At 69.1% G+C, this 55,020-nt stretch carries 59 protein-coding genes and 4 tRNA genes (1 of these 63 only partly in view); 8 read left to right on the plus strand and 55 right to left on the minus strand.

Annotation, left to right across the window (positions count from 1 at the left end; all coding sequences use genetic code 11):
* Positions 1-94: 94 nt before the first annotated feature.
* The 23 genes from ABZ951_RS19555 to rpsJ form a co-directional block, all read right to left on the minus strand.
* Positions 95-751 (minus strand): adenylate kinase, encoded by a 657-nt coding sequence (locus ABZ951_RS19555; RefSeq protein WP_344090732.1) that lies wholly within the window; start codon positions 749-751, stop codon positions 95-97.
* Complete coding sequence (gene secY, locus ABZ951_RS19560) at positions 751-2,064, minus strand: preprotein translocase subunit SecY (RefSeq protein WP_344090730.1); 1,314 nt, start codon at positions 2,062-2,064, stop codon at positions 751-753. The genes ABZ951_RS19555 and secY overlap by 1 nt, the downstream gene beginning before the upstream one ends.
* Before the next feature lie 202 nt (positions 2,065-2,266).
* Positions 2,267-2,722, minus strand: coding sequence for a 50S ribosomal protein L15 (rplO, locus tag ABZ951_RS19565; RefSeq protein WP_344090728.1), 456 nt, complete (start codon positions 2,720-2,722; stop codon positions 2,267-2,269).
* A gap of 1 nt (position 2,723) precedes the next feature.
* Complete coding sequence (gene rpmD / locus ABZ951_RS19570) at positions 2,724-2,906, minus strand: 50S ribosomal protein L30 (RefSeq protein WP_087927574.1); 183 nt, start codon at positions 2,904-2,906, stop codon at positions 2,724-2,726.
* Positions 2,906-3,508, minus strand: a complete 603-nt coding sequence (rpsE, locus tag ABZ951_RS19575; RefSeq protein ID WP_116212431.1) for a 30S ribosomal protein S5 — start codon at positions 3,506-3,508, stop codon at positions 2,906-2,908. The genes rpmD and rpsE overlap by 1 nt, the downstream gene beginning before the upstream one ends.
* Positions 3,509-3,554: 46 nt before the next feature.
* Entirely contained in the window at positions 3,555-3,938 is a 384-nt protein-coding gene (gene rplR, locus ABZ951_RS19580) for a 50S ribosomal protein L18 (protein ID WP_344090724.1), read from the minus strand.
* A gap of 3 nt (positions 3,939-3,941) precedes the next feature.
* A complete protein-coding gene (rplF, locus tag ABZ951_RS19585; RefSeq protein WP_344090722.1) occupies positions 3,942-4,481 on the minus strand; it encodes a 50S ribosomal protein L6 in 540 nt (179 codons plus the stop codon).
* Between the two features lie 21 nt (positions 4,482-4,502).
* Positions 4,503-4,901, minus strand: a complete 399-nt coding sequence (gene rpsH, locus ABZ951_RS19590; protein ID WP_087927570.1) for a 30S ribosomal protein S8 — start codon at positions 4,899-4,901, stop codon at positions 4,503-4,505.
* Positions 4,902-5,166: 265 nt separating this feature from the next.
* Entirely contained in the window at positions 5,167-5,352 is a 186-nt protein-coding gene (locus ABZ951_RS19595) for a type Z 30S ribosomal protein S14 (protein ID WP_030368403.1), read from the minus strand.
* A 5-nt stretch (positions 5,353-5,357) separates the two neighbouring features.
* Positions 5,358-5,918, minus strand: coding sequence for a 50S ribosomal protein L5 (gene rplE / locus ABZ951_RS19600; protein ID WP_344090718.1), 561 nt, complete (start codon positions 5,916-5,918; stop codon positions 5,358-5,360).
* Entirely contained in the window at positions 5,918-6,241 is a 324-nt protein-coding gene (gene rplX / locus ABZ951_RS19605; RefSeq protein ID WP_130878989.1) for a 50S ribosomal protein L24, read from the minus strand. The genes rplE and rplX overlap by 1 nt, the downstream gene beginning before the upstream one ends.
* Before the next feature lie 3 nt (positions 6,242-6,244).
* Positions 6,245-6,613 (minus strand): 50S ribosomal protein L14, encoded by a 369-nt coding sequence (gene rplN / locus ABZ951_RS19610; RefSeq protein ID WP_176163508.1) that lies wholly within the window; start codon positions 6,611-6,613, stop codon positions 6,245-6,247.
* A 133-nt stretch (positions 6,614-6,746) separates the two neighbouring features.
* Positions 6,747-7,028: a 30S ribosomal protein S17 gene (gene rpsQ / locus ABZ951_RS19615; protein WP_030026328.1), complete on the minus strand. Its 282-nt coding sequence runs from the start codon at positions 7,026-7,028 to the stop codon at positions 6,747-6,749.
* Positions 7,028-7,252, minus strand: coding sequence for a 50S ribosomal protein L29 (rpmC, locus tag ABZ951_RS19620; protein WP_030368408.1), 225 nt, complete (start codon positions 7,250-7,252; stop codon positions 7,028-7,030). Before rpmC ends, rpsQ begins: the two co-directional genes overlap by 1 nt.
* The gene (rplP, locus tag ABZ951_RS19625; protein WP_215079442.1) at positions 7,252-7,671 is read right to left on the minus strand and encodes a 50S ribosomal protein L16; all 420 of its coding nucleotides are present in this window, start codon (positions 7,669-7,671) and stop codon (positions 7,252-7,254) included. The genes rpmC and rplP overlap by 1 nt, the downstream gene beginning before the upstream one ends.
* A 5-nt stretch (positions 7,672-7,676) precedes the next feature.
* Positions 7,677-8,501 (minus strand): 30S ribosomal protein S3, encoded by an 825-nt coding sequence (rpsC, locus tag ABZ951_RS19630; protein WP_344090708.1) that lies wholly within the window; start codon positions 8,499-8,501, stop codon positions 7,677-7,679.
* Complete coding sequence (gene rplV / locus ABZ951_RS19635) at positions 8,501-8,848, minus strand: 50S ribosomal protein L22 (protein WP_344090783.1); 348 nt, start codon at positions 8,846-8,848, stop codon at positions 8,501-8,503. The genes rpsC and rplV overlap by 1 nt, the downstream gene beginning before the upstream one ends.
* Positions 8,849-8,889: 41 nt before the next feature.
* Positions 8,890-9,171 (minus strand): 30S ribosomal protein S19, encoded by a 282-nt coding sequence (gene rpsS, locus ABZ951_RS19640; RefSeq protein ID WP_215079446.1) that lies wholly within the window; start codon positions 9,169-9,171, stop codon positions 8,890-8,892.
* 12 nt (positions 9,172-9,183) lie between these two features.
* Positions 9,184-10,020 carry a 50S ribosomal protein L2 gene (gene rplB / locus ABZ951_RS19645; protein ID WP_344090706.1) on the minus strand — a complete coding sequence of 279 codons (837 nt, stop codon included), beginning with the start codon at positions 10,018-10,020 and terminating at the stop codon, positions 9,184-9,186.
* Positions 10,021-10,059: 39 nt separating this feature from the next.
* Positions 10,060-10,392 (minus strand): 50S ribosomal protein L23, encoded by a 333-nt coding sequence (rplW, locus tag ABZ951_RS19650; protein WP_116212450.1) that lies wholly within the window; start codon positions 10,390-10,392, stop codon positions 10,060-10,062.
* Positions 10,392-11,042 (minus strand): 50S ribosomal protein L4, encoded by a 651-nt coding sequence (gene rplD / locus ABZ951_RS19655; RefSeq protein WP_344090703.1) that lies wholly within the window; start codon positions 11,040-11,042, stop codon positions 10,392-10,394. Before rplD ends, rplW begins: the two co-directional genes overlap by 1 nt.
* Before the next feature lie 7 nt (positions 11,043-11,049).
* Positions 11,050-11,694, minus strand: coding sequence for a 50S ribosomal protein L3 (rplC, locus tag ABZ951_RS19660; RefSeq protein WP_086567349.1), 645 nt, complete (start codon positions 11,692-11,694; stop codon positions 11,050-11,052).
* Between the two features lie 13 nt (positions 11,695-11,707).
* Entirely contained in the window at positions 11,708-12,016 is a 309-nt protein-coding gene (gene rpsJ, locus ABZ951_RS19665; protein ID WP_003948644.1) for a 30S ribosomal protein S10, read from the minus strand.
* 707 nt (positions 12,017-12,723) lie between these two features.
* Between rpsJ and ABZ951_RS19670 the strand changes: the two genes are divergently transcribed.
* Positions 12,724-14,835, plus strand: coding sequence for a PIG-L family deacetylase (locus ABZ951_RS19670; protein WP_361280344.1), 2,112 nt, complete (start codon positions 12,724-12,726; stop codon positions 14,833-14,835).
* Positions 14,836-15,075: 240 nt separating this feature from the next.
* Positions 15,076-15,930, plus strand: a complete 855-nt coding sequence (locus tag ABZ951_RS19675; protein ID WP_344090694.1) for a metallophosphoesterase — start codon at positions 15,076-15,078, stop codon at positions 15,928-15,930.
* Positions 15,931-16,071: 141 nt separating this feature from the next.
* Here ABZ951_RS19675 and tuf read toward each other — a convergent pair whose 3' ends face one another.
* The 13 genes from tuf to ABZ951_RS19740 all read right to left on the minus strand — a co-directional run bounded on the left by tuf (position 16,072) and on the right by ABZ951_RS19740 (position 33,239).
* Complete coding sequence (gene tuf / locus ABZ951_RS19680; protein WP_215079456.1) at positions 16,072-17,265, minus strand: elongation factor Tu; 1,194 nt, start codon at positions 17,263-17,265, stop codon at positions 16,072-16,074.
* A gap of 167 nt (positions 17,266-17,432) precedes the next feature.
* Positions 17,433-19,556 carry an elongation factor G gene (fusA, locus tag ABZ951_RS19685; RefSeq protein ID WP_344090691.1) on the minus strand — a complete coding sequence of 708 codons (2,124 nt, stop codon included), beginning with the start codon at positions 19,554-19,556 and terminating at the stop codon, positions 17,433-17,435.
* Between the two features lie 38 nt (positions 19,557-19,594).
* Positions 19,595-20,065: a 30S ribosomal protein S7 gene (gene rpsG / locus ABZ951_RS19690; protein ID WP_030368420.1), complete on the minus strand. Its 471-nt coding sequence runs from the start codon at positions 20,063-20,065 to the stop codon at positions 19,595-19,597.
* A 2-nt stretch (positions 20,066-20,067) separates the two neighbouring features.
* Positions 20,068-20,439, minus strand: coding sequence for a 30S ribosomal protein S12 (rpsL, locus tag ABZ951_RS19695; RefSeq protein WP_003948652.1), 372 nt, complete (start codon positions 20,437-20,439; stop codon positions 20,068-20,070).
* A 434-nt stretch (positions 20,440-20,873) separates the two neighbouring features.
* A complete protein-coding gene (locus tag ABZ951_RS19700) occupies positions 20,874-24,773 on the minus strand; it encodes a DNA-directed RNA polymerase subunit beta' (RefSeq protein WP_344090689.1) in 3,900 nt (1,299 codons plus the stop codon).
* A gap of 94 nt (positions 24,774-24,867) precedes the next feature.
* The gene (gene rpoB / locus ABZ951_RS19705; protein WP_344090687.1) at positions 24,868-28,350 is read right to left on the minus strand and encodes a DNA-directed RNA polymerase subunit beta; all 3,483 of its coding nucleotides are present in this window, start codon (positions 28,348-28,350) and stop codon (positions 24,868-24,870) included.
* Positions 28,351-28,899: 549 nt separating this feature from the next.
* Positions 28,900-29,286, minus strand: coding sequence for a 50S ribosomal protein L7/L12 (rplL, locus tag ABZ951_RS19710; RefSeq protein ID WP_344090685.1), 387 nt, complete (start codon positions 29,284-29,286; stop codon positions 28,900-28,902).
* Positions 29,287-29,394: 108 nt separating this feature from the next.
* Positions 29,395-29,955, minus strand: coding sequence for a 50S ribosomal protein L10 (rplJ, locus tag ABZ951_RS19715; protein ID WP_344090683.1), 561 nt, complete (start codon positions 29,953-29,955; stop codon positions 29,395-29,397).
* A gap of 452 nt (positions 29,956-30,407) precedes the next feature.
* On the minus strand, positions 30,408-31,124 hold the full coding sequence (rplA, locus tag ABZ951_RS19720; protein ID WP_344090681.1) for a 50S ribosomal protein L1: 717 nt from the start codon (positions 31,122-31,124) through the stop codon (positions 30,408-30,410).
* A 72-nt stretch (positions 31,125-31,196) separates the two neighbouring features.
* Positions 31,197-31,631 (minus strand): 50S ribosomal protein L11, encoded by a 435-nt coding sequence (rplK, locus tag ABZ951_RS19725; RefSeq protein WP_344090679.1) that lies wholly within the window; start codon positions 31,629-31,631, stop codon positions 31,197-31,199.
* Between the two features lie 161 nt (positions 31,632-31,792).
* Positions 31,793-32,686, minus strand: a complete 894-nt coding sequence (nusG, locus tag ABZ951_RS19730; RefSeq protein WP_344090677.1) for a transcription termination/antitermination protein NusG — start codon at positions 32,684-32,686, stop codon at positions 31,793-31,795.
* 80 nt (positions 32,687-32,766) lie between these two features.
* Positions 32,767-33,057, minus strand: coding sequence for a preprotein translocase subunit SecE (gene secE, locus ABZ951_RS19735; RefSeq protein ID WP_087927551.1), 291 nt, complete (start codon positions 33,055-33,057; stop codon positions 32,767-32,769).
* Between the two features lie 109 nt (positions 33,058-33,166).
* Positions 33,167-33,239: transfer RNA gene (locus tag ABZ951_RS19740), tRNA-Trp, on the minus strand.
* A gap of 197 nt (positions 33,240-33,436) precedes the next feature.
* Here ABZ951_RS19740 and ABZ951_RS19745 point away from each other — a divergent pair.
* Positions 33,437-34,684, plus strand: a complete 1,248-nt coding sequence (locus tag ABZ951_RS19745) for a pyridoxal phosphate-dependent aminotransferase (protein ID WP_344090674.1) — start codon at positions 33,437-33,439, stop codon at positions 34,682-34,684.
* A 158-nt stretch (positions 34,685-34,842) separates the two neighbouring features.
* Positions 34,843-35,886: an adenosine deaminase gene (locus tag ABZ951_RS19750; RefSeq protein ID WP_344090672.1), complete on the plus strand. Its 1,044-nt coding sequence runs from the start codon at positions 34,843-34,845 to the stop codon at positions 35,884-35,886.
* A gap of 36 nt (positions 35,887-35,922) precedes the next feature.
* Here ABZ951_RS19750 and ABZ951_RS19755 read toward each other — a convergent pair whose 3' ends face one another.
* From ABZ951_RS19755 to ABZ951_RS19780, 6 genes are all read right to left on the minus strand, one after another.
* Entirely contained in the window at positions 35,923-36,978 is a 1,056-nt protein-coding gene (locus tag ABZ951_RS19755) for a UDP-N-acetylmuramate dehydrogenase (RefSeq protein ID WP_344090669.1), read from the minus strand.
* Positions 36,979-37,123: 145 nt separating this feature from the next.
* Positions 37,124-37,555: a MaoC family dehydratase gene (locus ABZ951_RS19760; protein WP_344090667.1), complete on the minus strand. Its 432-nt coding sequence runs from the start codon at positions 37,553-37,555 to the stop codon at positions 37,124-37,126.
* Entirely contained in the window at positions 37,555-38,007 is a 453-nt protein-coding gene (locus ABZ951_RS19765) for a MaoC family dehydratase N-terminal domain-containing protein (RefSeq protein ID WP_344090665.1), read from the minus strand. Before ABZ951_RS19765 ends, ABZ951_RS19760 begins: the two co-directional genes overlap by 1 nt.
* Before the next feature lie 136 nt (positions 38,008-38,143).
* A complete protein-coding gene (gene rpmG, locus ABZ951_RS19770; RefSeq protein WP_030986111.1) occupies positions 38,144-38,308 on the minus strand; it encodes a 50S ribosomal protein L33 in 165 nt (54 codons plus the stop codon).
* A gap of 85 nt (positions 38,309-38,393) precedes the next feature.
* A tRNA-Met gene (locus tag ABZ951_RS19775) sits at positions 38,394-38,466 on the minus strand.
* Between the two features lie 49 nt (positions 38,467-38,515).
* Positions 38,516-38,588 (minus strand) — tRNA-Thr (locus ABZ951_RS19780).
* A 192-nt stretch (positions 38,589-38,780) separates the two neighbouring features.
* On the opposite strand from ABZ951_RS19780, the gene ABZ951_RS19785 reads away from it, so the two are divergent.
* Both ABZ951_RS19785 and ABZ951_RS19790 read left to right on the plus strand, forming a co-directional pair.
* Positions 38,781-40,064, plus strand: a complete 1,284-nt coding sequence (locus ABZ951_RS19785) for an amidohydrolase family protein (RefSeq protein WP_361280351.1) — start codon at positions 38,781-38,783, stop codon at positions 40,062-40,064.
* Between the two features lie 35 nt (positions 40,065-40,099).
* Positions 40,100-40,762 carry an NAD(P)H-binding protein gene (locus ABZ951_RS19790; protein WP_344090660.1) on the plus strand — a complete coding sequence of 221 codons (663 nt, stop codon included), beginning with the start codon at positions 40,100-40,102 and terminating at the stop codon, positions 40,760-40,762.
* 131 nt (positions 40,763-40,893) lie between these two features.
* On the opposite strand, the gene ABZ951_RS19795 is transcribed toward ABZ951_RS19790, so the two are convergent.
* A tRNA-Tyr gene (locus ABZ951_RS19795) sits at positions 40,894-40,975 on the minus strand.
* A 188-nt stretch (positions 40,976-41,163) separates the two neighbouring features.
* Between ABZ951_RS19795 and ABZ951_RS19800 the strand changes: the two genes are divergently transcribed.
* Positions 41,164-41,652, plus strand: a complete 489-nt coding sequence (locus tag ABZ951_RS19800) for a YajQ family cyclic di-GMP-binding protein (protein ID WP_344090658.1) — start codon at positions 41,164-41,166, stop codon at positions 41,650-41,652.
* A gap of 109 nt (positions 41,653-41,761) precedes the next feature.
* Here ABZ951_RS19800 and ABZ951_RS19805 read toward each other — a convergent pair whose 3' ends face one another.
* The 12 genes from ABZ951_RS19805 to ABZ951_RS19860 form a co-directional block, all read right to left on the minus strand.
* Entirely contained in the window at positions 41,762-42,160 is a 399-nt protein-coding gene (locus ABZ951_RS19805) for a YccF domain-containing protein (protein ID WP_344090656.1), read from the minus strand.
* Between the two features lie 97 nt (positions 42,161-42,257).
* Positions 42,258-43,121, minus strand: coding sequence for a zinc metalloprotease HtpX (htpX, locus tag ABZ951_RS19810; protein WP_344090653.1), 864 nt, complete (start codon positions 43,119-43,121; stop codon positions 42,258-42,260).
* 184 nt (positions 43,122-43,305) lie between these two features.
* On the minus strand, positions 43,306-44,826 hold the full coding sequence (locus tag ABZ951_RS19815) for an NADH-quinone oxidoreductase subunit N (protein ID WP_344090650.1): 1,521 nt from the start codon (positions 44,824-44,826) through the stop codon (positions 43,306-43,308).
* Positions 44,826-46,391 carry an NADH-quinone oxidoreductase subunit M gene (locus ABZ951_RS19820; RefSeq protein WP_344090781.1) on the minus strand — a complete coding sequence of 522 codons (1,566 nt, stop codon included), beginning with the start codon at positions 46,389-46,391 and terminating at the stop codon, positions 44,826-44,828. Before ABZ951_RS19820 ends, ABZ951_RS19815 begins: the two co-directional genes overlap by 1 nt.
* A gap of 17 nt (positions 46,392-46,408) precedes the next feature.
* Positions 46,409-48,412 (minus strand): NADH-quinone oxidoreductase subunit L, encoded by a 2,004-nt coding sequence (locus ABZ951_RS19825; protein WP_344090647.1) that lies wholly within the window; start codon positions 48,410-48,412, stop codon positions 46,409-46,411.
* Positions 48,409-48,780, minus strand: a complete 372-nt coding sequence (gene nuoK, locus ABZ951_RS19830; RefSeq protein WP_344090645.1) for an NADH-quinone oxidoreductase subunit NuoK — start codon at positions 48,778-48,780, stop codon at positions 48,409-48,411. Before nuoK ends, ABZ951_RS19825 begins: the two co-directional genes overlap by 4 nt.
* Complete coding sequence (locus ABZ951_RS19835; protein WP_344090643.1) at positions 48,780-49,343, minus strand: NADH-quinone oxidoreductase subunit J; 564 nt, start codon at positions 49,341-49,343, stop codon at positions 48,780-48,782. The genes nuoK and ABZ951_RS19835 overlap by 1 nt, the downstream gene beginning before the upstream one ends.
* Positions 49,340-49,900: an NADH-quinone oxidoreductase subunit I gene (locus ABZ951_RS19840; protein ID WP_344090779.1), complete on the minus strand. Its 561-nt coding sequence runs from the start codon at positions 49,898-49,900 to the stop codon at positions 49,340-49,342. Before ABZ951_RS19840 ends, ABZ951_RS19835 begins: the two co-directional genes overlap by 4 nt.
* Positions 49,897-50,862, minus strand: coding sequence for a complex I subunit 1 family protein (locus ABZ951_RS19845; protein ID WP_344090641.1), 966 nt, complete (start codon positions 50,860-50,862; stop codon positions 49,897-49,899). The genes ABZ951_RS19840 and ABZ951_RS19845 overlap by 4 nt, the downstream gene beginning before the upstream one ends.
* Entirely contained in the window at positions 50,859-52,784 is a 1,926-nt protein-coding gene (locus ABZ951_RS19850) for an NADH-quinone oxidoreductase subunit C (RefSeq protein WP_361280356.1), read from the minus strand. The genes ABZ951_RS19845 and ABZ951_RS19850 overlap by 4 nt, the downstream gene beginning before the upstream one ends.
* On the minus strand, positions 52,781-53,416 hold the full coding sequence (locus ABZ951_RS19855; protein WP_344098067.1) for an NADH-quinone oxidoreductase subunit B family protein: 636 nt from the start codon (positions 53,414-53,416) through the stop codon (positions 52,781-52,783). Before ABZ951_RS19855 ends, ABZ951_RS19850 begins: the two co-directional genes overlap by 4 nt.
* A complete protein-coding gene (locus tag ABZ951_RS19860) occupies positions 53,407-53,823 on the minus strand; it encodes an NADH-quinone oxidoreductase subunit A (RefSeq protein ID WP_344098069.1) in 417 nt (138 codons plus the stop codon). The genes ABZ951_RS19855 and ABZ951_RS19860 overlap by 10 nt, the downstream gene beginning before the upstream one ends.
* Positions 53,824-53,994: 171 nt before the next feature.
* On the opposite strand from ABZ951_RS19860, the gene ABZ951_RS19865 reads away from it, so the two are divergent.
* Positions 53,995-55,020: the 5' portion of a sensor domain-containing protein gene (locus ABZ951_RS19865; RefSeq protein ID WP_344098070.1), read on the plus strand. It continues 222 nt past the right edge of the window; only the first 1,026 of its 1,248 coding nucleotides appear in the window; it begins with the start codon at positions 53,995-53,997; the stop codon falls past the right edge of the window.

Raw genomic sequence — 55,020 nt, forward strand, 5'->3', positions numbered from 1 at the left:
CCGTGCCGCCCGGGCCGTTGGCCTACCCCGTCCGGGGCGGCGGCCCCACCCGCCCCCGGCGGCCGTAGTCGCCTCAAGAATCAGGCGGTGAAAATCAGGCGGTCCGCGTGGGCAGTGCTTCCATCGCCCGCTGCGTGACCTCGGAGACCTTCCCGAGCGCCGAGATCGTCACCACCAGGCCCTGGGCCTTGTAGTAGTCGATGATCGGCTCGGTCTCGCTGTGGTAGACCTCCAGGCGCTTGCGGACGGTCTCCTCGCTGTCGTCCTCGCGCTGGTAGAGCTCGCCACCGCACGCGTCGCACACACCCTCGGACTGCGGGGGGTTGTAGATCACGTGGAAGATGTGCGAGCTGTCCTTGCGGCACATCCGGCGGCCGGCGATCCGCTTGACGACCTCGTCCTCCGGGACCTCCAGGTCCAGGACGCCGTCGAGGCGGAGGTCGTCGGCCTTGAGGATCTCGTCCAGGGCTTCGGCCTGGGCGAGATTGCGCGGGAAGCCGTCCAGCAGGAAGCCGTCTGCGGCGTCCGGCTGGTGCATGCGGTCCCTGGCCATCCCGATGGTGACCTCGTCCGGCACCAGCTGGCCGGCGCGCATGTATTCCTGTGCCTTCTGCCCGAGCGGCGTGCCCTGGCTGATGTTCGCCCGGAAGAGGTCGCCCGTCGAGATGTGCGGGATCCCAAGATTCTTGGCGAGGTACGCGGCCTGCGTACCCTTGCCGGCGCCGGGCGGCCCGACGAGGACGATTCGCATCAGCGGAGGAACCCTTCGTAGTTGCGCTGCTGAAGCTGGCTCTCGATCTGCTTCACAGTCTCCAGACCGACACCCACGATGATCAGGATGCTGGTTCCCCCGAACGGGAAGTTCTGGTTCGCGTTGAGTGTGACCAGTGCCACGGTGGGCACCAGGGCGATGAGCCCCAGGTAGAGAGAGCCGGGCCACGTGATGCGGTTCAGCACGTAGCTCAGGTACTCCGCGGTGGGACGGCCTGCCCGGATGCCCGGAATGAACCCACCATACTTCTTCATGTTGTCGGCAACTTCTTCGGGGTTGAAGGAGATCGCGACGTAGAAGAAGGCGAAGAAAACGATCAGCAGGAAGTAAGTGACCATGTAGATCGGGTGGTCACCCTTGACCAGGTTGGCGTTGACCCAGTTCGCCCAGCCCCCCTTGGAGCCGGTGAACTGCACGAGCAGCGCCGGGATGTAGAGCAGCGACGAGGCGAAGATGACCGGGATGACGCCGGCCTGGTTCACCTTGAGCGGGATGTAGGTAGAGGTACCGCCGTAGGAACGGCGGCCGATCATGCGCTTGGCGTACTGCACGGGGATCCTGCGCTGGGCCTGCTCGACGAAGACCACCAGGGCGACCATGGCCAGGCCGCAGATGATGACGAGCGCGAACTCCAGCCAGCCGCCCATCAGCTTGCCCTGGAGCTTGATGCCCCAGAGGCCGCTCGGGAAGCCCGCGGCGATGGAGGTGAACATCAGGATGGACATGCCGTTGCCGATGCCGCGGTCGGTGATGAGCTCACCGAGCCACATGATCAGCGCGGTACCGGCGGTCATGGTGATGACCATGGTGGCCGTGGCGAAGATCGACTTGTCCGGCACGATCTGACCGCCGACGGGGCAGCCGCTGAAGAGCGCGCCGTTGCTCGCGGTGGCCACGAGGCCGGTGCCCTGGAGGATGGCGAGCGCCACGGTCAGATAACGCGTGTACTGCGTGATCTTGGCCTGGCCGGACTGCCCCTCCTTCTTGAGGGCTTCCAGACGTGGAATCACGACGGTCAGCAGCTGCAGGATGATGCTCGCCGTGATGTACGGCATGATCCCGAGCGCAAAGATCGTGATCTGCAGCAGCGCGCCACCGCTGAACATGTTGACGAGGCCGAAGAGGCCCTGACCGCTCTTGGCCTGGTCCATACACGTCTGGACATGGCCGTAGTCGACGCCGGGCACGGGTACGTGCGCCCCGAGCCGGAAGAGCACCATGATGCCCAGCGTGAACAGCAGCTTCTTGCGCAGGTCGGGCGTCTTGAACGCCCGGGCGAACGCGGTGAGCACGGTGCCTCCTGCGCCCCTCACGCAGCCGCGCGAGAGGTGACGGTCTTGAGGATCGACGAATACATATCAGTCAAAAACCGCACGGACACATGCCGCGCGGAGGTTAACAGTGCACGCCACCTTACCGGCGACCGTGCCCCCCTTGGAACGACCAACCGGGGATGCCCCTTTTGGGACATCCCCGGTTGTCAGATCAACGAGCTCAGACGAGCTCGGTGACGGTGCCACCAGCGGCGGCGATCTTCTCCTTGGCGGAGCCGGAGACGGCGTCAACCGTCACCTGCAGCGCCACGGTGATCTCGCCGGTGCCGAGCACCTTGACGAGCTGGTTCTTACGAACCGCGCCCTTGGCGACCAGATCGGCCACCGTGACCTCGCCACCCTGCGGGTAGAGCGCGGCCAGCTTGTCCAGGTTCACGACCTGGAACTCGACGCGGAACGGGTTCTTGAAGCCCTTGAGCTTCGGGAGACGCATGTGGAGGGGCATCTGCCCACCCTCGAAGCGCTCCGGAACCGAGTAACGGGCCTTGGTGCCCTTGGTACCACGACCGGCGGTCTTACCCTTGGACGCCTCGCCTCGACCCACACGGGTCTTGGCGGTCTTGGCGCCCGGGGCGGGCCGGAGGTTGTGGACCTTCAGCGGGTTCTGCTCCGCCATGTCAGTCGACCTCCTCAACCGTCACGAGGTGGCGGACGGTCTGCACCATGCCGCGGATCTCGGGACGGTCCTCCTTGACAACCACGTCGTTCAGGCGCTTGAGCCCGAGCGAACGCAGGGTGTCGCGGTGGTTCTGCTTGCTGCCGATGTAGGACTTGACCTGCGTGACCTTGAGGCGAGCCATTACGCACCCGCCCCGGCACGCGCCCGCAGCAGTGCGGCGGGGGCGACGTCTTCCAGCGGCAGGCCACGACGGGCGGCGATCTCCTCGGGACGCTGAAGTCCCTGGAGGGCCGTCACCGTGGCGTGCACGATGTTGATCGGGTTCGAAGAACCGAGCGACTTCGACAGAATGTCGTGGACGCCGGCGCACTCGAGCACCGCACGCACCGGGCCACCGGCGATAACGCCGGTACCGGGGGAAGCAGGCTTGAGCAGGACAACGCCCGCGGCCTTCTCGCCCTGGATCGGGTGCGGGATGGTGCCCTGGATACGCGGGACCTTGAAGAAGTTCTTCTTGGCCTCTTCCACGCCCTTGGCGATGGCCGCGGGAACTTCCTTGGCCTTGCCGTATCCGACACCTACGGTGCCGTCACCGTCGCCCACCACGACCAGCGCGGTGAAGCTGAAGCGGCGACCACCCTTGACAACCTTGGCGACGCGGTTGATCGCGACAACGCGCTCAACGTATGCGGTCTTCTCGGCGGCAGCGCCACCGTCGCGACCCTTCCGGTCCCGCCGCTCGCCGCCACCGGCACCGCTTCCGCGGCGCTGGGGTCCAGCCATTGGATTTACCTCTCTCTGTTACGTCCGCTAGCTCCGGAACCGGGGCTTAGAACTTCAGCCCGGCTTCGCGGGCGGCGTCCGCCAGAGCGGCAATGCGCCCGGCGTACTGGTTGCCACCACGGTCGAACACGACGGCCTCGACGCCGGCGGCCTTCGCACGCTCGGCGACAAGCGCGCCGACCTGCTGAGCCTGGGCGCTCTTGTCACCCTCGCCGCCACGGATGGACGCGTCCAGGGTCGACGCCGACGCGAGCGTGTGGCCCGCGATGTCGTCGATGACCTGCGCGGTCAGGTTGCGGTTCGAGCGCGTCACCACGAGGCGGGGACGCTCAGGCGTGCCGGAAATCCGCTTACGAACGCGGATGTGGCGACGCTTGATGGCGGCGCGCTTGTACGCGTCACCCTTAGCGATCTTCACACCGAATGCCATGGCTTACTTACCAGCCTTTCCGACCTTGCGGCGGATGACCTCACCCGCATACTTCACGCCCTTGGCCTTGTAAGGGTCAGGCTTGCGAAGCTTGCGGATGTTGGCGGCGACCTCGCCGACCTTCTGCTTGTCGATGCCCTCGACGCTGAGCTTGGTCGGGGACTCCACCTTGAAGGTGATGCCCTCGGGGGCCTCGATCAGGATCGGGTGGCTGTAGCCCAGGGAGAACTCCAGGTTGGAGCCCTTGGCCTGGACGCGGTAACCGACACCGCTGATCTCAAGAGCCTTGCTGTAGCCCGTGGTCACGCCGGTGATCATGTTCGCCACCAGCGTGCGGGACAGGCCGTGCAGGGCCTTGTTCTGACGCTCGTCGTTCGGACGCGAGACGACAAGAGTGCCGTCCTCGGCCTTAGCGATCTCGATGGGCGCGGCAACGGCGTGCGCGAGGGAGCCCTTGGGGCCCTTCACGTGCACCGTGCGGCCATCGATGGTGACGTCCACACCAGCGGGAACCTGGATGGGCAGCCGTCCAATTCGCGACATTGGCTATTCCTCCTGTCCCGATTACCAGACGTAGGCGAGGACTTCCCCACCCACGCCCTTCTTGCTGGCCTGCTGGCCGGTCAGGAGACCGTGGGACGTGGAGATGATCGCCACGCCCAGGCCGCCGAGGACCTTCGGCAGGTTGGTGGACTTTGCGTAGACACGCAGGCCCGGCTTCGAAATACGCTTGATGCCGGCGATCGAGCGCTCGCGGTTCGGGCCGAACTTCAGCTCGAGGGTCAGGGACTTGCCGACCTCGGCGTCCTCGACCTTCCAGCCGGTGATGTAGCCCTCCTGCTGGAGGATCTCCGCGATGTGCGACTTGATCTTGCTGTGCGGCATCGACACGGAGTCGTGGTATGCCGAGTTAGCGTTTCGCAGACGCGTCAGCATGTCTGCGATCGGATCGGTCATGGTCATGTTTGGCCTTCGGCCTCTCTCGCCGTGGTTTCCTATCTGCGCCATCCCTCTCCCCGATCAGAGTCGGGACGGGTGCGGTGCGGGGACCTACGGCGTAGTAAGCGACTTTAAGCGGTCTGCAACGCAAGCAGACCACGGGCGGTCATGGGCGGCAGGCGCCCAACCCTTCCACTCTACGCGAGCGCAAACGCCACGCGAAAAGCTCAGGTCGGGCGACTGCCGTCCAGGATGCTTACCGAGAGCCCTGGTCAACCCAAGTGGGTTGTTACCAGGAGCTCTTGGTCACGCCCGGCAGCTCGCCACGGTGAGCCATCTCACGAAGGCACACGCGGCACAGGCCGAACTTGCGGTAAACGGAGTGCGGACGACCGCAGCGCTGGCAGCGGGTGTACGCGCGCACACCGAACTTCGGCTTGCGGGCAGCCTTGGCAATAAGAGACTTCTTCGCCATCTCGCTTACGCCTCCTTGAAGGGGAAGCCGAGGTGACGAAGGAGGGCACGGCCCTCGTCGTCGTTGGTCGCCGTGGTGACCACGGTGATGTCCATACCCCGGACGCGGTCGATCTTGTCCTGGTCGATCTCGTGGAACATGACCTGCTCCGTGAGACCGAAGGTGTAGTTGCCACGGCCGTCGAACTGCTTCGGCGACAGACCGCGGAAGTCGCGGATGCGCGGCAGCGCGAGCGACAGCGTACGGTCCAGGAACTCCCACATGCGGTCACCGCGGAGGGTGACGTGGCAGCCGATCGGCTGCCCCTCGCGCAGCTTGAACTGCGCGATCGACTTGCGGGCCTTGGTGACGGCCGGCTTCTGACCGGTGATCGTGGTGAGGTCGCGAATCGCGCCGTCGATCAGCTTGGAGTCGCGGGCGGCGTCGCCCACACCCATGTTGACCACGATCTTGGTCAGGCCGGGGACCTGCATGACGTTCTCGTACGAGAACTCCTCACGGAGCTTCGCAGCGATCTCGTCGCGGTAGCGCTGCTTGAGACGCGGCGCGTTGGTGGTGGCAGTCATCAGATGTCCTCACCGGTGCGCTTGGCAACGCGGATCTTGTTGCCCTCGTCGTCGAAGCGGTAACCGACACGAGTGACGACCTTCTTGCCGTCCTTCTCCACGACGAGCTGAACGTTGCTCACGTGGATCGGGGCCTCGGTCGTCACAATGCCGCCGGTCTGCGAACCACGAGCGGTCTGGCCGGCCTTGGTGTGCTTCTTGACCCGGTTGACACCCTCGACCAGGACGCGGTTCTCGCGGGGCATGGCCACGATGACCTTGCCCTGCTTGCCCTTGTCCTTGCCGGTGATGACCTGGACCAGGTCACCCTTCTTGATCTTCATCGGTTACAGCACCTCCGGCGCGAGGGAGACGATCTTCATGAACTTCTTCTCGCGCAGCTCTCGGCCCACCGGGCCGAAGATACGGGTGCCGCGGGGGTCACCGTCGTTCTTGAGGATGACGGCCGCGTTTTCGTCGAAACGAATGTACGAGCCGTCGGGACGGCGGCGCTCCTTGACGGTCCGAACGATGACCGCCTTGATGACGTCACCCTTCTTTACGTTGCCACCGGGGATTGCATCCTTGACGGTGGCGACGATGACGTCACCGATGCCCGCGTAGCGGCGACCCGAGCCACCGAGAACACGGATGCAAAGGATCTCCTTGGCACCAGTGTTGTCGGCGACGCGAAGTCGCGACTCCTGCTGGATCACGTCTATCTCCTGATCGTCTGCCGGTTCCCGGCGGGGGTCTCACCGAGGTGGGACCCCACGCCGAGCCTGGCGGAACTTATCCGAGGGGAAACCCCCTCAGACAGATTTCAAGGAATTCCCTTGCGGGAATTACCTACTTGGCCTTCTCGAGGATCTCGACGATGCGCCAGCGCTTGCTCGCCGACAGCGGACGCGTCTCCATGATGAGGACGCGGTCGCCGACACCGGCAGCGTTCTGCTCGTCGTGCGCCTTGAGCTTGTTCGTACGGCGGATGACCTTGCCGTACAGGGCGTGCTTGACGCGGTCCTCGACAGCGACGACGACGGTCTTGTCCATCTTGTCGCTGACGACGAGGCCCTCACGGGTCTTGCGGAAGCCGCGCTCGTTCGTCTCAGTCACATTCTTCTCGCTCATCAGGCGCTCTCCACCGTCTCGATGCCGAGCTCGCGCTCACGCATCAGGGTGTAGATCCGGGCGATGTCCTTACGGACGGACTTGAGCCGACCGTGGTTCTCAAGCTGTCCGGTCGCCGCCTGGAAACGGAGGTTGAACAGCTCTTCCTTGGCCTCACGGAGCTTCGCGACGAGGTCCTCGTCGTTCAGCTCACGCAGCTCGGTCGCCTTGATACCAGCGGCCATCACGACTCACCTGCCTCGCGCCGAACAATGCGGCACTTCATCGGAAGCTTGTGGGCGGCGCGGGTGAGCGCCTCCTTAGCGACCTTTTCGTTCGGGAAGGACAGCTCGAACATCACCCGACCGGGCTTGACGTTCGCGATCCACCACTCCGGGGAACCCTTACCGGAACCCATGCGGGTCTCGGCGGGCTTCTTCGTCAGCGGGCGGTCGGGGTAGATGTTGATCCACACCTTGCCGCCACGCTTGATGTGACGCGTCATGGCGATACGAGCGGACTCGATCTGACGGTTCGTCACGTAGGCCGGGGTCAGGGCCTGGATGCCGTACTCACCGAACGCAAGCTCGGTGCCACCCTTGGCCATGCCCGAGCGCTTCGGGTGGTGCTGCTTGCGGTGCTTGACCCTGCGAGGGATCAGCATGACGGTCAGGCCTCCGTTCCGGTGGACTCAGCCGGAGCAGCGGCAGCCTCGGCCTTGGGGGCCTCGTTCTGCGCCGCAGCCGGCTTGCGGCCGCGGCCGCCACGCTCGCCACCACGGCCGCCACGGGCCGGGCGGTCCTGGGCGCCACCACGCGACGGGCGGTTGCCCGCGCGGGCGGCGGCGTTCTCGGCACGGACCTCGGCGATGTTCTTGACGTCGCCCTTGTAGATCCACACCTTGACGCCGATGCGACCGAAGGTCGTCTTGGCCTCGAAGAAGCCGTAGTCCACGTTCGCGCGGAGCGTGTGCAGGGGCACACGGCCCTCGCGGTAGAACTCCGAGCGGGACATCTCGGCGCCGCCGAGACGGCCACCGCACTGGATCTTGATGCCCTTGGCGCCGGCCTTCATCGTCGACTGCATGCTCTTACGCATGGCGCGACGGAAGGAGACGCGGGAGGAGAGCTGCTCGGCGACGGCCTGGGCCACCAGCTGAGCGTCGACCTCGGGGTTCTTGACCTCGAGGATGTTCAGCTGGACCTGCTTGCCGGTCAGCTTCTCCAGCTCGCCGCGGATGCGGTCGGCCTCGGCGCCACGGCGACCGATGACGATGCCCGGACGAGCGGTGTGGATGTCAACGCGGACGCGGTCGCGGGTGCGCTCGATCTCAACCTTCGAGATACCGGCGCGCTCCATGCCCTTCGTCATCATGCGACGAATGGCAACGTCTTCCTTGACGTAGTCCTTGTACAGCTTGTCGGCGTACCAACGCGACTTGAAGTCGGTGGTAATGCCGAGCCGGAACCCGTGCGGGTTAACCTTCTGGCCCATTACCGGGTTCCTTCCTTGCTGCTGACGACCACGGTGATGTGGCTGGTCCGCTTGCGGATCCGGTAGGCGCGGCCCTGGGCACGCGGACGGAACCGCTTCAGGGTCGGGCCCTCGTCGACGAACGCCTCGGAAACGAAGAGGCTGTCGGCGTCGGTGTGGTCGTAGTTGTGCGCGGCATTGGCGATGGCGCTGTCAAGCACCTTGCCAACCGGCACGCTGGCGGCCTGCGGGGCAAAACGCAGGACCGCCTGGGCCTCCGTGGCATCCATGCCACGGATGAGGTCCACCACGCGGCGGGCCTTCATGGGCGTGACGCGGATGTACCGCGCCTGGGCCCTGGCTTCCATGGTTGTCCCTTCGGTGTCAGTCATAGTCTTCGCACCCCGCCTTAACGGCGCTTCGACTTGCGGTCGTCCTTGACGTGGCCGCGGAAGGTGCGGGTCGGCGCAAACTCGCCGAGCTTGTGGCCGACCATGGACTCGGTGACGAACACCGGAACATGGGTCTTGCCGTTGTGCACCGCGAGCGTGTGGCCGAGCATGGCCGGCACGATCATGGAGCGACGGGACCAGGTCTTGATGACGTTCTTGGTGCCGGCTTCGTTCTGGACATCCACCTTCTTGATGAGGTGGTCGTCGACGAAGGGCCCCTTCTTGAGACTACGCGGCATCTAAACCCGCTCCTAGCGCTTCTTGTTCGTCTTGCGGCGGCGGACGATGTACTTGTTGCTCGCCTTCTTGGGAGAACGAGTACGACCCTCCTTCTGACCCCACGGCGAGACCGGGTGGCGACCACCGGAAGTCTTGCCTTCACCACCACCGTGCGGGTGGTCAACCGGGTTCATCGCGACACCGCGGACGGTCGGGCGAACGCCCTTCCAGCGCATACGGCCGGCCTTGCCCCAGTTGATGTTCGACTGCTCGGCGTTGCCGACCTCGCCAACGGTGGCGCGGCAGCGGACGTCGACCAGGCGGACCTCGCCGGACGGCATGCGCAGGTGGGCGTAAGAGCCCTCCTTCGCCAGCAGCTGCACGGACGAACCGGCGGAGCGGGCGAACTTGGCGCCACCACCGGGACGGAGCTCGATCGCGTGGATCGTCGTACCGACCGGGATGTTGCGCAGCGGGAGGTTGTTGCCCGGCTTGATGTCGGCGCCGGGGCCGTTCTCAATCCGGTCACCCTGGCTGAGCTTCGCCGGGGCGATGATGTAGCGCTTCTCGCCGTCTGCGTAGTGCAGGAGCGCGATGCGCGCGGTGCGGTTGGGGTCGTACTCGATGTGCGCGACCTTGGCCGGCACGCCGTCCTTGTCGTGACGACGGAAGTCGATCACGCGGTAGGCGCGCTTGTGGCCACCACCCTGGTGGCGAACGGTCACACGACCGGCGTTGTTACGGCCGCCCTTGCTGTGCAGGGGGCGGACCAGCGACTTCTCCGGCGTGGACCGCGTGATCTCGACAAAGTCGGCGACGCTGGAGCCACGACGGCCCGGGGTCGTCGGCTTGTACTTGCGGATACCCATTTCTCAGTCCTCGTCCGATATCGGACGACTCGGACTCCGTTAGGAGACCGGGCCGCCGAAGATGTCGATTCGGTCGCCCTCAGCGAGGGTCACGATGGCGCGCTTGGTGTTGGCGCGCTTGCCGAAACCGGTCTTGGTGCGCTTGCGCTTACCCTGACGGTTGATCGTGTTGACCCCGGTGACCTTGACCGAGAAGACCGCCTCGACGGCCTGCTTGATCTGGGTCTTGTTGGCGCGCGGGTCGACGATGAACGTGTACTTGTTCTCGTCGAGAAGCGCGTAGCTCTTCTCCGAAACCACCGGCTTGACCAGGATGTCACGGGGGTCCGTGTAGGTCTTGCTGGTGACGACGGCGACAGTCGCCTCGCTCATCAGGCGTCGCTCCCTTCGAGCTCGCCGCCGGTCTTGGCGGCAACGAACGACTCGAAGGCGGCCTTGGTGAAGACCACGTCGTCCGAAACGAGCACGTCGTACGTGTTCAGCTGGCCCGGCTCCAGGATGTGGATCTGGGGCAGGTTGCGGGCGGACAGCCACGCGGCCTCGTCGGACCGGTCGACGACCAGGAGCAGGTTCTTGCGCTCGCTGATCTTGCCGAACAGGGTCTTCGCGGCCTTCGTGGAGACCTCGCCCTCGACCACGCCGGTGACGACGTGGATGCGGGAGTGACGCGCCCGGTCGGTGAGGGCACCGCGCAGGGCGGCGGCCTTCATCTTCTTCGGGGTGCGCTGCGAGTAGTCACGCGGCTGCGGGCCGTGGACGACGCCACCGCCGGCGAACTGCGGCGCACGGGTCGAACCCTGGCGCGCGCGGCCGGTGCCCTTCTGGCGGTAAGGCTTGCGGCCACCGCCGCGGACCTCTCCGCGAGTCTTGGTCTTGTGCGTGCCCTGGCGGGCAGCGGCCAGCTGTGCGACGACGACCTGGTGGATCAGCGGAATGCTGACCTTCGCGTCGAAGATCTCCGTGGGGAGCTCGACGGTCCCGGCCTTGTCGCCAGCCGGCGAAAGGATGTCAATGGTGCTCATCGTTACCTCAGGCCCCCTTGGCCGCGGTACGGACCAGGACGAGGCCGCCGTTCGGACCAGGAACCGCGCCCTTGATCAGGAGCAGGCCCTTCTCCGCGTCAACGGCGTGGACGGTCAGGTTCTGGGTGGTGACCCGCTCGTTGCCCATGCGGCCCGCCATGCGGAGGCCCTTGAACACGCGGCCCGGGGTGGCGCAGCCACCGATGGAACCGGGCGAGCGGTGCTTGCGCTGGGTGCCGTGACCGGCGCCGAGGCCCTTGAAGTTGTGACGCTTCATGACACCGGCGAAGCCCTTGCCCTTGCTCTTGCCGGTGACGTCAACCTTGACGCCCGACTCGAACACGGCAGCGGTGATCTCCTGGCCGAGCGTGTACTCGCTGGCGTCAGCGGTACGCAGCTCCACCAGGTGGCGGCGCGGGGTGACGTCGGCCTTGGCGAAGTGACCCTTGAGGGGCTTGTTCACCTTGCGCGGGTCGATCTCGCCGAAGGCGATCTGGACCGACTCGTAGCCGTCGCTGTCGTTGGTGCGGACCTGGGTCACGACACAGGGCCCGGCCTTGACGACGGTCACCGGGACAACCCGGTTGTTCTCGTCCCAGACCTGGGTCATGCCGAGCTTCTCGCCCAGGACGCCCTTAATGTTCTTAGCCATCTCGCGCGTCACCTCAGAGCTTGATCTCGATGTCGACGCCCGCCGGCAGGTCGAGGCGCATGAGCGAGTCAACCGTCTTCGGGGTGGGGTCGAGGATGTCGATGAGGCGCTTGTGCGTGCGCATCTCGAAGTGCTCGCGCGAGTCCTTGTACTTGTGCGGCGACTTGATGACGCAGTACACGTTCTTCTCAGTGGGCAGCGGCACCGGGCCCGCGACCGACGCACCAGTGCGAGTCACCGTCTCGACGATCTTCTTCGCCGAAGAGTCGATGACCTCGTGGTCGTAGGCCTTGAGCCGGATGCGGATCTTCTGTCCCGCCATGGCTACTTCGTAGTCCTGTCTCTCGTAACGCTCTGGGACTCGGTGTGTTTGCCCCTCTGACGAGGCGCTGCCCTCCTCCGACCCACGCGGTCGGGCGTGTCGCGCCCCTTCCAGTAAAATTTCCCGAAGGAAATCCCTGCTGAAGGGGGCTGTGGGGGAAGGGCACCCACCGAGTGCCTGGCCGGGGCCACGCTGACACTTCCCGGAAGATTCCCGTACTTCCACCCCTACACCTTTCGGCGTAACGCATGGGGTGACGAGTACTGCGGGACTCGCTTCCAGTCCTCCCGGCGGGAGGCGCGCAGCATTGGCACTCAACCGAGCAACCTGAACAGTGTGCCACAAAGGTCCGAAGACGCGCCAATCGCAGCCGAAGAAGGTACCCCGGGCGGCTCAGTTGTCAAACCAACCCGCCGACATACGGGACACTATGGTCGTGAAGGTCCTGGCTGCTCACCAGCACTACCGGCACTCACCAGTTCACCAGAGCCACGACCGCCGCTTTGCCCCCGTAGGCCGCCTCCGAAGCGCCCTACCGACCCCAGCCGGCCCCGCCGGCACGGCCCGCCCCGCAGACCTTTGCCGGGGTTTGCCGTGGTCTTGAGCAACCGACGCCTTCCCCCCACCGTCCCCTATCACGCTGGGGCAGCCGGGGACTGCGTGCTGCACAACGGGACGGAGTCATGTAGTTGAACACCACACAGCGCATGGTGATATCCCGCCGGACCGCCCTCACCGGTCTCGCCGCCACCACGGTGGCCGTGGCCGCGGGGTGCAGCGGCGGCGGCGGCCCGGACAAGCCCAAGGCCTCCCCCAGCTCCATAAGAGCCGTCGACCCACGCGCCACGCAGTCGTTCAACAACGCCAAGGGATCGCTGCTCCTCCAGGTCATGGCGCACCCCGACGACGACCTGTACTTCATGAACCCCGACGCCGAGCACATCGTGCGGGCCGGGGTGCCCGTCGTCTCGGTCTACGTCACCGCGGGCGAGGCCGTCGGCCAGAACTGGGTCGAGGGCATGCCCCCCAAGGGCAAGCCCGACAAGGCCGCCTACTCCTCGGCCCGGCACCAGGGGCTGCGCCAGGCCTACGCGGAGATGCTGGGCCTGGACCGCTTCGCGCCCTGGAAGAAGTCCGTCCTGGACCTCGGGAACGGGGTGAAGGCCGAGACGAACGAGCTGGTCAACGGCGCGCGCAAGGCCCAGCTGATCTTCCTGAACATCGCCATGATGTCCGCGGGCGAGATGCGGCTGCCGCTGCTGTGGGAGCGGCCCCGCACCGCCATGCAGAGCCTGGTCGCCACCGGCTCCCCCTGCACCACCAGCTCCGTCTACCACCACGACACGCTGGTGGACACGCTGGCCACGATCATGGACCGGTTCAAGCCGACCGTGGTCCACACCATGGACCCGGACCCCGACTACCAGGTCCACGACGCCACCCACCCCAAGGACAACGACTACGGGGCCTGCTCCGACCACCGCGACCACACCCCGACGGCGCTCTTCACCTGGAAGGCGCTCTCCCAGTGGGTGGCCGACACCACTCAGCGCGACGGCCACCCCCCGCGCTTCGTCACCACGGCCTTCCGCGGCTACTACAACCAGCGCTGGCCGCACAATCTGCCCCCCGAGGTCGTGGAGCAGAAGCACCGCCTGGTCGCGGCGTACGGCGGCGACCCGCAGTGGGAGTGCGGCAACCCCGGCGGCTGCGGCGACTACGGCCAGGGCGGCGACCGCCCGCTGAAGAACCGCAAGGGCTGGATCCGCTCCACCCACTACCGCTACAAGGGCGCCACCACGGCCCCCGGCACCGACAAGGCCGGCCGCCTGGAGGCGTACGGCGTCCTGGGCCTGCAGGCGGTGCGCTGGCAGGAGACCTCCGCCGGCAGCGGCCGCTGGGGCGAGCCGCAGAACCTCGGCGGCGGCCCCCTGGCCCCCGCCGTCGCCACCGTCAGGGACGCCGCCGGGCGCCGGCTGGTGTTCGCCCTGCGGTTCTCCGCCCTGGCCGGCCAGGGCCGCCCCGACACCCGCGAGATCGTGGTGCTGGAGCAGCGCGCCCCGGACGGGCCGTTCAAAGCCTGGCAGGGCCTCGGCAACCCCGAGCGCCGCCCCGACCGCGGCCGCCGGGTGGGCATGCCGGCCGCCGTGGCCACCCCCGACGGGCGCGTCCACCTCTTCGTCCGCAACGCCGGCAAGGGCGTCTCCGGCCGGGTGCGCGAGGCGGACGGCAAGTGGGGCCGCTGGCAGAGCCTGCACGGCGAGGAGATCCAGGACGGCCTGACGGTGGTGCTGGACGCCCGGCAGCGCGTCCACGTCTTCGGCGAGGGCCGGGACACGGTGCACCACTGGACGCAGGACGAGCCGGGCAAGCCGGTCCGCCACCAGCCCGTCAAGGGCCTGCCGCAGCCCGGCGGGCTCCCGGGGGCCGCTCTGGGCCCCGACGGCGAGCTGGCCCTCGTCTACCGCACCCCCGCGACCCTTCAGCCGGCCGTGTACCGCTTCGCGCCGGGCCCCGACGACTCCGCCGGGGACTTCGGGGACATCGCCACGACGGAGCTCCAGGACTTCGCCGGCTACGGGCCGCTGGCCGCCCACACCCTGGCGGCCCGCGGCGGCAAGGACACCGTGATGGTGCTGGGCCGGGCCCTGAACGGCGAGATACAGCTCACGGACGGCGGGCAGAGCGACGCCGAGCTGGTGCGCTCCCCCGGCAAGCTGGTGCCCGTGGGCACCTCCGGGATCCTCACCGACGCCGGTCACCGCCTGTGCGTGGTGGGCATGAGCCCGGACGCGGCGCCCTGGATCTGGCGGCCGTAGGAATCACGCGACTGCCCTGTCCGGCGCCGTTGCCGCCCGCGGCGGCGAGCACCCTGCGGGCGTGTCCTCGATCTCCCCCGGCTACCGCCGGGGGAGATCGAGGACACGCCGTGCAGCGGTGGTGCAGGCAGAGTTTCGACATTCACCCCCCGGAGGGACTCCGCTTTCCCCGGGACGAGGGGTCCCACGCCATGACGTAGGTCGCGGCGCCCACCGGATCGATCTTGCTATGTTGCGGGGATGCCGACCCTGCCGCCCACCCCGGGCCGACGGCTCCTCGCCGTCAGCGACCTGCACGTCGGCGTGGCCGACAACGTCCCCATCATGGAGTCCCTGCGGCCGGAGACGGACGAGGACTGGCTCATCGTGGCCGGTGATGTCGCCGAGCGCGCCGAGGACGTCGAGAACGCCCTGAAGCTGCTCGCGAGCCGCTTCTCCAAGGTGGTGTGGGCCCCCGGCAACCACGAGCTGTGGACCCCGAAGTCCGACCCCGTCGAGCTGCGCGGCGAGGCCCGTTACGCCTATCTGGTGGAACTCTGCCGCGGCCTGGGCATCTCCACGCCCGAGGACCCCTACCCCGTGTGGGAGGGCGAGGGCGGACCCGTGGCGGTCGCCCCGCTGTTCACGCTGTACGACTACTCCTGGCGCACCCCGAAGGCCGCCGACAAGGCGCAGTCCCTGGCCCAGGCCCACGAAGCGGGCATCGTCTGCACGGACGAGTACCTGCTGCACCCGGATCCCTACCCGGCGGCCGACGACTGGTGCCGTGCCCGCGTCGCCGCGACGGAGGCCCGGCTGGCCGCGCACGATCCGTCCCTGCCGCTGGTGCTCGTCAACCACTGGCCGCTGGTGCGCGAGCCCACGGACGTCATGACGTACCCGGAGTTCGTCCAGTGGTGCGGCACCGACCTGACCCGCGACTGGCACCGCCGCTTCACCACCGCGGCCGTCGTCTACGGGCACCTGCACATCCCCCGCACGACCTGGTACGACGGGGTGCGCTTCGAGGAGGTCTCGATCGGCTACCCCCGCGAGTGGCGGCGCCGGGGCCACCCCAAGGGCCTGCTGCGGCAGATCCTGCCGTACCCGGCCTGAGCCGGGACACCGGGGCGGAGACGGCCGCGGCGGAAACGAAAGAAGGCGGGCCCGCACATCTCGCGATGTGCGGGCCCGCCTTTGATCCTTCGGTAACCCCCGCAGCTCCCCGGGAGGAGCTACGGGACGGTAAGACCGTTGTTACGCGTTGATCTTGGTGACCTGGCCGGCGCCGACGGTGCGGCCGCCCTCACGGATGGTGAAGCGCAGGCCCTCCTCCATCGCGACGGGCTGGATCAGGTTGACGGTCATCTCGGCGTTGTCGCCGGGCATGACCATCTCCGTGCCCTCCTTGAGGGTCACGACACCGGTCACGTCAGTCGTACGGAAGTAGAACTGCGGACGGTAGTTGTTGAAGAACGGGGTGTGACGGCCACCCTCGTCCTTCGACAGGATGTACGCCGTGGCCTCGAACTCGGTGTGCGGCGTGACCGTGCCCGGCTTGATGATGCACTGGCCGCGCTCGACGTCCTCGCGCTTGATGCCACGGAGGAGCAGACCGACGTTCTCACCGGCCTGGCCCTCGTCGAGCAGCTTGCGGAACATCTCGATACCGGTGACCGTGGTGGTGGTCTTCTCGGTCTTGATGCCGATGATGTCGACGGTCTCGTTGACCTTGAGGACACCGCGCTCGATACGACCGGTGACGACGGTGCCACGACCGGTGATCGTGAAGACGTCCTCGATCGGCATCAGGAACGGCTTGTCGACGTCACGCTCGGGCTGCGGGATGTTCTCGTCCACGGCCTTCATGAGGCCGAGGAGCTTCTCGCCCCACTCCTTGTCGCCCTCGAGCGCCTTGAGAGCCGAGACCTGGACGACGGGGCAGTTGTCGCCGTCGAACTCGTACTCGGAGAGGAGCTCACGGACCTCGAGCTCGACGAGCTCCAGGATCTCCTCGTCGTCCACCATGTCGGCCTTGTTCAGGGCGACGACGATGTACGGAACGCCGGACTGGCGGGCCAGGAGCACGTGCTCCTTGGTCTGCGGCATCGGACCGTCGGTCGCGGCGACCACGAGGATCGCGCCGTCCATCTGGGCGGCACCGGTGATCATGTTCTTGATGTAGTCCGCGTGACCCGGGCAGTCGACGTGGGCGTAGTGACGCGACTCGGTCTGGTACTCAACGTGAGCGATCGAGATCGTGATACCGCGCTGACGCTCTTCCGGCGCCTTGTCGATCTCGTCGAACGGCGTGAAGGGGTTCAGGTCCGGGTACGCGTCGTGCAGCACCTTGGTGATCGCCGCGGTAAGAGTGGTCTTACCGTGGTCGACGTGACCGATGGTGCCGATGTTGACGTGCGGCTTAGTCCGCTCGAACTTCGCCTTCGCCACTGTTCCTCCTACGGAGTGGTTCTGTACGCCTTACTTCAACGGCGCCAGGTGATCTTTGCTGGGGTGCCGTCCACCGGGGCACCCGCCGCATTCCTGGGAGTGCGGCGGTATGCCCCGACAGTCGGTGTAAAGCCTAAAGCGTGAGCTTCGCGTGCGAAGACGCGGAGTTACTCGCCCTTGGCCTTCGCGATGATCTCCTCGGCGACGTTCCGGGGAACCTCGGCGTAGGAGTCGAACTGCATCGAGTAGCTTGCGCGACCCGAGGTCTTGCTGCGGAGGTCTCCGACGTAGCCGAACATCTCCGACAGCGGAACCAGGCCCTTGACGAGCTTGGCGCCGTGACGGTCCTCCATGGCCTGAATCTGGCCACGGCGGGAGTTGATGTCACCGATGACGTCACCCATGTAGTCCTCGGGGGTGGTGACCTCGACGGACATCATCGGCTCGAGAAGAGCCGGCGACGCCTTGCGAGCACCCTCCTTGAACGCCATGGAACCGGCGATCTTGAAGGCGAGTTCGGACGAGTCGACGTCGTGGTAGGCGCCGTCGAGCAGCGTCACCTTGACACCGGTCAGCGGGTAGCCGGCCAGCACGCCGAACTCCATGGCCTCCTGGCAACCCGCGTCCACGGACGGGATGTACTCCCGCGGGATACGGCCACCGGTGACCTTGTTCTCGAACTCGTAGCCATCGCCCTCGAGGGGCTCGATGGCCATCTGCACCTTCGCGAACTGGCCGGAACCACCAGTCTGCTTCTTGTGCGTGTAGTCGATACGCTCGACGGCCTTGCGGATCGTCTCGCGGTACGCGACCTGCGGCTTGCCGACGTTCGCCTCGACGCGGAACTCACGGCGCATACGGTCGACCAGCACGTCGAGGTGCAGCTCGCCCATACCCGCGATGATGGTCTGGCCCGTCTCCTCGTCCGTGTGGACCTGGAAGGACGGGTCCTCCTCGGCGAGACGCTGGATGGCGACACCCAGCTTCTCCTGGTCGCCCTTGGACTTCGGCTCGATGGCGACCTGGATCACCGGGGCCGGGAAGTCCATGGACTCCAGGATGACCGGCTTCGCGGCGTCGCAGAGGGTCTCACCGGTGGTGGTCTGCTTCAGACCCATGACGGCGACGATGTCACCGGCACCCACCGACTCGATCTCCTCACGCTTGTTCGCGTGCATCCGGTAGATCTTGCCGATGCGCTCCTTCTTGCCCTTCACGGAGTTCTGCACCGCGGTGCCGGTCTCCATGCGGCCCGAGTAAACCCGGACGAAGGTGAGCTTGCCGAGGTGCGGGTCGCTCATGATCTTGAAGGCAAGACCGGCGAACGGCTCGTCGTCGGAAGGCTTGCGCTTCACGACCTCGTCGGGGTTGTTGACGGCGTGACCCTCAACAGCCTCGATGTCGAGCGGCGACGGCAGGTAGCGGACCACGGCGTCGAGCAGGGGCTGGACGCCCTTGTTCTTGAACGCGGTACCACAGAACACCGGGGTGACGGTGACGGAGTCGGCGCTGCCACGGGAGGCGAGCGTGATGCGGCGGATGGCCGCCATCAGCTGCTCCTCGGTGGGCTCCTGGCCCTCGAGGTACAGCTCCATCATCTCGTCGTCGTGCTCGGAGACACCCTCGAGCAGCTTGCCGCGCCATTCCTCGGCGGCCTCGATGTGCGTGGCCGGGATGTCGACGACGTCGTACATCTCGCCCTTGGCGGCCTCGGCGGACCAGACCAGAGCCTTCATCTGGACGAGGTCGACCACGCCCTTGAAGTCGGCTTCGGCACCGATCGGCAGCTGCATGACCAGCGGCACCGCACCGAGACGGTCGACGATCATGTCGACACAGCGGTGGAACTCGGCGCCGGTGCGGTCCAGCTTGTTGACGAAGCAGATGCGCGGCACGCCGTAGCGGTCCGCCTGACGCCAAACGGTCTCGGACTGCGGCTCAACACCGGCGACGCCGTCGAACACCGTCACGGCACCGTCGAGGACGCGCAGCGAACGCTCCACCTCGACGGTGAAGTCGACGTGGCCCGGCGTGTCGATGATGTTGATCGTGTGGTCGACGTCGTTCAGCGGCCAGTGGCAGGTCGTCGCGGCAGACGTGATCGTGATGCCGCGCTCCTGCTCCTGCTCCATCCAGTCCATCGTGGCAGCGCCGTCGTGGACTTCACCGATCTTGTACGAGACACCGGTGTAGAACAGGATCCGCTCGGTGGTGGTCGTCTTGCCCGCGTCGATGTGGGCCATGATCCCGATGTTGCGGACCTTGGCCAGGTCAAGCGAAGTGGTGGCCATATGGCTCAGTCTTCTCTCGGTCTCGATGTGGGTAGCGACTACCAGCGGTAGTGCGCGAAGGCCTTGTTGGACTCGGCCATCTTGTGCGTGTCCTCACGCTTCTTGACCGCAGCGCCCAGACCGTTGGAGGCGTCCAGGAGCTCGTTCATGAGGCGCTCGGTCATCGTCTTCTCGCGACGGGCGCGGGAGTAGCCGACGACCCAGCGGAGCGCGAGGGTGGAGGCGCGGCCCGGACGGACCTCGACCGGCACCTGGTAGGTGGCGCCACCGACACGGCGGGACTTGACCTCGAGCGCCGGCTTGACGTTCTCGAGGGCGCGCTTGAGCGTGATGACCGGGTCGTTGCCGGTCTTCTCGCGCAGGCCTTCCATGGCGCCGTAGACGATGCGCTCAGCGGTGGAGCGCTTGCCGTGCAGCAGGATCTTGTTGATCAGCGACGTGACAAGAGGAGAACCGTAGACCGGGTCGATGATGACCGGGCGCTTCGGGGCGGGGCCCTTACGAGGCATTCTTACTTCTCCTTCTTGGCGCCGTAGCGGCTGCGAGCCTGCTTACGGTTCTTGACGCCCTGCGTGTCGAGGGAGCCGCGGATGATCTTGTAGCGAACACCCGGCAGGTCCTTCACACGACCGCCGCGCACGAGCACGATGGAGTGCTCCTGCAGGTTGTGGCCCTCACCCGGAATGTAAGCGGTGACCTCGATGCCGGAGGTCAGACGCACACGCGCGACCTTACGGAGCGCCGAGTTCGGCTTCTTCGGGGTGGTCGTGAAAACACGCGTGCAGACGCCGCGACGCTGGGGCGAACCCTCGAGCGCGGGCGTCTTGTTCTTCTCGACCTTGTCCTGCCGGCCCTTTCGGACCAGCTGCTGGATCGTAGGCACCGTTTCTCCGGTTTCTGTGTGCCGATCACGATAAAACTAACCTGGGGCTACGCACCGACCCACGCGGTCGGGTGTGTCGAAAGCTGCAGACCCCCGCCGGAGGCGGAATGATGCAGAATTCGGTGTCTTGACCGTTACGGTCCGAGCATCTCGCACGGTCTAACGGCACGCACGAGAGCCCAGGGACACCCCAGGCACAAGGTCAGAGCGTACCTAGCGCATGGGCTGCGGTCAAAACAAATGCACACGCGGGGGACGCCCCGATGCGCAGCATATGTCGCACGGCGGCCCCCACTCCCCTGCCCTGACAAGGGTCGACGCCCCCGCGGCGGAACCGGCCGGCCGCCGGGCGCCCGAACGAGTGAGAGCGACGACACGCCGCAGGGCGGCCACCCCGGTGTGGGGTGACCGCCCTGCGGCGCTCGACTTGCGACCTACTGGTTGTACGGACCGTAGTCGTAGTCCTCCAGCGGGACCGCCTGGCCGGAGCCGGTGCCGAAGGGCGAGTAGTCGATGTCGTCGTAGCCGACGGCCGAGTACATCGCGGCCTTGGCCTCCTCGGTGGGCTCCACCCGGATGTTGCGGTAACGGGCCAGGCCCGTACCCGCCGGGATGAGCTTACCGATGATGACGTTCTCCTTGAGGCCGATCAGGGAGTCCGACTTGGCGTTGATCGCCGCGTCGGTCAGGACCCTGGTCGTCTCCTGGAAGGACGCCGCCGACAGCCACGACTCGGTGGCGAGCGAGGCCTTGGTGATACCCATCAGCTGCGGACGGCCGGAGGCGGGGTGACCGCCCTCGGTGACCACACGGCGGTTCTCACCCTCGAAGCGCGAGCGCTCCACGAGCTCGCCCGGCAGCAGCTCCGCGTCGCCGGACTCGATGATCGTCACGCGGCGCAGCATCTGCCGGATGATGATCTCGATGTGCTTGTCGTGGATCGACACACCCTGCGAGTTGTAGACCTTCTGGACCTCGCCGACCAGGTGGACCTGGACGGCGCGCTGGCCGAGGATGCGCAGGACGTCGTGCGGGTTAGTGGCACCCACGGTGAGCTTCTGGCCCACCTCGACGTGCTCGCCCTCGCTGACCAGCAGACGGGCACGCTTGGAGATCGGGAACGCCGTCTCCTCGCTGCCGTCGTCCGGAGTGACGACGATCTTCTTGGTCTTCTCGGTCTCCTCGATGCGGATGCGGCCGGCCGCCTCCGAGATCGGGGCGACACCCTTGGGCGTACGAGCCTCGAAGAGCTCGACGACACGGGGCAGACCCTGGGTGATGTCGTCACCGGCCACACCACCGGTGTGGAAGGTACGCATCGTCAGCTGGGTACCGGGCTCACCGATCGACTGGGCCGCGATGATGCCGACGGCCTCACCGATGTCGACCAGCTTGCCGGTGGCCAGCGAGCGGCCGTAGCAGAAGGCACAGGTGCCGACCGCGGACTCGCAGGTCAGGACCGAGCGGGTCTTGACCGTCTCCACGCCGTGCGCGACGAGCTGCTCGATGAGCACGTCACCGAGGTCGACGTTGGCCGGCGCGATGACCTTGCCGTCGATGACGACGTCCTCGGCCAGCATGCGGGCGTAGACGCTCGTCTCGACGTCGTTGGTCTTGCGCAGGACACCGTCGGCGCCCTTGGTCGCGATCGCCAGCTTGAGGCCGCGCTCGGTGCCGCAGTCCTCCTCGCGGATGATCACGTCCTGCGAGACGTCCACCAGACGACGGGTCAGGTAACCCGAGTCGGCGGTACGCAGGGCGGTGTCCGCGAGACCCTTACGGGCACCGTGGGTGGAGATGAAGTACTCCAGCACGGTGAGACCCTCACGGAACGACGCCTTAATGGGTCGCGGGATGGTCTCGTTCTTCGCGTTCGACACCAGACCACGCATACCGGCGATCTGTCGCATCTGCATCATGTTTCCTCGGGCACCCGAGTCAACCATCATGAAGATGGGGTTCGTCTTGGGGAAGTTCGCGTTCATCGCCTCGGCAACCTCGTTGGTCGCCTTGGTCCAGATCGCGATGAGCTCCTGCGTGCGCTCGTCCTTGGTGATCAGACCGCGCTCGTACTGCTTCTGGACCTTCTCGTCCTGCGCCTCGTAGCCCTTGACGATCTCCTTCTTCGCCTCGGGAACGACGACGTCGGAGATGGCCACGGTGACGCCGGAACGGGTCGCCCAGTGGAAGCCCGCCGCCTTCAGGTTGTCGAGCGTCGCCGCCACGATGACCTTGGGGTAGCGCTCGGCCAGGTCGTTGACGATCTCGGAGAGCTGCTTCTTGCCCACCGAGTAGTCGACGAACGGGTAGTCCTCGGGCAGCAGCTCGTTGAAGAGCGCGCGGCCCAGGGTGGTGCGCAGCCGGAAGCTGTCACCCTGCTGCCACTCCGGCTCGCCCTCTTCGCGCACCGGCGGGGTCCAGCCACGCGGCGGGACGGTGCCGATCGGGAAGCGGATGTCGACCTTCGCCTGGAGCGAGAGCTCCTTGGCGTCGAACGCCATGATCGCCTCGGCGGTGGAGCCGAAGGACCGGCCCTCGCCGATGACCTTGCGCTCTTCCTCGTCGGTGGTGAGGAAGAACAGGCCCAGCACCATGTCCTGGGTCGGCATGGTGACGGGACGACCGTCGGCCGGCTTCAGGATGTTGTTCGAGGACAGCATCAGGATGCGGGCCTCGGCCTGCGCCTCCGCGGAGAGCGGCAGGTGGACGGCCATCTGGTCACCGTCGAAGTCCGCGTTGAACGCGGTGCAGACGAGCGGGTGGATCTGGATGGCCTTGCCCTCGACCAGCTGCGGCTCGAAGGCCTGGATGCCGAGGCGGTGCAGCGTGGGCGCACGGTTCAGGAGAACCGGGTGCTCGGCGATGACCTCTTCGAGCACGTCGTAGACGACCGTGCGGCCGCGCTCGACCATGCGCTTCGCCGACTTGATGTTCTGCGCGTGGTTCAGGTCGACCAGGCGCTTCATCACGAACGGCTTGAAGAGCTCCAGCGCCATGGCCTTGGGCAGACCGCACTGGTGCAGCTTCAGCTGCGGGCCGACGACGATGACGGAACGCGCGGAGTAGTCCACACGCTTACCGAGCAGGTTCTGACGGAAACGACCCTGCTTGCCCTTGAGCATGTCGCTCAGGGACTTCAGCGGGCGGTTGCCCGGACCGGTGACCGGACGGCCACGGCGGCCGTTGTCGAACAGCGCGTCGACGGCCTCCTGCAGCATCCGCTTCTCGTTGTTCACGATGATCTCGGGGGCACCGAGGTCAAGGAGACGCTTGAGGCGGTTGTTGCGGTTGATCACGCGGCGGTACAGGTCGTTCAGGTCGGAGGTCGCGAAGCGGCCACCGTCCAGCTGCACCATCGGACGCAGGTCCGGCGGGATCACGGGGATGCAGTCGAGCACCATGCCGCTGGGGCTGTTGCGCGTCTGCAGGAAGGCGGAGACGACCTTGAGGCGCTTGAGCGCACGGGTCTTCTTCTGGCCCTTGCCGGTCCGGATGATCTCGCGGAGGCGCTCGGCCTCCTCGTCGAGGTCGAAGGACTCCAGGCGCTTCTGCAGCGCGGCGGCGCCCATCGCACCCATGAAGTAGGTGCCGAAGCGGTCGCGCAGCTCGCGGTAGAGCAGCTCGTCGCCCTCGAGGTCCTGGACCTTGAGGTTCTTGAAGCGGCTCCACACCTCGTCGAGGCGGTCGATCTCGCGCTGCGCACGGTCGCGCAGCTGCTTCATCTCACGCTCGGCGCCCTCGCGCACCTTGCGGCGCACGTCGGCCTTGGCACCCTCGGCCTCCAGCTCGGCCAGGTCGGCCTCGAGCTTCTTGGCGCGGGCCTCCAGGTCGGCGTCGCGGCGCTGCTCGATCTGCTGGCGCTCGACGGAGACGTGCGCCTCCAGCGAGGGCAGGTCGCGCGTGCGGCGCTCCTCGTCCACCCACGTGATCATGTAGGCGGCGAAGTAGATGACCTTCTCGAGGTCCTTCGGGGCGAGGTCGAGCAGGTAGCCCAGCCGCGACGGAACGCCCTTGAAGTACCAGATGTGGGTGACGGGAGCGGCAAGCTCGATGTGGCCCATCCGCTCACGGCGCACCTTGGCACGCGTGACCTCGACGCCACAGCGCTCACAGATGATGCCCTTGAAGCGGACACGCTTGTACTTACCGCAGTAGCACTCCCAGTCCCGGGTCGGACCGAAGATCTTCTCGCAGAAGAGTCCGTCCTTTTCGGGCTTGAGGGTGCGGTAGTTGATGGTCTCCGGCTTCTTGACCTCGCCGTGGGACCAGGTTCGGATGTCGTCCGCGGTCGCCAGGCCGATCCGCAGCTCGTCGAAGAAGTTGACGTCGAGCACTGTTCGTCAATCCCTCTTTCAGGGTCGTGTCTTCATCATGGTCTGGGGGTCCCGGGGAGGCCGGGGCGCTACGAGAGCGCCCCGGCCAGACCCGTCAGACCTCTTCGACGCTGCTCGGCTCGCGCCGGGACAGGTCGATACCGAGCTCCTCCGCTGCGCGGAAGACGTCCTCGTCCGTGTCACGCATCTCGATGGACATGCCGTCCGAGGAGAGCACCTCCACATTGAGGCAGAGCGACTGCATTTCCTTGATGAGCACCTTGAAGGACTCGGGAATGCCGGGCTCAGGGATGTTCTCGCCCTTGACGATCGCCTCGTAGACCTTCACGCGGCCGGTCACGTCGTCGGACTTGATCGTCAGCAGCTCCTGGAGGGCGTAGGCGGCGCCGTATGCCTCCAGCGCCCACACCTCCATCTCACCGAAGCGCTGACCACCGAACTGAGCCTTACCACCCAGCGGCTGCTGGGTGATCATGGAGTACGGGCCGGTCGAACGGGCGTGGAGCTTGTCGTCGACCAGGTGGTGGAGCTTGAGGATGTACATGTACCCGACGGAGATCGGGTCCGGGAACGGCTCGCCGGAGCGGCCGTCGAACATCCGGGCCTTGCCGGAGGGCAGGACCAGGCGGTCACCGTCGCGGTTGGGGATCGTGGACTCGAAGAGACCGGCGATCTCGTCCTCGCGGGCGCCGTCGAAGACCGGGGTCGCGACGTTGGTGCCGGCGGCGACCTCGTCGGCGCCGATCGCCTGCAGACGCTTCATCCAGTCCTCGTCGCCCTCGACCTTCCAGCCGCGGCTGGCGAGCCAGCCGAGGTGGATCTCGAGGACCTGTCCCGGGTTCATTCGGGACGGGACACCGAGCGGGTTGAGGATGATGTCGACCGGGGTGCCGTCCTCGAGGAACGGCATGTCCTCGACCGGAAGGATCTTGGAGATGACACCCTTGTTGCCGTGACGGCCGGCGAGCTTGTCACCATCGGTGATCTTGCGCTTCTGCGCGACGTAGACGCGGACCAGCTGGTTCACGCCCGGCGGCAGCTCGTCGCCCTCTTCGCGGTCGAAGACGCGGACGCCGATGACCTTGCCGATCTCACCGTGCGGGACCTTCAGCGAGGTGTCACGGACCTCACGGGCCTTCTCACCGAAGATCGCACGGAGCAGACGCTCCTCGGGGGTCAGCTCGGTCTCGCCCTTGGGCGTGACCTTGCCGACGAGGATGTCGCCGGCGACGACCTCGGCACCGATGCGGATGATGCCGCGCTCGTCGAGGTCGGCGAGGACCTCCTCGGAGACGTTCGGGATGTCCCGGGTGATCTCCTCCGGGCCGAGCTTGGTGTCACGGGCGTCGACCTCGTGCTCCTCGATGTGGATCGAGGAGAGGACGTCGTCCTGCACGAGGCGCTGCGACAGGATGATCGCGTCCTCGTAGTTGTGGCCTTCCCACGGCATGAACGCCACGAGGAGGTTCTTGCCGAGCGCCATCTCGCCCTCGTCCGTGGACGGGCCGTCGGCGAGCACCTGACCGGTGCTGACGCGAGCGCCCTCGTCCACGACGACCTTCTGGTTGAAGGACGTGCCCTGGTTCGAGCGGGAGAACTTGGCGACGCGGTACGTGTTGTACGTGCCGTCGTCGTTGGCGACCGTGACGTAGTCCGCGGAGACCTCCTGGACCACACCGTCCTTCTCGGCCTTGATGACGTCACCGGCGTCGACCGCGCAGCGGTACTCCATGCCGGTGCCGACCAGCGGGGCCTCCGCCTTGATCAGCGGCACGGCCTGGCGCATCATGTTCGATCCCATGAGCGCGCGGTTGGCGTCGTCGTGCTCCAGGAAGGGGATCATCGCGGTCGCGACGGACACCATCTGGCGCGGGGAGACGTCCATGTAGTCGACGTCGTCGCCGGCGATGTAGTCGATCTCGCCGCCACGGCGGCGGACCAGCACGCGCGCCTCGGCGAAACGCATGTCCTCGGAGAGGGCGGCGTTCGCCTGGGCGATGACGAAGCGGTCTTCCTCGTCGGCAGTCAGGTAATCGACGTCGTCGGTGACCCGGCCGTCGACGACCTTGCGGTACGGGGTCTCGACGAAACCGAACGCGTTGACGCGGCCGTAGGACGCGAGCGAGCCGATCAGACCGATGTTCGGGCCTTCGGGGGTCTCGATCGGGCACATGCGGCCGTAGTGCGACGGGTGAACGTCTCGGACCTCGAAGCCGGCCCGCTCACGGGAGAGACCACCGGGGCCCAGCGCGGACAGACGGCGCTTGTGGGTCAGGCCCGACAGCGGGTTCGTCTGGTCCATGAACTGGGACAGCTGGCTGGTGCCGAAGAACTCCTTGATGGAGGCGACGACCGGCCGGATGTTGATCAGGGTCTGCGGCGTGATCGCCTCGACGTCCTGGGTGGTCATCCGCTCGCGGACGACGCGCTCCATACGAGCCAGACCCGTGCGGACCTGGTTCTGGATGAGCTCGCCGACGTTGCGCAGACGACGGTTGCCGAAGTGGTCGATGTCGTCGGTCTCGACGACGATCGAGGTGCCGTTCTCGCCGACCGTCTCCAGCTCACCGGCGTGCAGCTTGACCAGGTACTTGATCGTCGCGATGACGTCGTCGACGGTCAGCACACCGGCGTCGAGGGGGGCGTCCGCGCCGAGCTTCTTGTTCACCTTGTAGCGGCCGACCTTGGCGAGGTCGTAGCGCTTGGGGTTGAAGTAGAGGTTCTCGAGCAGCGTCTGCGCAGCCTCGCGCGTCGGCGGCTCGCCCGGACGCAGCTTGCGGTAGATGTCGAGCAGCGCGTCGTCCTGGCCCTGGGTGTGGTCCTTCTCCAGGGTGGCGCGCATGGACTCGTACTCGCCGAACTCCTCGAGGATCTGCTCGGTCGTCCAACCGAGAGCCTTGAGCAGAACGGTGACCGACTGCTTGCGCTTGCGGTCGATGCGGACACCGACCATGTCGCGCTTGTCGACCTCCATCTCCAGCCAGGCACCCCGGGACGGGATGATCTTGGCGGTGAAGATGTCCTTGTCGGACGTCTTGTCGATGTTGGAGTCGAAGTAGACGCCCGGCGAGCGGACCAGCTGCGAGACGACGACACGCTCGGTGCCGTTGATGCAGAAGGTGCCCTTGTTGGTCATGAGCGGGAAGTCGCCCATGAAGACCGTCTGCGACTTGATCTCGCCGGTCTCGTTGTTGGTGAACTCAGCGGTGACGAAGAGCGGGGCCGCGTACGTGAAGTCGCGCTCCTTGCACTCGTCGATGGAGTTCTTCGGCGGCTCGAAGCGGTGGTCGCGGAAGGTCAGCGACATCGACCCGGAGAAGTCCTCGATCGGGGAGATCTCTTCGAAGATCTCCTCCAGACCGGACTTCGTGGGGACGTCCTGACCACTGTCCAGCGCAGCCTCGACGCGAGCCTTCCAGGCGGCATTGCCGAGCAGCCAGTCGAAGCTCTCGGTCTGCAGCGCAAGGAGGTTCGGAACCTCGAGGGGCTCCTTGATCTTCGCAAAAGAGATGCGCAGCGGGGCGGTGCTGGCGCCGTTGTTCGTATTGGCAGTCGAGGCGTTGCGCGAGGCGGCCAAGAGGGGGTCCTTCCGAGGGCTCGGACTCACTACGCGCGTACCGGCCCCACTCCGTGCATACGAGAGAAATCCCAGCTCAGCGGGTTTCCATCAGCAGTGCTCGACAGTGGGCATGCCCCTGGTGACGGGCAGGGAGCAGCTAACAGGCAGCGCAAAGGGTCAGTGTAGCCACTTGGCCCACTGATGTCCAGAGCGGATTTCCGGAGACCGGTGCGATACCAATCTCTCCCTCCGGGATCCTGTTGTTCCTCATGCCTGGAGCAAGGCTTCCCTCTTCGCCGGCGATCCATGCCTCGGCTGCGGATCGATGTGGCGACGCGTCCTGAGAATTGCGCGCGGCGTGCCGTTCGTCAAGGCCCTGGGCCTCCGGACGCCTTCTGTGGCTCCTGTGCGACGGTCTCCCGACGAGCACCGCCGACAACAGCGATGATCACCATACTCGCCCGTGGGCCCGGGGCAAGGCAACCGTCGCGGGAACGCCCAAGGGCGACCACCCGCATGGGTGATCGCCCTTGAAACGTACTGCGGAGAGTCAGCGGACTCCGAAGGTCACTTGACCTCGACGGAGGCGCCGGCGCCCTTGAGGGCCTCGGCGGCCTTCTCCGCGGCGTCCTTCGCGACCTTCTCGAGGACCGGCTTCGGGGTGCCGTCGACGAGGTCCTTGGCCTCCTTCAGACCCAGGGAGGTCAGCTCGCGCACGACCTTGATGACCTGGATCTTCTTGTCACCGGCGGCGGTGAGGATGACGTCGAACTCGTCCTGCTCCTCGACGGCCTCGGCGGCGCCACCAGCGGCACCACCGGCGGCGGCCACGGCGACCGGGGCGGCAGCGGTGACGTCGAACTTCTCCTCGAAGGCCTTCACGAACTCCGCGAGCTCGATGAGGGTCATCGTCTCGAACTGACCGAGCAGCTCGTCCTGGGTGAGCTTCGCCATGATGGCGGTCCTTCCACTAATTCGGCTGGTGCCGGATGTACATTTCGGCGGGCGTACTACGGGCCCGCTGCGACCGTGACGGACGCGAGGTCACACGCTTGCGCGTGATTACTCGGCAGCCTCGGCCTCGACGGGAGCCGGCGTACCGGCACCGCCCTGCTCGACCTTGCTGCGAAGCGCCTCCGCGGTGCGGACGAACTTCGACGGGAGCGCCTGGAGGAGCGCGGCAGTCTGGGACTGCTTGCCCTTCATGGCACCCGCCAGCTTGGCGAGCAGAACCTCGCGGGACTCGAGGTCCGCAAGCTTCTTGATCTCATCGGCGGACAGCGCCTTGCCGTCAAGGACACCGCCCTTGATGATCAGGTTGGGGTTCTCCTTGGCGAAGTCACGAAGACCCTTCGCCGACTCCACCGGGTCACCGGTGACGAAGGCAACCGCCGTCGGACCAGTGAAGTGGTCGTCCAGCGAAGTGATCCCGGCCTCGTTGGCCGCAATCTTGGTCAGCGTGTTCTTCACCACGGCGTACTGGGCGTTCTCACCGAGCGAACGACGCAGCTCCTTGAGCTGCGCCACGGTGAGACCGCGGTACTCGGTCAGCACGGCGGCGTTCGAGCTGCGGAACTTGTCCGTCAGCTCGGCAACCGCGGCAGACTTGTCGGGCCTCGCCATGAGCCTCGGCCTCCTTCCGGGTGATTCGGACCGCATAGACACGCGAAGGGACCTGGGCAAAACGAAACGCCCCGGCGCGGGCGCTCGGGGCGTGTACTCGACCGCTCGGACCAGGGGTCCTCACGGGAGTTCAACCTCAAATCACCTGCGCAGGTCGCCCGCAGCTAGCGGATCCTTCGGCCACCACACCTTCTTGCGAAGGCACAGCAACGACCAGCGGTCTTTGGCTTCTGGCTCAAGGTACGTGAGGGGTGCGCTTCGATGCAAATCGCCCGGGGCGCGCCGCTCAGCGGCCGTTTCCGGGCCGTGGCTCCCCGGGGCGGCCCGGCGGTCCGGGCGGCCCGCAGAGCGGCACCCAAGGCTCCTGCGGGCCCGCGAAAAAGCCGGGCCCCGCACCCCCCGGAGGGGATGCGGGGCCCGGCCCGTGACGCTGACTCGCTACGAGAGGTCGATCAGACCGTCTCGTCCTCGACGAGGAGGTTGCGGGTGCGGTTGGAGTCCAGCGGGATGCTGGGGCCCATCGTCGTGGTCATGGCCGCCTTCTTGATGTAGCGGCCCTTCGCGGCGGAGGGCTTGAGACGGGTGATCTCCTCCAGCGCCGCAGCGTAGTTCTCGACCAGCTTGACCTCATCGAACGACACCTTGCCGATGATGAAGTGCAGGTTCGAGTGCTTGTCGACGCGGAACTCGATCTTGCCGCCCTTGATGTCCGTGACAGCCTTCGCCACGTCCGGGGTGACCGTGCCGGTCTTCGGGTTCGGCATCAGACCACGCGGACCGAGCACGCGGCCGAGGCGGCCGACCTTGCCCATGAGGTCCGGGGTGGCGACGACGGCGTCGAAGTCCAGACGGCCCTTCGCGACCTCGTCGATCAGTTCGTCGGAGCCGACGATGTCGGCGCCCGCGGCCTCCGCGGCCGCAGCACGGTCACCGGTCGCGAAGACCAGGACCCGGGCGGTCTTACCGGTGCCGTGCGGAAGGTTCACGGTGCCACGGACCATCTGGTCGGCCTTGCGCGGGTCGACGCCCAGACGCATGGCAACCTCGACGGTCGCGTCGAACTTGGTGGCGGAGGTCTCCTTGGCGAGACGGACGGCCTCGAGGGGGGCGTACAGGCGCTCCGCCTCGACCTTGGCGTCCGCAGCGCGGAGAGTCTTGCTGCGCTTCACTGCTTCTCCTCAGTTTTGGAGTCGTGGTGCGGACCAGCGCTGGTCCTTCCACGGTGGTGCGAAGGGGGCTGATCAGCCTTCGACGGTGATGCCCATAGAACGAGCGGTACCGGCGATGATCTTCTCGGCGGCGTCCAGGTCGTTCGCGTTCAGGTCGGGCATCTTCGTGGTGGCGATGTCACGAACCTGGTCGCGGGTGATCTTGGCGACCTTCTTGGTGTGCGGCTCGCCGGAGCCCTTCTCCACACCAGCGGCCTTGAGGATCAGCTTCGCGGCCGGCGGGGTCTTGGTGACGAAGGTGAAGGAGCGGTCTTCGTAGACCGTGATCTCCACCGGCACGACCATGCCACGCTGCGACTCGGTCGCGGCGTTGTAGGCCTTGCAGAACTCCATGATGTTCACGCCGTGCTGGCCCAGCGCGGGGCCGACCGGCGGGGCCGGGTTCGCGGCACCGGCGCTGATCTGGAGCTTGATAAGCCCCGTGATCTTCTTCTTCTTGGGAGGCATTGCTCTCTCCGGGTCCTAGTGAGAGTTTTTTGCCGGCGCACAGTGCGCGCAGGCATACCGCACCACGATAACGGGTAACATGCTGCGGCCAAAAACCGAGCAGGTCAGACAGGCTGCAAGCAGCCGGTCTGACCTGTTCGGAGGCGTGTGTCCGGAAGAAGCTAGTTCTTCTGGATCTGGTCGAAGCTGAGCTCGACCGGGGTCTCGCGACCGAAGATCTCGACGAGGCCCTTGACCTTCTTCGAGTCGGCGTTGATCTCGTTGATCGTGGCCTGGAGGGTCGCGAAGGGGCCGTCCGTGACGGTGACCGAGTCGCCCACCTCGAAGTCCAGCACCTGGACCTCGACCTTGCGGGACGGAGCCGGCTTGCCCTCGGCCTCGGCGGCCTCGCGGGCGGCCTTCTCCTCGGCCTCCGGGGCGAGCATCTTGACGATCTCGTCCAGGGTCAGCGGGTAGGGGTCGTAGGCGTTGCCCACGAAGCCGGTGACGCCGGGGGTGTTGCGGACGACGCCCCAGGACTCGTTCGTCAGGTCCATGCGCACCAGGACGTAGCCCGGGAGCTTGTTCTGGCGGACGGTCTTGCGCTCGCCGTTCTTGATCTGCGCGACCTCTTCCTGCGGCACCTCGGCCTGGAAGATGAAGTCCTCGACGTTGAGCGAGACGGCGCGCTGCTCGAGGTTGGTCTTCACGCGGTTCTCGTAACCCGCGTAGGTGTGGATGACGTACCACTCGCCCGGCAGACCGCGGAGCTCCTCGCGGAGAGCGGCGACCGGGTCGACCGGAGCCTGCTCCTCGGCCTCGGCGAGGGGCTCGGCGTCGGCCTCGTCGGCGGCGTCGGCAGCCTCGGACTCGTCGTCCTCGGTGTGGAGGGCGGCGTCCTCGGCGGGCTCACCCGCGGCGGCGTCCTCGGCGTCGAGCTCGTCGGCGCCGTCGGCGTTCTCGACGATCTCCTGCGGGGTGTCGTCGCCCTCGACCTCGGCCGAGACAGCCGCGTCCACGTCGGCCTCTGCAGCCGCGACCGGCTCGGCGGCTTCGTTCAGGTTCGGGTCAGACACGTGGCTGCTTCTTCCTGGCTTCAAGGGGTGGAACGTGCGAAGGGGCGGCTCTCCGAAAAGCAGCCGCCCTACGCGCGGGTTCAGCCGAATACGTACTTGACGGCGTTGGAGAACCCATAGTCAATCACGGTGACCAGGCCAATGACGATGACGACAAAGACGATCACCACGGTGGTGTACGTCGACAGCTGGCCGCGCGTGGGCCAGACGACCTTGCGAAGCTCGGCGACGATCTGGCGATAGAAGAGCGCGAGGCGGCCGAAAGGCCCCTTCTTTCCGCGCTTCCCGCCACGGCGGCCCTTCTTGGTGGCCACCTCGTCCTCGGGACGACCGCTCTCAGGCGTCGCGGTGGAGCCAAGGGCTTCCGTCACTACGTCCTCACCTGAATCCGGGTCGTGAGCCGTGCCGCGCCCGGTTGAGCCGCACGGCGGTGCATTTCAGTACGTACGCATGCACGCACCCAGGAAACGATGCGTGTAGCAGGGCCGAAGGGACTTGAACCCCCAACCGCTGGTTTTGGAGACCAGTGCTCTACCAATTGAGCTACGACCCTTTGTGGTTCCCCCAACGTACCGCATCCGTCCGGACGCACGGTGTGCGCGCAGCGGATCTGCCGGTGAGGGGCCAACGACGCATGAGTGTACGTGCTCCGGCGCCTGACGTCGAACAGCGTCGCTTCGGGCCGCCGCGGCGCACCGCTGTCGCTGCACTCGTGTGCCCCCCGCGTGCCCCGTCTGGGACGATGCCCCCATGACCGCTGCGACCCCCTCCCAGCCCCCTGTTCAGTCCCCCACCGAGCGCCGGGTCTCCGCCCGCGTCGGGTCGATCTCCGAGTCGGCGACGCTCGCCGTGGACGCCAAGGCCAAGGCCCTCAAGGCCGCCGGCCGCCCGGTGATCGGCTTCGGTGCCGGCGAGCCCGACTTCCCGACCCCCGGCTACATCGTCGACGCCGCGGTGGAGGCGTGCCGCGACCCGAAGAACCACCGCTACACGCCGGCCGGCGGGCTGCCCGAGCTGAAGGCCGCGATCGCCGCGAAGACCCTGCGCGACTCCGGCTACGAGGTCCAGGCGTCCCAGGTGCTGGTCACCAACGGCGGCAAGCAGGCCATCTACGAGGCGTTCGCCGCGATCCTCGACCCGGGCGACGAGGTCATCGTCCCGGCGCCGTACTGGACGACCTACCCCGAGTCGATCCGCCTCGCGGGCGGCGTCCCGGTCGAGGTCGTCGCCGACGAGACCACCGGCTACCGCGTCTCGGTCGAGCAGCTGGAGGCCGCGCGCACCGAGCGCACCAAGGTGCTGCTCTTCGTCTCCCCCTCGAACCCCACCGGCGCCGTCTACTCCCGCGCCCAGGTCGAGGAGATCGGCCGCTGGGCGGCGGAGCACGGCCTGTGGGTGCTGACCGACGAGATCTACGAGCACCTGGTCTACGGCGACGCGGAGTTCTCCTCGCTGCCGGTGGTCGTGCCGGAGCTGCGCGACAAGTGCATCGTGGTCAACGGCGTCGCCAAGACGTACGCGATGACGGGCTGGCGCGTGGGCTGGGTCATCGCCCCCCAGGACGTGATCAAGGCCGCGACCAACCTCCAGTCCCACGCCACGTCCAACGTGTCCAACGTCGCACAGCGGGCCGCGCTGGCCGCCGTCTCCGGCGACCTGGAGGCCGTCGCCGAGATGCGGGTGGCCTTCGACCGCCGCCGGCAGACCATCGTGCGGATGCTGAACGAGATCGACGGCGTTCTCTGCCCGGAGCCGGAGGGCGCGTTCTACGCCTACCCGTCGGTCAAGGCGCTGCTCGGCAGGGAGATCCGCGGCAAGCGGCCCGCCACCTCCGTCGAGCTGGCCGCGCTCATCCTCGAAGAGGTCGAGGTCGCGGTCGTGCCCGGTGAGGCGTTCGGCACGCCGGGCTACCTGCGGCTTTCGTACGCGCTGGGTGACGAGGACCTGGTCGAGGGCGTCTCGCGCATCCAGAAGCTGCTGGCGGAGGCCAAGGCATAACCCTCGGTACGCGCAGTGCTCGCACGGGCTCCCGGCTGCCGCCGGGGGCCCGTCCGCGCTTCCGGGGGTTCTCGGGCGCCGTCCCGCTCCGCCACCCGTTCAGGGGCCGATCAGGAAAGTGCCTTCCGGTTGACCTGCCCGTACGGCAAGATCCTGGGATGGAGAGTGTTCACGCCCATGGCACAGCCGCTGGAAGAGACCTTCGTCTGCTGCCGAAAGCCCATCTGCACCTGCACTTCACGGGCTCCATGCGCCCGTCGACCATGCTGGAGCTGGCCGACAAGTACGGGGTGCACCTCCCCGAGGCGCTGAGCAGCGGAGAACCTCCCCGGCTGCGCGCCACGGACGAACGCGGCTGGTTCCGCTTCCAGCGCCTGTACGACATCGCGCGGTCCTGCCTGCGCTCCCCCGAGGACATCCGGCGGCTGGTCCGCGAGGCCGCCGAGGAGGACGTGCGCGACGGCTCGGGCTGGCTGGAGATCCAGGTCGACCCCACCTCGTACGCGCCGCGGCTCGGCGGGCTGATCCCCGCCCTGGAGATCATTCTGGACGCGGTGGAGAGCGCCTCCCGGGAGACGGGCCTGGGCATGCGGGTGCTGGTCGCCGCGAACCGCATGAAGCACCCGCTGGACGCCCGGACCCTCGCCCGGCTCGCCGTGCGCTACGCCGACCGGGGCGTCGTCGGCTTCGGGCTGTCCAACGACGAGCGGCGCGGGCTGGCCCGGGACTTCGACCGCGCCTTCCAGATCGCCCGCGAGGGCGGTCTGCTGGCCGCGCCGCACGGCGGGGAGCTCTCGGGGCCCAGCAGCGTCCGCGACTGCCTGGACGACCTGCACGCGGGCCGGGTGGGCCACGGGGTGCGCGCGGCGGAGGACCCCCGGCTGCTGCGCAAGCTCGCCGAGCGCGGGGTGACCTGCGAGGTCTGCCCGTCCTCGAACGTGGCCCTGGGGGTCTACGAGAAGCCCGAGGACGTGCCCTTGCGGACGCTGTACGACGCCGGGGTGCCGATAGCGCTGGGCGCGGACGACCCGCTGCTGTTCGGCTCCCGGCTGGCCGCGCAGTACGAGCTGGCGCGCGAGCACCACGGCTTCACGGACGCGGAGCTGGCGGAGCTGGCGCGGCAGTCGGTACGGGGGTCGGCGGCGCCGCCGGATGTCCGGGAGAAGCTGCTCACGGACATCGACCACTGGCTGACGTCCTAGCGGTGGTGCCGGGGCGGCGCCGTCCGGCCCGGCGGGCTAAAGGCTGACGCCCACCGTGACCGGCTCGTTCACCAGCGTCACCCCGAACGCCGCGAACACCCCGTCCCGGACCTCTCGCGCGAGCGCGAGCAGGTCCTCGGTCGTGGCCGCGCCGCGGTTCGTCAGCGCGAGCGTGTGCTTGGTCGAGATCCGGGCCGGCCCGGTCCCGTATCCCTTCGTGAAGCCCGCCTTGTCGATGAGCCACGCCGCGGACGTCTTGGTGAGCCCGTCGCCCGCCGGGTAGGCGGGCGGCGTGACGTCCGGCCCCAGCCGCTCCGCGGCGCGGGCGAGGAACGCCGCGTGCTCGGCCTCGGTGAGGATCGGGTTGGTGAAGAAGGACCCGGCGGACCACGTGTCGTGGTCCGCGGCGTCCAGGACCATGCCCTTGCCGGCCCGCAGGCCCAGCACCGTCTCCCGGGCCCGGGCGGCGGGCACCCGCTCGCCGGCCTCGACGCCGAGGGCGCGGGCGGTCTCCGGGTACTTCAGCGGCGCGGACAGCCCGCCCGCGTCCTCCAGCTCGAAGCGGACCCGGAGCACGACGTAGCGGCCGGGATCCTCCTTGAAGCGGCTGTGGCGGTAGGCGAAGCCGCAGTCGGCGTTGGGGATGGTGACGGTCTCCCCGGCGCGGCGGTCGTAGGCGACGACCTCGGTGATGGTCGAGGAGACCTCCTGGCCGTACGCGCCGACGTTCTGGATCGGCGTGGCACCGGCGGAGCCGGGGATGCCGGCGAGGCACTCGATGCCCGCGAGCCCGGCCTCGACGGTCCGGGCCACGGCGTCGGACCAGTTCTCGCCGGCGGCGAGCTCCAGGCGGGTGCCGTCGAGGGTGAAGCCGCGGCCGGCGATGCGCAGGGCGGTGCCGTCGAACCCCTTGTCGGAGATCACGAGGTTGCTGCCGCCGCCGATGATCAGCAGCGGTGTCCCGCTCGCGTCGGCCTCGCGGACGGTCGCGACGATCTCGTCGTCGGTCGTGGCCGTGACGAGGCGCGTCGCGGGGCCGCCGAGCCGGAAGGTGGTCAGGGGGGCGAGGGGGGCATCGTGGAGTTCCTGCACGCGCCCCAGGGTACGGGGGCCGTCCGCGGGGGCCGCCGGGTGCCTGCGGACGGCATGAGCGGGGGCGGTGGTGGGGGCGGCAGCCGCGGGCATGAGTAAGGGGCGCCCGCAGTGGCGGACGCCCCTTACTCCACCGGCTGTTCGCTTACGGCAGGCGGACGACGGCGCGGGACATGCCCAGCACCTTCTGGCCGGCGCTCTTCACCAGGAGGTCGACGCGGACCGTGCGGGCCTCGTCGTCCTTGGCCGCGACCTTGCCGCTGACCTCGATGAGCGCGCCCTCGGTGTCGTTCGGCACGATGACCGGCTTGGTGAAGCGCACCCCGTACTCGACGACCGCGCCGGGGTCGCCGGCCCAGTCGGTCACCACGCGGACGGCCTCGGCCATGGTGAACATGCCGTGCGCGATGACGTCCGGCAGTCCGACCTCCTTGGCGAACTTCTCGTTCCAGTGGATCGGGTTGAAGTCGCCCGAGGCGCCCGCGTACCGCACGAGGGTGGCGCGCGTCACGGGGAAGGTCTGCGCCGGGAGCTCGGTGCCGATCTCGATGTCGTCGTATGCGATCCGGGCAGCCATCACGCCTCCTCGGCGGCGCGGGCCACCAGCATCGTGTACGCGGTCACTACGTGCTCGCCGGTCTCGCTGTGGACGTCGCCGCGGACCGACACCACCTCGTTGCCGGCCATGGACTTGACCGACTCGATCGTGGAGGTGACCGTCAGCCGGTCTCCGGCGCGGACCGGGCGGGTGTAGGCGAACTTCTGGTCGCCGTGCACCACGCGGCTGTAGTCCAGGCCCAGCTGGGGGTCCTGGACGACCGTCTCGGCGGCCCGGAAAGTGATCGCGAAGACGAAAGTCGGCGGGGCGATCACATCCGGGTGTCCGAGCGCCTTCGCGGCCTCGGGGTCGGTGTACACCGGATTGGTGTCGCCGACGGCCTCGGCGAATTCGCGGATCTTCTCCCGGCCGACCTCGTAGGGGTCGGTGGCCGGGTAGGTCCGTCCGACGAAGGACTGGTCGAGCGCCATGAGCTCGGCACCTCCTGAGTGGACTGGTGAGGAGAACAGGGGAGAGGCAAGGGGGAAACGCGGGGAAGCAGCGGCTGCGGATACGCCATGAGGCCGCCCCCATTGGATGGGGACGGCCTCATGAACGAGCCTGGTGTTATCGCGTCTCGCGGTGAGCGGTGTGCGACTTGCAGCGGGGGCAGTGCTTCTTCATCTCAAGACGGTCCGGGTCGTTACGCCGGTTCTTCTTGGTGATGTAGTTCCGCTCCTTGCACTCCACGCAGGCCAGCGTGATCTTCGGGCGGACGTCGGTGGCAGCCACTGGAGTGCTCCTTGACGGAATGGACGGATGAACGCAGACAAGAGTAGCCGATCGGAGGACCGACCCCACAATCGGCTACTACGTGTAGCGGTGACCGGACTTGAACCGGTGACACAGCGATTATGAGCCGCTTGCTCTACCGACTGAGCTACACCGCTTTGATGCGGGAGAGATCCTCGCCCGAAGGCGAGGAACCTCACACACCAGAGCCCCAATACGGAATCGAACCGTAGACCTTCTCCTTACCATGGAGACGCTCTGCCGACTGAGCTATTGGGGCGAGCGAGGAAGACATTACACGGTTGGCCGCCGAAGGTGAAATCCGTATCCGGCCGCCCTCCCAAGGGCCTCTCCGCGGCCCTCCCGCACCACACCAGTACGACTATTCGTCGCTTGCTCGAAGCCGTTCCGGACGCGCCCTAGGCTCGGACCACGCTGCGTGATCATGCACGCCCGGCCCTGGAGGAGCGCGATGCCCGACAGCCAGCCGCAGCCCCCGAGAAACCCCGGAGGCGACGCCACTTCGCCCGGCGTCCCGTACGGCCCCGCGCCCGGTGACAGCGCCCTGGTGCTGTGCGGCGCCCTGCTCGCCGACGGCCGCACCGTCGACGTCCGGCTCAGCGACGGCCGCATCGAGGCGGTGGGGACGCCCGGCAGCGTCGTCCCCGGCCCGCGGGTCGACCTCAGCGGCTATCTGCTGCTGCCCGCCCCCGCCGAGCCGCACGCCCACAGCGACACCGCGCTCACCGCGGACGCCGAGGGCCCCGTCCCGTACGCCGTCCAGGACGTCCAGCGCCGCGCCACCGAGGCCGCGCTGCTCCAGCTCGGCCACGGCGCCACCGCGCTGCGCTCGCACGTCCGCATCGGCGGCGTCCAGGGCCTGCGCTCCCTGGAGGCCGTGCTCCAGGCGCGGCGCACCCTGCGCGGCCTCACCGACCTCACCCCCGTCGCCGTCCCCCGGCTGCTGACCGGCGTCGCCGGGGCCGACGGGCTGGCGATGCTGCGGGACGCCGTGAAGATGGGCGCGGCCGTGGGCGGCTGCCCCGACCTCGACCCCGACCCGACCGGCTACGCCGAGGCCACCCTGGACCTCGCCGCCGAGTACGGCTGCCCCGTCGACCTGCACACGGACGGGGACGACCCGCCCCGGCTGGCCCGGCTGGCCGCCATGGCCGGGGGCCTGCGCCCCGGCGTCACCGTCGGCCCCTGCGGCGGCCTGGCCCGGCTCCCCCGCGACCAGGCCGCCCGGGCCGCCGAACAGCTCGCGGCGGCCGGGGTGACGGTGGTCTGCCTCCCGCAGGGCGACTGCTGCGCGCTGGAACGGCGCGGGGCGCGCGTCTCCCAGTGCGCGCCGGTGCGGCTGCTGCGCGCGGCGGGCGTGCGGGTGACGGCCGGGAGCGGCGCCGTGCGGGACGCGGCGAACCCCGTCGGCCGCGGCGACCCCCTGGAGGCGGCCTTCCTGCTGGCCTCCCGCGGCGAGCTGTGCCCGGCCGAGGCGTACGAGGCGGTGAGCGGCCGGGCCCGGGCGGCCATGGGGCTGCCGCGGGTGCGGGTGGAGGCCGGCTTCCCGGCTGAGCTGCTGGCCGTGCGGGGCGAGCGGATCGAGGGGGTGCTCTCCCTGGCCTACAGCCGCCTGGTGGTGCACCAGGGCCGGGTGGTGGCCCGCACGAGCGCGGTGCGGGAGTACTGCGACTCGTCGGCGGTGGCGGCGCTGGACCTGCCCCGGCAGTCGTCCCGCGGCGGCGAGCCCTCCTGACGTGCGGAGCGGGGCGTACCGCGTACGGTCGGATCATGCGCATTGTCATCGCAGGTGGACATGGTCAGATCGCGCTGCGGCTGGAGCGGCTGCTCGCCGGGCGCGGTGACGAAGTGGCGGGCATCATCCGCAGGCCGGAGCAGGCGGGCGATCTGCTCGCCGCCGGTGCCGAACCGGTGGTCTGCGACCTGGAGTCGGCGTCCGTCGAAGATGTCGTCCGGCACCTGGAGTCGGCCGACGCGGCCGTCTTCGCGGCCGGGGCGGGCCCGGGCAGCGGCATCGAGCGCAAGGACAGCGTGGACCGCGCGGCGGCGTCCCTGTTCGCGGACGCGGCGGAGGCGGCCGGGGTGCGGCGCTTCGTCGTCGTCTCGTCCATGGGGGCCGACCGCGAGCCGCCGGAGGGCACCGATCCGGTCTTCGCCGCCTACCTGCGCGCGAAGGCCGCGGCCGACGCGGACGTCATGGCGCGGGCCGGCCTGGACTGGACGATCCTGCGCCCCGGCAGCCTCACCGACGAGCCCGGTACGGGTCTGGTGACCCTGGCGGAGTCGACGGGCCGCGGCGCGGTGCCCCGGGACGACGTCGCGGCGGCCCTCGCGGCGCTGCTCGCGGAGCCGGGCACGGCGGGGCTCACCCTGGAGCTGGTCGGCGGCGACACGCCCGTGGAGAAGGCCGTCCGGGACGTCGCGCGGGGCTGAGGGCGCAGCCGGACGCGGTCCGGGGCGAAAAGTGCGGCAGATCACGTCGCGCGGGCCGTGGGCGGCCGGGAATCGTGGAAACGGCCGGAAAACACAGAAGGACCTCTCCGAATGGAGAGGTCCTTCTCATGTGGCGGCGCCAGGGTTCGAACCTGGGTAGGCTGAGCCGGCAGATTTACAGTCTGCTCCCTTTGGCCACTCGGGCACACCGCCAAGGGTTGTCGCCGCGGTTTCCGCCTTGCGGTGGAACTCCGGGGCAACGACGTAAACCATACCCGATGACCAGGGGTGGTCCGCCACTCGATTCGTCGCCCCTCCCCCGGGCCCCGGGTGGCTAGGCTGGCGGGGTGGTCTGCACGGCCGCACCCCTGATGGATCTACGTACGAGGAGCCAACTCAATATGGCCGACTCCAGTTTCGACATCGTCTCGAAGGTCGAGCGGCAGGAGGTCGACAACGCCCTCAACCAGGCCGCCAAGGAGATTTCGCAGCGCTACGACTTCAAGGGCGTCGGCGCCTCGATCGCCTGGTCCGGCGAGAAGATCGAGATGCGGGCCAACGCCGAGGAGCGGGTCAAGGCGGTGCTCGACATCTTCGAGACCAAGCTGGTCAAGCGCGGCATCTCCCTGAAGTCCCTGGACGCGGGCGAGCCGCAGCCCTCCGGCAAGGAGTACAAGATCTTCGCCTCCATCGAGGAGGGGATCTCGCAGGAGAACGCGAAGAAGGTCGCCAAGATCATCCGCGATGAGGGCCCCAAGGGCGTCAAGGCCCAGGTCCAGGGCGACGAGCTGCGCGTCAGCTCCAAGAGCCGCGACGACCTCCAGACCGTCCAGGCCCTCCTCAAGGGCAAGGACCTGGACTTCGCGATCCAGTACGTCAACTACCGCTAGCCGTACCGGACACGGGACGGGCACGCCGCGGACCTGACGCGCGGGAGGGCGGGCCGGAGAGCTTTTCTCCGGCCCGCCCTCTTCGCGTGCCGCGGGGTGCGCCGGCCGGCTACCAGCGGTACCCGGCGTACGCCTGGTCCGTCGGGACGATCTCGCGGCCCAGCGGCATCAGGGACAGCGGGATCAGCTTGAAGTTCGCGATGCCCAGCGGGATTCCGATGATCGTCACGCACAGCGCGATGCCGGTGAAGATGTGGCCGAGCGCCAGCCACCAGCCCGCGAAGACGAACCAGATGACGTTGCCGACCAGCGAGCCGGCGCCGGCGTCCCGTCGCTCGACGGTCGTCCGGCCGAAGGGCCACAGGGCGAAGCCGGCGATACGGAACGAGGCGATACCAAATGGAATCGTAATAATCAGGACACAGCAGATCAGTCCGGCGATCACATAGCCGATGGCCATCCAGAAGCCGCACAGGACCAGCCAGACGACGTTCAGAATGAGCTTCATAAAGGCCAGCCTTCCATGCGTCGGGTCACTCGGCGAGTGAGACGCGTGTACCCCCGGACGTGGTTGCGCGTGCCGTCCGGGGCCGCCGGGCGGGGCCTCAGGGGCGGTATCCGGCCATGCCTTCCAGGCGGCGGACGCGCTCGGCCATCGGCGGGTGGGTGGAGAAGAGCTTGGACAGGCCCTCGCCCGTGCGGAAGGGGTTGGCGATCATCATGTGGCTCGCGGTCTCCAGGCGGGGCTCGGGCGGCAGCGGGAGCTGCCGGGTGCCCGCTTCGAGCTTGCGGAGGGCCGAGGCCAGGGCCAGGGGGTCGCCGGTGAGCCGGGCCCCGGAGGCGTCCGCCTCGTACTCCCGGGAGCGGCTGACGGCCAGCTGGATGAGCGAGGCCGCGACGGGACCCAGCAGCATGATCATGATCATGCCGACGATGCCCGGGCCCTCGTCGTCGTCCGACCTGCCGAAGGGGATCAGCCAGGCGAAGTTGACGAGGAACATCACCACCGAGGCCAGCGCGCCCGCGACGGAGGAGATGAGGATGTCGCGGTTGTAGACGTGGCTGAGCTCGTGGCCGAGGACGCCGCGCAGCTCGCGCTCGTCGAGGAGGCGCAGGATGCCGTCGGTGCAGCAGACGGCGGCGTTGCGGGGGTTGCGGCCGGTGGCGAAGGCGTTGGGCGCCTCCGTCGGGGAGATGTACAGCCTCGGCATGGGCTGGCGCGCGGCGGTGGAGAGCTCGCGGACCATGCGGTAGAGCCCGGGTGCCTCGAACTCGCTCACGGGCCTGGCGCGCATCGCCCGCAGGGCCAGCTTGTCGCTGTTCCAGTAGGCGTAGGCGTTGGTGCCCAGGGCCAGCAGGACGGCCACGATCAGGCCCGTCCGCCCGAAGAGGCCACCGATGGCGATGATGAGTGCGGACAGCCCCCCGAGGAGGACGGCGGTCCTGAGCCCGTTGTGCCGGCGGTGCACGGTACGCCCTCCAAATGGTGCGGCGGGGGAACCCTTTGCTGCGGCGTTGCCCCTTTCCCGTTCGGGGTTCCGGTGGAGTCCCGGTGGGTCTCCATTGGAACCTTCCGAACAGGTCAACGCCGGATGGAGGCAGCTAGTTCCCTTGTGCACGCGAGGGCGCGCTGGGCCGTACGGGTGACCTCGGTTACAGCAGGGCTCCCGAGGCGAAGCGCAGGACGAGCTGCGGGGCGCCCGACAGGACGATGCCCAGGGCGGCCGCGAGGGCCATGGCGGCCGCGAGCGGCAGCGGGACGCGCGCGCGTCCGGCGCCGGCCTCCGGCGCCGTCTCCTGGCCGTCGGCCGGGCGGAAGAGGACCGCCGTCCACTGCAGGTAGTAGTACAGGGCGATGACGACGTTGACGGCCATGACGACGGCCAGCCAGCCCAGCCCCGCGTCGACGGCCGCCGAGAAGACGGTGACCTTGGCGAACAGCCCGATGACGCCCGGCGGCAGGCCGGCCAGGCACAGCAGGAAGAAGCCGAGGGCGAGGGCCGCCAGGGGGTTGCGCCGGTAGAGGCCGCGGTAGTCGGAGATGCGGTGGGCCGGGCTCGTCCGGGCGACGAGCGCGGCGACGGCGAAGGCGCCGAGGTTCACGGCCGCGTACATCAGCGCGTAGGCGACGGTGGAGCCGATGGCGTGCGCGGGTTCGTCGGTGTAGCCCGCCGCGGCGATCGGGACGAGCAGGTAGCCCGCCTGGCCCACGGAGGACCAGGCCAGCAGGCGGACGGCGCTGTGCGGGCGGTCCGGGCGCTGGCGCAGGGCCGCGGCGTTGCCGACGGTCATGGTGAGCGCGGCGAGGACGGCGAGGGCGGGGCCCCACACGTCGGCGTAGGAGGGGAAGGCGACGACGGTCACCAGGATCAGGCCGGTGAATCCGACCGCCTTGCCGATGACGGAGAGGTAGGCGGCGATGGGCAGGGGGGCGCCCGCGTAGGTGTCGGGGACCCAGAAGTGGAAGGGCACGGCCGCGGTCTTGAAGGCGAAGCCGACGAGGGTGAGGGCCACACCCGCCCGGGCGAGGGTCTCCAGGCGCGGGTCGACGCCGGTGAGGGCCTCGGCCAGCTGGGTCAGGTGCAGGGTGCCGGTGGTGGCGTAGACGAAGCTGACGCCGAGCAGCATGACGGCGGTCGCGGTGACCGAGGAGAGGAAGAACTTCAGGGCCGCCTCGGAGGAGCGGCGGTCGCCGCGCCGCAGGCCGACGAGGGCGAAGGCGGGCAGGGAGGCCACTTCGAGGGCGACGACGAGGGTGGCGAGGTCCCGGGAGGCGGGCAGCAGCGCGGCGCCCGCGGCGGAGGACAGCAGCAGGAACCAGTACTCGCCGGCGGGGAGTTTGAAATCGATCAGGTCGCTGATGGACAGAAGGGCCGTCAGCAGGGCGCCGCCGAGCACCAGGAGCTGGATGACGAGGGTGAAGTGGTCGGCTGTGTAACTGCACGCGCTGCCGGCGGTGGTGCCGGTGAGGCAGAACGTGGAGCGGTCGCCGCCCCGCAGCGGCAGCAGGGAGAGCCCGGCCAGGGTGAGGCCGCCGAGGGCGAGCCACCCGAGGAGGGGCTTGCGCTCCTCGGGGAGGAAGAGGTCGGCGACCAGGATGACGAGCGCCATCACGGCCGTGACGGTGGGCGGGGCGATGGCGAGCCAGTCGACGGACTGGACCAGGGAGCCCATCAGTTGCCTCCTCGGAGGAGCTGCTGCACGGCCGGGTCGGTGAGGCCGAGGAGGGCCGCGGGCCAGAGACCGGCGAGGACGGTGAGGACGACGAGGGGGGTCCAGGCGGCGAATTCGTAGGCCTTGACGTCCTGGCCGGCGGCGAGGGCGGGTTCGCCTCCCGGGCCGGCGGCGGGGGAGCCCATGCAGACGCGGCGGACGACGACCAGCATGTACGCGGCGGTCAGCAGGGTGCCGAAGCCGGCCAGGGCCATGAAGGTGAGGTAGGCGGGGCGGCTGAGCCCCTCGGCGGGCCGGAACGAGCCGAACATCGCGAGCATCTCGCCCCAGAAGCCCGCGAGGCCGGGCAGGCCGAGCGAGGCGGCGGCGCCGAAGGCCAGGAGGCCGCCCAGGCGGGGAGCCTTGCCGTAGAGGGCGGCGCCGGTGGTGCCGGAGAGGGTGTCGAGGTCGCTGGTGCCGTAGCGGTCCTTGATGGCGCCGACGAGGAAGAAGAGGAGGCCGGTGATGAGGCCGTGGGCGATGTTGGCGAAGAGCGCGCCGTTGACGCCGGTGGGGGTGAGGGTGGCGATGCCCAGGAGGACGAAGCCCATGTGGCCGACGGACGAGTAGGCGATCAGGCGCTTGAGGTCGCCCTTGGCGCCGGTGCGGGCGAGGGCCAGGCAGACCAGGGAGCCGTAGATGATGCCGGCGACGGCGAAGGCGGCGAGGTAGGGCGCGAGGGTGTGGGCGCCGTCCGGGGCGATGGGCAGGACGATGCGGACGAACCCGTAGGTGCCCATCTTCAGCAGGACGCCCGCGAGGAGGACCGAGCCGACGGTGGGTGCGGCGGTGTGGGCGTCGGGGAGCCAGCTGTGCAGGGGCCACATCGGGGCCTTGACGGCCAGTCCGATGCCGATGGCGAGGACGGCGATCAGCTGGGTGGTGCGGCTCAGCCCGGAGCCGTTGTCAGTGGCGAGTGCCACCATGTCGAAGGTGCCGCCCTTGAGGCCGAGGAGGAGGAGGCCGAGCAGCATGACGACGGAGCCGAGCAGGGTGTAGAGGATGAAGCGCCAGGCCGCGCGCTCGCGGCCCTCACCGCCCCAGCGGGCGATGAGGAAGTACATCGGGATGAGCACCATCTCGAACGCCAGGAAGAACAGCATCAGGTCGAGGACGGCGAAGCTCGCGAGGGTGCCGGATTCGAGCACGAGGATCAGTGCGACGAATGCCTTGGGAGACGGGCCCGCGGGCATTCTGAAGTAGCTGTACAGCGCGCACAGGAACGTCAGCAGCGCGGTCAGGACGAGCAGCGGCAGCGAGACGCCGTCGACGCCGAGGTGGATCCGGATGCCGAGGGCCGGGATCCAGCTGATGTCGGTGGTGCCCTGCATCCGGGCCGGGCTGTCGTGGTCGAAGCCGGCGGCCAGGGCGACGGTCAGCGCGAGCACGGCGCCCGTGACGGTGACGCCGTGGCGGAGCACCGCCTGGTCGGGGCTCTTGCCCTTGAGGCCGGGCGGGGCCGGGAGCAGGGCGGCGAGGGCGCCGAGGAGGGGGACGACGACGGTCGCAGCGAGGAGGGTCTGCATGACGGTATGACTCACGGTCAGGCTCCGGTGGCTACGAGCACGGCGGCGACGGCCAGGACGACGGAGCCGGCGAGCAGGGCGCTGAGGTAGGTCTGCACATTGCCGGTCTGGGCGCGGCGGACGGCCCAGCCGAGCAGGCGGGGGGCGGTGCCGGCGCCGCGCACGTAGGCGTCGACGACTTCGCGGTCGAGGAAGCGGGCGAGGCGGGCGGCGTCGCGCACGGGGCGGACGAAGAGGGTGCTGTAGACGGCGTCGAGGTGGAAGCCGGCCGCAGCGTGGCGGTGCAGGGGGCCGAGGAGGAGGCGGCCGGGGTCGGCCGGGTCCGGGGCGGAGGCGATGTTCCCGTAGACGGCCTCGTGGGTGGCGATGGCTTCCTCTTCGGAGGCGGCCGGGGAGGCGTCCGGGTCGGCGGCGACGGCGCCCATCGGGGTGCGGGCGGCGAGGGCGGCGGTGCGGCGCCGGGCCGCGCAGGTGACGAGCACGCCGGCGAGGGCGCAGCCGGTGCCGAGGACGGAGGTGGTGAGGGTCGGGGTGAGGGAGTGCCCGTCGAACCAGTCGGGGAGCTTCCAGGCGGCCAGGCCGAGGCCGAGGGCGGGGAGGAAGAGGACCCACAGGACGGCGTTCATGGCGGCGGGCTGCCGGCCGTGGTCGGGGGCGTCGGTGCCCTTGCCGTGGAAGGCGAGCAGCCACAGCCGGGTGGCGTAGGCGGCGGTGAGGAGGGCGGTGAGCAGTCCGGCGGCGAGGACGGTCCAGCCCGCCGCGCCGGGGATGCCGGGGGTCTCGCCCAGGGCCGAGTGCTCGGCGGCGCCGAGGACGGCTTCCTTGGAGAAGAAGCCGCTGAACGGGGGGATCGCGGCGAGCGCGAGGAGGGCGACGGTCATCGTCCAGTACGCGTCGGGGATGCGCTTGGCGAGGCCGTTCATCCGGCCCATCGCGGCCAGCGAGTTGGTGCCGGCGGCGTGGATGATCACGCCGGCGCCGAGGAAGAGGAGGGCCTTGAACGCGCCGTGGGTGATGAGGTGGAAGACGGCCGCGCCGCGGTCGCCGACGGCCAGGGCGCCGGTCATGTAGCCGAGCTGGCCGACGGTGGAGTAGGCGAGGACGCGTTTGATGTCGTCCTGGGCGAGGGCGGCCAGCGCCGAGCCGACCATGGTGACCGCGGCCATGACGGCGAGCACGACCAGCGCCGCCGCGGAGGCGGCGAAGACGGGCAGGAGCCGGGCGATGAAGTAGACGCCGGCCGCGACCATCGTGGCGGCGTGGATCAGCGCGGAGACGGGGGTGGGGCCGGCCATCGCGTCGGGCAGCCAGGTGTGCAGCGGGAACTGCGCGGACTTGCCCGCGACTCCGGCGAGGAGCAGCAGCGCGATGAGGGTGGGGTGCTCGATGCCGCCGGAGGCCGCGGCGGTGAGGATGCCGTTGATGCGGAACGTTCCGGCGTCGGCGGCCAGGGCGAGGATGCCGATGAGGAAGGGGACGTCGCCGAGCTTGGTGACCAGGAACGCCTTGAGGGAGGCGGCGCGCGCGGCCTCGGTCTCCCAGTAGTGGCCGACCAGGAAGTACGAGCAGATGCCCATGATCTCCCAGCCGACCAGGAGCACCATCAGGTCGCCGGAGTAGACGACGAGCAGCATCGCGGAGGTGAAGAGGGAGACGAGGGCGGCGTAGGAGGGGTAGCGGGGGTCGTCGCGCAGGTAGGCCGTCGAGTACAGCTGCACGCAGGTGGCGACGGTGCCGACCAGGACGGCGACGAGGACGGCGTAGCCGTCGAGGTGCAGGGCCAGCTCGACGGGCACGGAGCCGGTGGGGGTCAGTTCGGTGGCGGCGTCGAGGGTCTCGCCGGCGCCGGTGCCGCCGCCCTGCCGCCAGGCGACGACGGCGGCGAGGACGGCCGCGGCGAGCGTCGGGAGGACGGCGAGGGGGCGGACGAACCCGGGTGCGCGGCGGCCGAGCAGCAGGCCCGCGAGGGCGCCGAGGAAGGGCAGCAGCGGTACGAGGACGGCGGTGGTCGTGGTGCTCACGCGGCGGCCTCGGCCTTCTCGTCGCGGTCGGCGTGGTCGGGGGCGGTGCCGGGCCCGGGTTCGTCCTCGTGGAGGTCGCGGAGCCGGTCGACGTCGGCCGTGCCGCGGTTGCGGTACACGAGCAGCACGATCGCCATGCCGATGCCGATCTCGGCGGCGGCGATGGCGATGGTGAAGAGGGTGAGGGCCTGGCCGGCGTGGAGCTCGTCGCGCAGCCAGACGTCGAAGGCGACGAGGTTGAGGTTGACGGCGTTGAGCATCAGCTCGACGGACATCAGGACGAGGATCGCGTTGCGCCGGGCGAGGACGCCGTACAGGCCGACGCAGAAGAGGAGGGCGGCGAGCACGGCCGGGTAGACGAGATGCATCAGCTCTTGTCCTCCTTGCCGTTCTTCCGGGAGAGCACGATCGCCCCGACGAGGGCGGCGAGCAGCAGGACGGACAGGGCCTCGAACGGCAGGACCCAGTGCCGGAAGAGGAACTCGCCGGTGACCGCGGTGGAGCCCTGCGCGGGGCCTTCGAGGTGGATCCAGGTCGTGCGGAAGGCGTCGACGACCACCCAGACCAGGGCGGCGGCCGCGGCGAGCGCGACCGCGAGGGCCGGGTAGCGGTTGCCGGAGTCGGCGTCCGGGGAGCGGCCGATGGGGGCCTTGGTGAGCATCAGTCCGAAGAGGAGGAGGACGACGACGGAGCCCACGTAGATCAGTACCTGGACCCAGGCGATGAACTCCGCCGTGAGCAGGAGGTACTCCACGGCCAGGCCGCCGAGCGTCACGACGAGCCAGAGGGCGGCGTGCACCAGCTGCTTGGTGGTGACGGTGACGAGGGCCGCGCCGAGGGTGACGAGGCCGACGAGGAGGAAGGCGACCTCGACACCGCTCGTCGAGAGGAAGCCGTGGGCCTCCGCGGCGAGCACCGCGGTGCCGGTCATGCCTCTCCCTCCTTCTCCTGGGTCTCCTGCGCCTGCTGGGCGGCCAGTTTCTCGGCCGTCTTGCGGGCGGCCGCGATCTCCTTGGGTTCCTCGGCCGCCGCGTCGAGCGCGGGCGGCTCGGGCACGGTCCACATCCACTCGCGGAGCTTGTCGCGCTCGTGGGTGAGGTCGTGGATGTCGGTCTCGGCGTACTCGAACTCCGGGGACCAGAAGAGCGCGTCGAAGGGGCAGACCTCGATGCAGATACCGCAGTACATGCAGAGCGAGAAGTCGATCGCGAAGCGGTCCAGGACGTTGCGGCTGCGCTCGCGGCCGCCGGGGGCGGCCGGGGGCACCGTCTCCTTGTGGGAGTCGATGTAGATGCACCAGTCCGGGCACTCGCGGGCGCACAGCATGCAGACCGTGCAGTTCTCCTCGAACAGGCCGATCACGCCGCGGGAGCGGGGCGGCAGCTCGGGCTGCACGTCCGGGTACTGGGCGGTCACCGTGCGACGGGTCATCGTGCGGAGGGTGACGGCGAGGCCCTTGGCGAGGCCGCTGCCGGGAAGGCCCATCAGGAGATCACCACCTTGACGACGCCGGTCAGCGCGATCTGCGCGAGGGCGAGCGGAATGAGAGCGGTCCAGGCCAGCTTCTGGAGCTGGTCCTCGCGCAGGCGCGGGTAGGTCACCCGCAGCCAGATCACGACGAAGGCGAGGGCGAGGGTCTTCAGGAGCGTCCACAGCCAGCCGAGGCCGTCCGCTCCGAAGGGGCCGTGCCAGCCGCCGAGGAAGAGCACGGTGGTCAGGCCGCACAGGACGACGATGCCGGCGTACTCGGACAGCAGGAACAGCGCGAACCGCAGGCCGGTGTACTCGGTGTACGCGCCGAAGATGATCTCGGAGTCGGCGACCGGCATGTCGAAGGGCGGGCGCTGGAGCTCGGCGAGGCCGGCGGTGAAGAACACCAGGCCGCCGACGATCTGCCAGGGCACCCACCACCAGTGGAAGGCGTCCACGATGCCCGGCAGCGACACGGTGCCGGCGGCCATCGCGACGGAGGCCGCGGCGAGCAGCATCGGCAGCTCGTACGCCAGCAGCTGGGCGGCCGTGCGCAGGCCGCCGAGCAGGGAGAACTTGTTGGCGGACGCCCAGCCGGCCATCAGCGAGCCGAGGACGCCGACGCCCATGACGGCGAGGACGAAGAAGATGCCGGCGTCGACGGCCTGCCCGACGGCGTTGCCGGGCCCGACCGGGATGGCGATCAGCACCAGGAGGTACGGGAGGAGGGCCACGGCCGGCGCGAGCTGGAAGATCCGCCGGTCCGCGCCCGCGGGCACGACGTCTTCCTTCTGCGCGAACTTCACGCCGTCCGCGACGAGCTGGGCCCAGCCGTGGAACCCACCGGCGTACATCGGGCCGAGCCGGCCCTGCATGTGGGCCATGACCTTGTGCTCGGTCTGCCCGATGGCGAGCGGCAGCACCAGGAAGACGACGAAGACGGCGGCGAGGCGGAGCACCACGTCGAGGGTGTCGCTCACGGGGTGTCACCTCCGCGGGGGTGGGGTTGGTCGTCGGGCCGGGGTTCGGGGCCGGGTTCGGGCCGGGGTTCGGGGTCGCCCGGGGCGGGCTCCGGGCCGGGTTGGGCTGAGCCGCTTTCGGCTGAGCCGCTCTCGGCTGCGCCGGGCTCCTCGGGGGTGGGGCCGGGGGCCGGGCCGGGGCCGGGGGGCGCGCCCGGGGCGTTGTCCGGAGTGGCCGGAGGCGTCTCGGGGGCGGCCGGGGCCTCAGCCGGGGCCGGGGTCTCGGCCGGGGCCGGGGTCTCGGCCGGGGCCGGGGTCTCGGCCGGGGCGGGGCCGCGGGCGCCGTCGGCGTCCGGGCCGGTGGCCGGGGCCGGGGGCTGATCGTCGACTGGCCGGGCCTCGGGGGCGGTGGGGGCCTGGGTCTCGGCCGGGGCCGGAGTCACGGCCGGGGTGGACGGTGCGCCGTCACCGCTCGGCGCGGCCGCGCCGGAGGCCGTGTCCGCGGGCGGAGCTGCCGGGGCGCGCCCGGCGTCCCCGTTCCCCCGGGCGGCCGGGGTCGCGGCCGCGGCCGGGGTGCGGCCCTCGCCTGCGGCGCCGGTGGGCTCGGAGGCGACACCCGGAGTCTCGGCCGGGTCGTCGTCGCCGCTCTCACGGGTGGTCGCGGCCGGGGCGTCGGCCTCGGCCGTGCCCGGGCCCGTCGGCGGGGACGGTTCGGTGGTGCGCGCGTCGGCGGGGCGGGCCGGCTCGTCCTCGAAGGCCGGGCGGGCGTGGTGCCAGGGGGCGTCGGCCGAGCGGGGTGCGCGGCGCGCGGGCTCGGCGGGTGTCTCGGCCGGTGTCGGTGCGGGTGCCTGCGCGCCGGCCGGGGCTTCGCTCGCGCTGTCACCGGCCGGGACGCCGGCCTCAGCAGCCTGCCGGCTCGCGGAGCCCTCGCTGACGCTGCGGCTGCGCCGGGCCGGGGCCGCGGCCGGAGTACCGGCCTCCGCGGACGCCTGACTCGCCGAACCCTCGCTCACACTGCGGCTGCGCCGGGCCGGTGCCGCGGCCGCGGCACCCGCCTCCGCGGACGCCTGACTCGCCGAACCCTCGCTCACACTGCGCGCACGCCGCACCGGCGCACCCGCGCCCGCCTCCGCGGACGCCTGACTCGCCGAACCCTCACCCACGCTGCGCGCACGCCGTGCCGGGCGTTCGCCGGCCGCGGCGCCCGCGGCGCGGGCTCCTCGGGCGGGGCGGGCGGGGGCCGGGGGGAGCTGGCCCTTGAGGGGGCCCCACTCGTTGGGGTCGGGGACGCCCGGCGGGAGCATCTGACGACGCTTCGGGCCGCCTCCCTCGGACTCCCCCGGCTCCTTCGCTCCCGGCCATGCCTTGGCCACCCGCGCGGCCAGGACGAAGTCCTTGCGCAGGGGGTGGCCTTCGAAGCCCTCGGGGAGCAGCAGCGGGACGAGGTGGGGGTGGCCGGTGAAGTCGACGCCGAACATTTCGTGCGTCTCGCGCTCGTGCCAGGCCGCCCCGGCGAAGACGCCGGTCGCGCTGGGCAGGGCGGGGGCGGCGTGCGGCACGGTGGTCCGGACGACCAGGCGCCGGACCGCCCCGCCGCCGGCGGGCGGCAGCGCGGCGAGGTGCGCGCAGATCCGGAAGCCGGTGCCGGGCTCGTCGACGGCGCTCAGCCAGTCGAAGAAGGTGCAGCCGAGAGTGTCCCGCGCGGTTTCCAGCGCGGTGATCCAGGCGGCGGCGGGAACGTCGACGGTGAGGAGCGCGTACGCCTCCTCGGCGGTCGCCCCCTCGCCGAAGAGTGCGCCGGCGCCGCCCGGGAGCCACCCGACGGCGGGCTCGGGGGCGCCTTCGGCGGCGCCCTCAGAGGCACTGTCGGGGGTGCCTTCAGGGGCGCCTGGGACAGCGGCCTCGGCGCCGTCCTCGGCGGGGTTCGTCGGGTCGGTCGTCATCGGTCCGTCTCCCCCGGGGCCGGGGCCGGGGCCGAGGTCGGTTCCGGGCCGGCGCCCGGAGCCGGCGGCGGTGTCACCAGGCCGCTGCGCAGCGCCGCGGCCGAGGCACCCCCGCCGGAGGCGTACCGCTCGCCCAGCGACTCCTTGGCGATCTTCTCCTGGAGCTTGAGGATGCCCTGGAGGAGCGCTTCGGGCCGGGGCGGGCAGCCGGGTACGTAGACGTCGACGGGGATGATCTGGTCGACGCCCTTGGTGACCGAGTACGAGTCCCAGTAGGGCCCGCCGCAGTTGGAGCAGGCGCCGAAGGAGATGACGTACTTGGGCTCGGGCATCTGCTCGTAGAGCCGCTTGACGGCCGGGGCCATCTTGTCCGTCACCGTGCCGGAGACGATCATGAGGTCCGCCTGGCGGGGGCCCGGGGCGAAGGGGATGACGCCGAGGCGGATGAAGTCGTGCCGCGCCATGGACGCGGCGATGAACTCGATCGCGCAGCAGGCGAGCCCGAAGTTGAAGACCCACAGGCTGTAGCGGCGGCCCCAGTTCAGGACCACCTTCATGGGTTCGGGCGCGAGGCGGGAGAGCACACCGAGCCGGCGCGGCTCGGGCAGGTCCACCGGGGGTGTCACGTCCATTCGAGGACGCCCTTCTTCCATGCGTACAACAGGCCCACGGCGAGGAAGCCGAGGAAGATGAACATCTCCACGAGCGTGGTGCCGCCGAAGCCCGGGGCGGCGAAGACCGTCGCCCAGGGGAACAGGAAGATCGAGTCCACGGCGAAGATCACGTACAGGAAGGCGTAGACGTAGTAGCGGACCTGGGTGTGGGCCCAGCCCTCGCCGACGGGGTCGACGCCGCACTCGTACGTCAGCAGCTTCTCGGGGGTCGGCACGACGGGCCGCAGCAGCCGCCCGGCCGCGAAGGCCACGGCGACGAACAGCACCCCCACGACCGCCAGCAGTCCGACGACGGAATAGCTCTGGAAGTAGTCCGCCGCGAGGTGGACATCGGCATCACTGGTGCGCACGGTGGCCTCCGGCACGTCCGCCCCTCGCTCCCTGTCCCGCTTGTTCGACGATCTGTACGCACGGGAGTCTAGGCCCTGACACGCTCATGGTGAGCAGCGCTGTCCGGCCGGAGGTGGGGTTATCCCCACCCGGCGGCACCCACGACCCCCATGGCATCGGTGCGCCCGGCCCGGCAAGCTTGGGCCATGACCGCCAGCAGTGCCGCACGCAGCACGACCCCGAACACCGTCCAGGACGTCGTCGAGAACGACTCCTCCGGCCCCCTCACCGACGTCTCCGCCGAAGGGGAAAAGCTGCCTCCGGCCCGCTTCGCGTTCGGCTCGCGGACGTGGAAGGAGATCCTCCACCTCCAGCTCAACCTGTTCACGGGAATCCTGGAATTCCTGTACGTGGCGCTGTGGCTGTACGCGGGCGCCGCCCTGTCGATCACCGTGATCGGGCTGCCGCTGCTGGCGGCCGGGCTGATGGGGTCGCGGGTGCTGGGGAAGCTGGAGCGCAAGCGGGCGCGGGTGCTGCTGGGGCTGCGGATGGAGGAGCCGAGTCCGCTGGCGCGGCACCGCAGGAACCACGGGTTCTTCCCGTGGCTGTGGTCGACGCTGAAGGACCCGGTGGCCTGGCGCAGCACCCTGTACGCGTTCATACGACTGCCATGGGGTGTTCTCACTTTCGCCCTCACCCTGTGCGCGCTGTTCGTCGCCTGGCCGGTTCTGGGCCACCTGGCGCGAGGTCTGACCAATCTGGACCGGGCGATGGTGCGGGGGCTGCTGTGCCCGTCCAGTGAGCTGGAGCGCCGGGTCGCGGAGCTGGAGGAGGACCGGGGAGTGGTGGTCGACACCGCCGCCGCCGACCTGCGCCGCATCGAGCGCGACCTGCACGACGGCGCCCAGGCCCGGCTCGTCGCCCTCGCGATGGGTCTGGGGATGGCGAAGGAGAAGCTGCTGGAGGACCCGAAGGCGGCTGCGGAGATGGTGGACGAGGCGCACGGCGAGGTGAAGCTCGCCCTCCAGGAGCTGCGCGACCTCGCCCGCGGCATCCACCCGGCGGTGCTGACGGACCGTGGTCTGGACGCGGCGCTGTCGTCGGTGGCGGCGCGGTGCACGGTTCCGGTGGCGGTGTCGGTGGAGCTGTCCGCCCGGCCGGCGCCGGCCATCGAGGGCATCGCCTACTTCACCGTCAGCGAGCTGCTGCAGAACATCAGCAAGCACAGCGCG

Origin of the sequence: Streptomyces sp. NPDC046215 (genome assembly GCF_040646215.1) — a bacterium.
GTDB lineage: Bacteria > Actinomycetota > Actinomycetes > Streptomycetales > Streptomycetaceae > Streptomyces > Streptomyces stramineus.

What these genes read in the sequence shown, in the direction of transcription:
- ABZ951_RS19815 (WP_344090650.1), bottom strand. Translation starts at nt 44,826, where the DNA reads ATGGGCTCCCTGGTCCAGTCCGTCGACTGGCTCGCCATCGCCCCGCCC.
- ABZ951_RS19835 (WP_344090643.1), bottom strand. Translation starts at nt 49,343, where the DNA reads ATGACCGGCACCGCGGTGCTCGCCGCGGAGGCCCACGGCTTCCTCTCG.
- ABZ951_RS19790 (WP_344090660.1), top strand. Translation starts at nt 40,100, where the DNA reads ATGCGCATTGTCATCGCAGGTGGACATGGTCAGATCGCGCTGCGGCTG.
- ABZ951_RS19750 (WP_344090672.1), top strand. Translation starts at nt 34,843, where the DNA reads ATGGAGAGTGTTCACGCCCATGGCACAGCCGCTGGAAGAGACCTTCGT.
- rplW (WP_116212450.1), bottom strand. Translation starts at nt 10,392, where the DNA reads ATGAGCGAGGCGACTGTCGCCGTCGTCACCAGCAAGACCTACACGGAC.
- rplJ (WP_344090683.1), bottom strand. Translation starts at nt 29,955, where the DNA reads ATGGCGAGGCCCGACAAGTCTGCCGCGGTTGCCGAGCTGACGGACAAG.
- rplE (WP_344090718.1), bottom strand. Translation starts at nt 5,918, where the DNA reads ATGACTGCCACCACCAACGCGCCGCGTCTCAAGCAGCGCTACCGCGAC.
- rplR (WP_344090724.1), bottom strand. Translation starts at nt 3,938, where the DNA reads ATGGCATTCGGTGTGAAGATCGCTAAGGGTGACGCGTACAAGCGCGCC.
- rplX (WP_130878989.1), bottom strand. Translation starts at nt 6,241, where the DNA reads ATGAAGATCAAGAAGGGTGACCTGGTCCAGGTCATCACCGGCAAGGAC.
- fusA (WP_344090691.1), bottom strand. Translation starts at nt 19,556, where the DNA reads ATGGCCACCACTTCGCTTGACCTGGCCAAGGTCCGCAACATCGGGATC.
- rpsQ (WP_030026328.1), bottom strand. Translation starts at nt 7,028, where the DNA reads ATGAGCGAGAAGAATGTGACTGAGACGAACGAGCGCGGCTTCCGCAAG.
- rpsJ (WP_003948644.1), bottom strand. Translation starts at nt 12,016, where the DNA reads ATGGCGGGACAGAAGATCCGCATCCGGCTCAAGGCCTACGACCACGAG.
- rplC (WP_086567349.1), bottom strand. Translation starts at nt 11,694, where the DNA reads ATGGCTAAGAACATTAAGGGCGTCCTGGGCGAGAAGCTCGGCATGACC.
- rpsC (WP_344090708.1), bottom strand. Translation starts at nt 8,501, where the DNA reads ATGGGCCAGAAGGTTAACCCGCACGGGTTCCGGCTCGGCATTACCACC.
- rplL (WP_344090685.1), bottom strand. Translation starts at nt 29,286, where the DNA reads ATGGCGAAGCTCACCCAGGACGAGCTGCTCGGTCAGTTCGAGACGATG.
- ABZ951_RS19765 (WP_344090665.1), bottom strand. Translation starts at nt 38,007, where the DNA reads ATGGCGCTCGACCAGTCCTTCGTCGGACGGACCTACCCGGCCACCGAC.
- rplK (WP_344090679.1), bottom strand. Translation starts at nt 31,631, where the DNA reads ATGCCTCCCAAGAAGAAGAAGATCACGGGGCTTATCAAGCTCCAGATC.
- nuoK (WP_344090645.1), bottom strand. Translation starts at nt 48,780, where the DNA reads ATGCATCTCGTCTACCCGGCCGTGCTCGCCGCCCTCCTCTTCTGCGTC.
- rpsS (WP_215079446.1), bottom strand. Translation starts at nt 9,171, where the DNA reads ATGCCGCGTAGTCTCAAGAAGGGGCCCTTCGTCGACGACCACCTCATC.
- rplF (WP_344090722.1), bottom strand. Translation starts at nt 4,481, where the DNA reads ATGTCGCGAATTGGACGGCTGCCCATCCAGGTTCCCGCTGGTGTGGAC.
- rplO (WP_344090728.1), bottom strand. Translation starts at nt 2,722, where the DNA reads ATGGCGGAGCAGAACCCGCTGAAGGTCCACAACCTCCGGCCCGCCCCG.
- rpsH (WP_087927570.1), bottom strand. Translation starts at nt 4,901, where the DNA reads ATGACCATGACCGATCCGATCGCAGACATGCTGACGCGTCTGCGAAAC.
- rpsE (WP_116212431.1), bottom strand. Translation starts at nt 3,508, where the DNA reads ATGGCTGGACCCCAGCGCCGCGGAAGCGGTGCCGGTGGCGGCGAGCGG.
- rplV (WP_344090783.1), bottom strand. Translation starts at nt 8,848, where the DNA reads ATGGAAGCCAGGGCCCAGGCGCGGTACATCCGCGTCACGCCCATGAAG.
- ABZ951_RS19745 (WP_344090674.1), top strand. Translation starts at nt 33,437, where the DNA reads ATGACCGCTGCGACCCCCTCCCAGCCCCCTGTTCAGTCCCCCACCGAG.
- ABZ951_RS19675 (WP_344090694.1), top strand. Translation starts at nt 15,076, where the DNA reads ATGCCGACCCTGCCGCCCACCCCGGGCCGACGGCTCCTCGCCGTCAGC.
- ABZ951_RS19805 (WP_344090656.1), bottom strand. Translation starts at nt 42,160, where the DNA reads ATGAAGCTCATTCTGAACGTCGTCTGGCTGGTCCTGTGCGGCTTCTGG.
- ABZ951_RS19855 (WP_344098067.1), bottom strand. Translation starts at nt 53,416, where the DNA reads ATGGACGTGACACCCCCGGTGGACCTGCCCGAGCCGCGCCGGCTCGGT.
- ABZ951_RS19595 (WP_030368403.1), bottom strand. Translation starts at nt 5,352, where the DNA reads ATGGCGAAGAAGTCTCTTATTGCCAAGGCTGCCCGCAAGCCGAAGTTC.
- rpsG (WP_030368420.1), bottom strand. Translation starts at nt 20,065, where the DNA reads ATGCCTCGTAAGGGCCCCGCCCCGAAGCGCCCGGTCATCATCGACCCG.
- ABZ951_RS19785 (WP_361280351.1), top strand. Translation starts at nt 38,781, where the DNA reads ATGCCCGACAGCCAGCCGCAGCCCCCGAGAAACCCCGGAGGCGACGCC.
- rpmC (WP_030368408.1), bottom strand. Translation starts at nt 7,252, where the DNA reads ATGGCCGCTGGTATCAAGGCGACCGAGCTGCGTGAGCTGAACGACGAG.
- ABZ951_RS19670 (WP_361280344.1), top strand. Translation starts at nt 12,724, where the DNA reads ATGGTGATATCCCGCCGGACCGCCCTCACCGGTCTCGCCGCCACCACG.
- rplP (WP_215079442.1), bottom strand. Translation starts at nt 7,671, where the DNA reads ATGCTGATCCCTCGCAGGGTCAAGCACCGCAAGCAGCACCACCCGAAG.
- rpmD (WP_087927574.1), bottom strand. Translation starts at nt 2,906, where the DNA reads ATGGCTCGCCTCAAGGTCACGCAGGTCAAGTCCTACATCGGCAGCAAG.
- ABZ951_RS19760 (WP_344090667.1), bottom strand. Translation starts at nt 37,555, where the DNA reads ATGGCTGCCCGGATCGCATACGACGACATCGAGATCGGCACCGAGCTC.
- ABZ951_RS19800 (WP_344090658.1), top strand. Translation starts at nt 41,164, where the DNA reads ATGGCCGACTCCAGTTTCGACATCGTCTCGAAGGTCGAGCGGCAGGAG.
- rplB (WP_344090706.1), bottom strand. Translation starts at nt 10,020, where the DNA reads ATGGGTATCCGCAAGTACAAGCCGACGACCCCGGGCCGTCGTGGCTCC.
- ABZ951_RS19850 (WP_361280356.1), bottom strand. Translation starts at nt 52,784, where the DNA reads ATGACGACCGACCCGACGAACCCCGCCGAGGACGGCGCCGAGGCCGCT.
- rplD (WP_344090703.1), bottom strand. Translation starts at nt 11,042, where the DNA reads ATGAGCACCATTGACATCCTTTCGCCGGCTGGCGACAAGGCCGGGACC.
- ABZ951_RS19820 (WP_344090781.1), bottom strand. Translation starts at nt 46,391, where the DNA reads ATGCAGACCCTCCTCGCTGCGACCGTCGTCGTCCCCCTCCTCGGCGCC.
- ABZ951_RS19555 (WP_344090732.1), bottom strand. Translation starts at nt 751, where the DNA reads ATGCGAATCGTCCTCGTCGGGCCGCCCGGCGCCGGCAAGGGTACGCAG.